The organism is Kitasatospora misakiensis (assembly GCF_042656005.1).
In the GTDB taxonomy this organism is placed as follows: Bacteria; Actinomycetota; Actinomycetes; order Streptomycetales; family Streptomycetaceae; genus Kitasatospora; species Kitasatospora misakiensis.
Window position 1 is genome coordinate 1 of record NZ_JBHSOF010000060.1, and the last position, 46694, is coordinate 46694.

A 46694-nucleotide genomic window follows, 5' to 3' on the forward strand; every position below is an offset into this window, starting at 1 on the left:
ACCATGCCTGAGCAGCGAAAAGTCATACGCTGCAAGCGGATTGCGGATGCCTTCTCAAAACCCTCCGGCCACCAGTACGTGCACGCCTCCCGCAATTGGAGCTGGCTCAGCTTGGCATCCAACCCGAAGTGATGTGCATGGTGGGCCACCACATTCGCAATCACGTTGTAGCGGGAGTCCAGTCGCAGCGTGTCATGGAACGCCTCGGTGATGCTCGCCCTGAGATCCCGGTCCGACTGGACCTCCTCCACGTCGGCTCGCGTGATGGTATAGGGCGGACCTGACGCCACGCTGGTTCGCTTGACATGCATGGTCTGCACCAGCCGATGGCCGAACATCTGGAGCAGGAACGGCTGGTACGAGCAGTGCCCCAGAATGCGGTGCACCAGGGCGGGTTCCTGGAACTCGTATCCCAGCACGGCAAGCGGCTCGATGAGCAGCTTTGCCGCGTCCTGAGGCCTGAGCGGCCCGATCACCGTGGGTCGCTGCGCGAGGTGGCTGAACGGGCTGTTAACCGCGATCTTCGCATATCGCTGTACCGAGTGGAGGCCCGCGAACACGACCTTGACCCTGTCCTCCGTCTCCGCTCCGAGGTCACGCAGCCTGCGGGTCTCGGTGAACTGCGGGGAGTCGGACTCGAAGAAGCCGTCGGCTTCGTCGAGCATGATCAGCAATCCTCGTTTGGTGTCCTCGTTGAGCCATGCCTTCATGCCGTCCAGCACGTGCTGGTAGGCCAGTACACCGTCGGCCTTGACCTTTCGCGGCAGGACGAGCGCACCCCGCTCGATGAGCCGTCGGCCGATCCGGTCCCAGACCGTGGCCGAGGGAGCGTTGGTGCCGGTGAACGTCGAGTCGAGCGAGAGCAACAGGCTGAACCGCGAGTCCGGGACCTGCGCCTCGTACTTCCGCCCGGCCTGCTTCAGCAGCGCCGACTTGCCCAGCCCCCGCCCACCGAAAACCACCTGGTCACCGGTGGCCCGTTGAACCGAGCTCAGCTCCTTGTCACGGCCGAAGAACATCTCCTCGGAGACCGGAGCACGTTTACCCATGACGTACGGATTGACCGCGGAGAACGGCAGCAGGACACGCATCGCGGAGTCCAGACGCTGATTGCCGCAGGCCGCCAAATGAGCGAGTGCGGCGTCGTCCAGAACGACTGTTGCCCGCCGTCCGCGAGCACTCTGCGCCGCAAGGACGCTGCGATCGCGTACCGAGAGGGTGCCGAAATAGGCAACGACCAGGCTGTCGTCATTGGGGTCCTGCTGGATCCAGGACGTCAGCGTCTCGGCCGAGGGCCGATCCCAGACCAGCATCACCCGGAGGCTCCCACGCAGGCCCGACCCGAACGCCGGCACCAAGGCCGAGCCGATGTAGTCCACGGACGGAATGTCAAGGAAGCGGTAGCTGCCGGAGCGCGGCTGGTCGACTCGCTGCGGGCCCTTTTTGCTGCTGTAGCCGATCAGCCGAAGGGCTGGCATCAACAGTTCACTCTCGCGGACACCCTGGGTTCGCGCGCTGCCCTTCCGGCTCGCCAGGTCCGCCCAGCCGGCCAAGGCCTGTGCGCTCTGCTCCGCAATCTCAGGCGACAGGGCGGAGTAGTCGAGCGCCTCCAGCCCAAGAAAACGCCTCTGCTGGCGCACAGCATCGATCAGCTCCCGGGAGATGCCCGTCCCGGCCAACTCGGTCGGCACCTGTGGGAAGAAGGCCGCCAGGCTCCGGTCCTTCGAGCGGGTCTCGGGAATGCTCTCCCCGTTCACCAGATTGGAGATGAGTTCATCGGCTGTGAGCAGATCACCAGTGTCGATCAGCTGTTCCACGCGCTCCTGGTCGTCCGCGTGAAGTCCATCGATCTCCAGCAGCCGAGTACGCAGCGCAGCCGAATGACTCACATGCGCCCGATTGAGCTCCCCCGAGAGTGCCTCGAGTTCACGTCGGACGCCGGCGAGGTCGCAGTCCGGTTCGGGCACGGCGTCCTGGATACGGCGTTCGAACGCGCGCTCCCGCTCCTCGGTGAGGGCACCGTCCACGCGGGCCCGCCGCAGGCTCTCCTCCAGGCGCTGGCGGGTTTCGCGCAGTTCCTGCGCGACCTGCTTGCCGCTCTCCAGTACGACTGTGCGCAGCCGCTCCGACGGCGAAGGCTGCTCCCCGAGGCCCGGAAGCTGCCGCTTCGTCCACAGATCGAGGAGCTGATGCGCCGTGGCGAAGTGTTCGTGCGCCGCCTGGGACCGGACCGCCTCCTCCCAAGAGCGCTCTGCCGCCTGCGCCAGTTCCACGGACGGCACCTCGGGGTACCGCACGCTACCCGTGGCAGCATCCACAACTGCTCCGGGAACCTTGAGCAGTTCGGCGTGCAGAGCGAGCTCCGCCGGGAGCTCAATGTCGTCGAGCCGCGCCACACCCGACAGCAGGTCGAAGGTCCGGGCGAGCGACGTCACGGTCGCTTCCAGGGTGGCAGCGGCGACGACGTCCGCGACGGCCGCCTGCTCGCGTACCTCGCGGAGAACGTCTTCGCGGAGACCGAGCACTACGGATCGCATCTCCTGGACCTGGTCGGCGCTCCAGTCCGAGTCTCGGGCGCCAAGCTCTCGAGCCAGGCGGCACCACCTGTCGACCAAGGCCAACCGGTCTGCCGTGTGACGCAGCAGATCCTGCCGGGCTGGTCCCTCCAAGCGGGTACGGGCACCCGGTGACATGAGCTCGCGATCCATCCTGTCCAGCCTGGACTGGATGACCGCCGAGTCGCGGAGCTCGCGCACAGTTCGCGAAAGCGCCTCGAGTCCAGTTCGGTTGTCGTCGACCGCATGCCGCAGAAGCGACCCGACCAGACCCTTCTCGGGGTCCCACCAGTGCCGGACAATCTTGTTTCCCCGTGGAAAGCGGATGCTCGGCACCTGGTCGAGCCCCTGCCGGCAGTCCTCCCTTGCGTCCTCCAGCGCGCGCTCGAGCTCAGCCGAGTCACGGGCCAGAGCAAGCGGCGGAGAATGCACCAGCAAGGATTTCAGCGCGCGTTGGGCCACCTCGTCCGCCACCTGGACAAGGCCAGGTGGAAGCCCCGTCGCGACTCTGCCGAGCGACGCACCGGTCTCGGAGTCGCCGGTGACGAGCACGGCGCGCAGAAGCGCTGCGGTGGCGAGAGCGGCGTCCGCCCGACTCACAGTCAGATCATCGAGGTCCGGACCTGCGAGCAGCGTGCGAATACGCGAGACACTCTCGCTGCTCGCCGACCGCGCTGCCTCCGCACAGGCTGCCAGCTGAAGCGCGGCGATCCGCTGCGACGGTTCACCGAGGCCGGCGGCCAGTGACGCGGCGAGGCCGTAGCGCTGTGCCGAGACGAGGCCAGCGAGACACCTACGGGATTCCGGGGTCGGGCCCTCGGCGGAACTGTCGGCGGAAATCGACTGGTGGCGGGCGGAATGGGCGGTACCAATGGCATTGACAGTTTCCGCTACCGGCTCGGGCTCCGCCGGACGAAGGATCGGTGCGTCGGCCGCCACCGACAGAGCCTGGTCGATCAGCTCGGGAAGCTGCTCCGTCGACTGCGGCTCGGCAGCGGCCGCGCTCACCGTTGCTTCACCAGCCATGGTCACATCACTGCCGCCGTGCCCGCCTTGGCCGGCCGACGCCGTGAAGTCGCGTTCGCGCTGAGCGGGCGCGGCCGCGGCACTCTCCAGCTTGGGCACGGGGGTTTCGAGTTCAGGCTCCGACAACACAGGCGCCCGCTGGGCGGTCTCCGCCTCGCCCTCGCTGCCGGGCTGCAGCACCAGCTCCGTGTAGCGTCCGGCCGGATAGGCGAGCCACCGGCTCTTCGCCGCAGTTGGAAGCAACGCGAGGATCTCGGCGGGGTGGTGGTCGGCTGCGTGGAGCTCAACCATGGTCAGCAACGCGTTGATAGCCTCGGCGTCCTCCTGGTGAGCGAGACTCCAGTCGGCGGTCCCGGCGATGACGCGAGCCCTCTCCTGCGCGGTCTCCAGATCCTGGGCGAGCGCGGCATCACCCGGCCGACACCTCAGCCGCGCCACCTCACCGAGTCGTTCACGGAGGGGCGCTGAGGTCAGACGCCCCACCACGACGTCGGTCGCCCGTGTGCAGCTCACCAGGTCCGACGCAGTCGGCACCACGCCATGGGCGGCAAGGGCAAGAACTGCGGCGTCGAAGGCTGCGGCCACTTCGAGCAAGGCCGCCAAGTCCCTGTCCGTCGGGCGGGTCTGCTGGGCTATGGCCTCAGCCGTTCGCCGGGCGGGCTCGACGGCCGCCTGTAGTTTGTCGGCCACCTGCCGCAAAGAGCTGTTCAGCTCTTCGACGTCGGGCAGGGCGGCACCGTCGACTCCCGACTCGACCTCATCAGCGGAGCCGGCCTCGTCCGTCGATTTGAGAGCGGACGTGTTCAGCGGCTCCTCCTGATCCCCGTCCCGGTCCATCCGTGTCGTGTCCGGAGCCAACTCCACCACCCGCTGGGCAGCCGCCAGGGCGACTTTGACCGGGATCCCCATGTCGACCATCCATGGCTGCAGCATGGCCCACGACCACAGATGGGCATCGTCGATACTCACCTCGAGCCGAGTCCAGGTAGTCAACCGCAGCAGTGCGGGACTCCACCGGTGTGTGAGGGGCCGTGAGGTGTCCTCCGGAACACCCCCGGTGTAACGAAAGCCCGCCAGTGCCAGGTCGTGAACGACTGGATAGGTCAGATGACAGGCGGCCTGACGCGCTCGCGACGTCTCCGGATTCCGCTGCAGGCGTGTCAGCACATCGCGGCACAAAGCCCGGTTGACTCTGGCTCCGTCGACTGGAATGCGGAGTGTGCTCAGCAGATTGCGACGCCACTGTACCGGCGTGGAGTTGAGAGCGTGCTCAACGTCCGCCTCGGTGAGCCTCGCGAGGGCGACCGCCAATGGCTTGGGATCCCCCTCCCATACGTCTGTCAGTGCGGTCGACAGAGCCTCAAGGGCTTCGAGCAGCTCCCCGGACACATTCCCTGAATTCGGAGATCCGGGATCGACGGGAAACGGCGGGCCATCCTCCAGACCGCTGGCAGTACGGAGTTGACGGGGCAAGGTCATGCAGGCTCCTCCTGGGGCAGGTGATGGTGCGGAGGCAAGAGAGCAATGGCTCCCTGGTCAGCGGCCTCGCTTGTGCGGGCGCACATAGGTGAATCCAGGTGGCAGTTGAGCCGGACCGGTCAGCCGGAACCGCCGATGGTCCGCGTGATAGAGCGCGCGTTGCTCGTCGGTGGCCTGATGACCGAGATGCCCGATACGACGGAGGAATCCGGCCACGTCGTGCTCATGGACCTGCTGATCCGCCGCGGCAGATGTGTCCTGGCCGCGATCGTCGATCGATGCCCCGCCCCTTGTCTTCACGCACCGCGGTGTGTAGCAGACGAGTTCTTCGAGGGGCTGACCCATTCGAGGTGGATGGTACGTCCTCCCGTCGCTACCCCGGCTACCGCGCGCAACGGTCAGACACTCAGCTGCGAGCAGACCGACGAGTACAGCCTCAACACGGTCGGCAGCCAGTTCGCTGCCGTCCATGACCGCGTCCACAGCTGCGGGAACATCGTTCCGAGCCAGCATGGCTCGCCCGAACTGGTCAAGCAGACCGAGCCGTCGGACCGCCGTCATCAGTAGACGCTCTTCGAATGAATCATTCGGGGATTGGGCTGAGACCGGCTGCGCATAAGCCCAGTCCCGGGTGAAAACCATCGGATCATAACGGTGCCTGATGAGATCGCCGTCGACGGTCACCGGATGCGGCAGCAGAGTCGTTCGGGCGTTCACCACCCTGCTGCCTCGGAGCCAGGTGAAGGAAAGCCAGATCCCGGGGAAGAGGTCCGGTGGCCAGGCGAGGCCGTCAAGCCGGACGCCCCCCTCGCTTTCCGTCATGCTCGTGTCGTGGCAGGCTCGATCTGCTGGCAGCTCCTGCCCGGCGTGATGGAGCACCACACGGACCGAACCGGCCGCGGCTCCACTTGTGCGGAATTCCGCCGCGACCTCCCGGGGTAGCGGCAGATACTGCTCCAACACGTGACCCAGCCGGAGCGGTTGGGCCCACTCAACCTGGCTGTCATCCGCCGAGAGAAGAACTGAAGCACCCAGATCGCTGTCATCGGGCCAAGGCTCCGGAGCCAAATCCTCGACGTCCCTCTGCGCCGCCAGGTCCTCGGTGTCCACCAAGCGGTGATCCTGTGGCAGTGAGGGTTCCGGAACGACTGCTTGCGGCGGGAACGACTCGGCCCAGCCTCGACCGACAGGGGCGTCCACCGAACCCTCCGGCAGCGCCGCGCGCACAGCGTCCCCCACATAGACCGCGCGCCAGACACCACCTCCCTGCCAGCGGTCATCCAGACTCAGTCGCACCCCCGAGGCCAACAGCCCGGTCGTCTCGTCGCCTTCGCGCCGCGCATAGTCGGACAGGACCGAATTGGCATGGCAGACGGCCATCGGGTAGTCGGTACCCCGAATTCGGTCCTGCCACGACGCACGGCTGCGCAGCACAGGCCCCACCGCCGTGTACACCGGCTTCGGCGGCCCCACGCCGACACGGCGCGCTCCCCGGGGGACAGCCTGGTTCGAGGCCGACTCGGCCAGCCGGAGAAGATCATCACGATTCGGTGGGAAAGGGTCCAAGAGCCGCTGTGCCATCGATTCGCGAGTGAACGCGTACTCCCCCCATACGCGCGCCGTGTCCAGCGAGGCCAAGCCCTGCCGCACCGTGGCCATCAGTCCCCTGATCGCTTCCAGAAGCCCGTCATCGCCGCTGCCGGGCGCAATCAGCGACGGGAGCGGCGACGGCGCCAGCGCGCTCGTGAGCTGAGCCCGGCCACGGGTGACGAGGTAGCGCGCGTAGTACTCGGCATCACTCAGGTCGGCGTCCACCAGCGCGTACCGGGACTCGACCACCAGGTGCTCGAACTCATCGGTCCGACCTTGACGGCGCAGCCGCTGAAGCCGATTCACGGTCGGCGCCAGGTCCTGACCGAACGCCGTGGTGTCAAACACCAGCCGCTCACGCAGGATCGGAGCTTCGTCGGGGTCCAGCATCCCCGGTCCACGCGTTCCCGCCGGGGCACCGGAGAGCCACGCCGGTACCTCGCCGTAGGGACCGAGCTCGGGGTGCGCCCCCTCCTTGTAAACAATCTCCGCCGGCAGCAGGTCCCCACCCGTCCGGATATTGATCATCGCACCAACGGGCAGCGCCTCCACCCGTTCACCGAGAGCAACCGAGGGGAAGTCTCCGATGTCCAAGGGGCCACCGACGTAGCCGCCTGCAGACAAGTCGTACCCGAAGTAGACCGCATTGAATGCCACAGCGGTGTGAACGGGTATGGCACGCTGAAAGACGACCGCTTCAAGGTAGGCCAGCAGCCGCTTCCGCGCCAGAGGATCACACGAGTCCAGCCCGGAGATCATCTCCCGGGTGATCAGCGGAGCATCATCGTAGGGCTGCCACACGCGGTGGGCAATGACGTCCGATACGGTCACACAACACCTTCCATCGCCACCCCAATTGGCCACAGAACGGGTGAGCTCATGCGGCCCCCAAAAGGCGGGCCCTGACCCTCCCGCCCACAGGAATCGTCACGGGCGGGAATGTCGACCCGCGTACCGTTGCACCCGACCAGGACGCCGAAGCCCTCGCTGGACTCACGGATTCACGCAAGGCCCGTTCGAGGGCCTGTCGCACGCGCCTGCCGCCGTTCTCGGACGCAGTTCTCGAGAAGAACCCGGAAGAACAGCCCAGCCCGTTCGTACGCCGGTCTCGCAGACAAGGGACAACGCAGAAGTCCGGCCCGTCGCTGGGAAGATACTCGCTGGTAGCGATTGCGAAGTACCGCCATCAGGTCCGTCGCGGCGATTCTCCCGGAACGCACGATGACGAGTCGGAGGAGCGGCGCCACACCGGTCGGCATCACACTGCCGTTCAACATGCTCATTACAGTCCGTTCTTGGTGGTACCTATACGCCCGATGAGCACCAAACGCTCTAAACGGGCGGCTAGTTCGGAACGGACCCATTGTGCAACCGATGCCCCTGGTGTGGCGGCGCTTTGCAAAGATTGACGGGCCAGCTGCTGAATCCGACCGGACGTCATCCCCCATCAGAAGCCCCCTGGCAGCCTCGGCGACCTCCCCCTCCACCAGGCAGCTCGGATGCTCGCGCAGGTCAGTCCGCCAGGGACATCGATTCCGCATACCTCCTCAACCGCGAGCGCACGCACCGGCAGGCCTTACATGACAACGGCCGGGTGCGCATCACTGCCGACAGCTTCGCACAGGCTGTCTACACCGCGATGCTGACCAATCCGCTCGACCACCGCGCCGGGCTCGACGCCGTCGACCGGATCGGCATCGGCACCACAGAGCACACCGACCAACTCCTCAAGAACCATGCAGTCGCCTACCCGGCGGCCACGCCGGAGACCGTGCTGGAGCCGCTCTATCCGGACCGGCTCGCCGAGGACTTTCTGGCGCTGATGACAGCCGGCCACAAGGTCGCCTCGTTCACCCCTGATCCCTGGACCGGAGAGGCCCTCTCCGGTTTGCTGTCACAACCCTCCGAGTGGCAAGGCACAGCCATGACCGTCCTCGTCGCGGCCGCAGCCCGCTGGCCGCACGTCGCCGCCCGGCAGCTGGCTCCACTGCTCGGTGCACGACCCGAGCTGGCCCCGGCCGGCGGCGGCGTCACATTGGCTGCCCTCAGCGACATCCGGCAACTGGACGAGGCGACCCTGTCCGCTGTGGAACAGCGACTGCCCGCAGGCAGCCACCCCGAACTCAACGCGGGTGTACTCTCCCTCGTCCAGTGCCTCACCGACATGCGATCTCCCCGGCACCACGGCCCAGCAGGAGCGGGCACGGCTGCTCGAAGCACTGGCCCAGCGCCAGTCCTACGCCGGCCTCCATCCACAGGAGTCGGAGACAGGTCTGCGGTTCATGGAGATCCGCCGGAAGCTTGGCGAGCAGAACCCTTCCGCTCATGGCCCGCATTTCGCCTGGTCCCTCTCCGACGTCGGCGTCTACCTGGCCAAGGACGGCCGTCTGGATGAGGCCCTCACGGCAACGGGCCAAGCTGTCCGGGCCTTTCGGAATCTCGTGGGCACAGGACCGACGGAGTAGCGAGACGGGCTCGCGACCGCGCTCTCCAACCAATCGGCCGATCTGGCGCAGTCCGGCCGTTGGAAGGAGGCCCTGTTTGCTATCGAGGAAGCCATCTCAATCCGCTTCCAGTTGATGGGCGACCAACCTGCCGGGGACGACCCGAGCTTGGCCGCAGCGCTGTCGAACTTCGAGTCTGCCTGGCCAGGGCCGGTCGACGGGTCAGAGGCAGTGAACGCCGCCCGGCAGGCGCCGGCGATCCGGCGGAAGCTGGTCGCCGCGAGCCCGGGCCTGCACGAGGCCGGACTCGCCGCTTCGCTGGTCAACGTGAGTGCCCGCAGGCTGGAGATCGGCCACTTCGGCTCCGCCCTGGAGGAGGCGTCGGAGGCGGTCCGGATCCGGCGCGAGCTGGCCGAGGTGAACCCGGTTGCCTACGAGCACGATCTCTCGGTGGCCCTCCTCAGCCTGGCCCCCGCGAGCTTCTCCCTGGGCCTGCAGAACGACGCGCTCGCCGCGACCGCCTCTGCAGTCGGGCTGTTGGACACACTGGCCGCCCGGAGTCTAGGTGTCCACGAGGTCGCGCTGGCCCTCGCACTGACGGTGGCCGGCACACGGCTGTTCACGGTCGGACGCCATCACGAGGCGCTGCGGGTCTGGGAACGGGCCACCTCCATTCGCCGGCATCTGGCGACGACGGGCGACACGGACGAGGCTCACGATTTGGCGCACCTACTCTGGACGGTCGCCTGGGTCCACATGGCCCAGTCTCGCGACCTCCCCGAGATGCTGGCCCTGATCGATGAGGCCGTGGCCATCTACCGATGGCTTACGACCGGGTCGGAACGGTTCCGCGATGAACTCCGCAACGCAACGGCGACCTGGACGCGGATGCTCTTTCTGCTCGGGCGCGGGGAGGAGGCCCGGGACGTTCTGCGTGAGATGAACGAGCCGTCACATCTCTCGCCCGGTCGCTAGTGAGCATTGGGTTCGGAGGTCTCCCCCACAGTGCTCGGCTCGTTGCCATTCACCTGGGATCTCCGGTAAGGCTGGTGTCGTGGAGGGCTCGCCTCGCTGCCTTGACCGGCGGTCGGCTCGGGCGTCGGTGGTGCGCCGTCCGTCGGCACCGACCTCCGCACGGGCCACCGGAGCCACGTCTGCTCCCGACCCCGTGACGGACGCGGATTGGACGCCGGGCTCAGTCACGCGGCAGGGCAGCCAGCCGGAGCTGTTCCTCCTCCACGATCCGAACCGCCAGTGACTGCTCCGAAACATCCACGGCCTCCGGCGTCGACTCCGCCACCTCGCTCCGGCGCGCGTACTCGTCGAAGAGCCGGTCCTTCGCCCGCAGGATCTCCAGCATCCGCTGGTCGACGCTGTCGGCGACGAGCAACCGGTGCACCTGGACCCGCCGGACCTGTCCCATGCGTTGCGACCGACCCACGGCCTGACTCTCCATGGTGGGCTTCACCTGCGGCTCACACAGGATGACGACCGACGCCGCCTGGATGTTCAGCCCCACACCTCCGGCCTGGATCTGGCTCAGCAGCACCGCGTGGCCCGGAACCGCCGCGAACTGGTCCACCACGTCCTGGCGCCGCACTGCCGGAAGGCTGCCGTCGATCGGACCGAACGCCCTTTGGCTCAGTGCTTCTTGGACAACCGCCAACACGTCGCGGAAGTAGGAGAAGACAACGACCTTCCGCCCGTTTCCGGCAGCCTCCTCGATGAGTTCCAGGAGTCGCTGCAGTTTCGCCGACTTCTCAGGATTCGCGTACGCGGCCCGGCGCATGGCCATGAAGTTGCCTGCGGCGACGGCCGCCCGATACGCCGCGAAGTCGCCCGGCGTGAACTCCTCCCACTCGTCGACGTGGACGACATCGGGGAGCTCGGTGAGGACGTCCTGCTGATTCCGGCGGAGGTAGGCCGGAGCAATCGCCTTCCGGAACGCCTTCGGCCCGGCGGCCACCGAGTCGTTGTGGATCCTAGGCAGCAGGTCGGGTTGGAGGTAGTGCACCAGGTTGCGGAACTCCTCGACCCGGTTCTCCATCGGCGTACCGGTGAGGAAGAGCACCCTCTCCACGCGGTCGGTCCATGCGGCTACTGCCCGGGAGCGCTGCGCTGTGTGGTTCTTGACGTAGTGGGCCTCGTCGACCACGACCATTCCCACGGCCTGCTCCGGAGCGACTTCCAGCTGGCGGAGGCCGTCGAACGTCACCACCGCGACGCCACCGTCACGGAGCCACTCGGCACGTGCCGGCTCCCTGTCCTGGCCGTGACACCGATGGGCGCGCAGGGTACTTCGAGCCTCGATCTCCCGGGTCCAGTTGATGAGGACGCTCGCCGGACAGACGACGAGGAAGTGTGTGCTCCCCCGCGCCCGGAGGTGCGCCATCGCGGCGATCGCCTGAACGGTCTTCCCCAGGCCCATCTCGTCGCCGATGATCACCCGCTTCTGCCTGAGGGCGAATCGGGCTCCGAATGCCTGGTAGCCACGGAGCGAGACCTTGGACTGCGTTTCGTCCAACGGCTCGGCCCGGACACCGTCGGACAGTTCCTCGGGCAGGAAGCCCTCAGAGGCGCTGACTTCATCGGGAGCGAGTCCCGCGATCTCGCCGAGAACGCCGTAGAACTCGGCCGACCGGTGCTCGAAGTCCGTCCACGCCTCCACGTCCGAGGACGGCAACCGCAGGAGGTCCGCCGAAGCCTGGGCGAAGAGCATCGGTATCGCCTTCACCTCGACCTCCGCGAGCAGGCCCGTGAGCCGCTCAACGGCCGCGAGGGCCTCCTGCTTGCGCTGCCGTCCGGCCATCAGGCTGCGGATGACTCCTCGTGCCGGTCGAGCGGTGGCAATGAGGCCGGCGACCTCATCGACCACGCGCTGCGCGATCTCACTGGCACGAGCCGCCTCGGGCCCGGCGACGACCAGCCGCTGGAGCGCGATCACCAGCGCAGTGCTCATCGCGTCCTGGTGGTCGACGTCGAGCCGGACACCCACTGTCAGCTCGGCCGCCTCGGCGATCCGGCGAGCTGCGGCGACGGTCTGGGCAGCCGTCTGCGCGCCGATCCCCGGGATCAGCCGGAGTGAGTATGCCGGGGCATCCACGACCTGCTGCACGGTCCTGAACCCCGCAGCCTCCAAAGCGCCTACCCTGAGGCGCCCCTCGGTCACGTCCCTGAGCCGGGCGACGGGGATGGTTCCCAGTTCGTCGCGAACCAGCCGGTCCCTCAGCGCGGCGGCGGCCCGGGTCACCTGCGCAACGGCACTCCGGTGATCCTCAGAGACCGCGAGAGCGGCCGCGTGGAGTCTCTCGGCATCCGCGAGGACAGCCTTGGGCTTGCGACGGGTCCGCTGCCTGTCCGCCACGTACCGCTCCTACCTCGGTCCGATCACCCAGCGCTCCTGGGCGCCCATCATGATTGCACCCGAGCTCCGTCCGTTCCGCCGAAACCGCCCAAGGCCTCCCTCCCCGACGCCCACAGCCATTCCCAGATCCACCGCACCGGGGCAATCCAGTACCTTCCACTCCCTCGTCGTTGAGCTCACCAGCGCACAGCGGCTCCGGGGAGAGGCCGAGCCTCCCACCGAAGCCGCTGGACCCGTCGTCCGTCGACGGAGCATCAGCGCAGGACGCGGATGGCCAGCACCGAACCGTCCTGGTTCAATGAAACCGGCCCGTTCCACTTGGCGTCCCACTGCTCGTCGGACCACTCCCCACGGAGGGTGTGGGCTCCCTGCCGGTACTCCCCGACCCGTCCGGCCGCAAGGTCTTTGAAGAGGTCCTTCGCGATCCCGGAGAACGCCTCCACCCGCGTGCCGTTCAGCCGGAAGACGTGGTCCGTGCCCACGAAGTCGACACCGTGCACCGAGTACGCGATGTCCTGGACGATACCCGTGCCCGCGTGCGTGTACTGCTCGAAATGGCGCTTCCCCTGGCGCTTCGACAGGTATCGTGCCGTGGGTTCACCCCCTCCTGTGAAGGCCGTCAGGCCAGCGGCGTCCGCGTGCGCGAGGATGCGACGGAACCAGCCGTGGTCCTCGGGCCGAACGTGATAGCCGGAGACCACGCGTGGCTTCTCACCGGCCCCCCACGCGAGGTCGATGCCCGGTACGACGGCGCGGTCCTCCGGCGGGCTGTCCAGATCGTCCTCCGCGGCTCCGGTGGGGAGGCGCAGCGTCCCGTTCCCGGTTGCCTCCAGCACGTGGAGGGTGATGGGGTCCGTGCCCGGGATCTCCGTGCCGAACACCATGGCCGGGGTCTCGTCCGGCCGCCCGATGTGGACCGCCTCCACGTGCACAGCCGCGGTGGACAGCTGAGCGTGCACCTGCGCGGGCTTCCCGTGCGTTCCCTTACAGGCGACCAGCACGACCTTCGAGGGTGCACCGGGCTTCCACACCTCCAGGAAGAAGTGCGGACGCTTGGACGCCCGGTGCGTCGCGTGGTCCTTGCCGGTCAGCGTCCACCCCGCCCGCAGGGCGATCTCGGCATCGATGACCGACACCGAGTGGTCCGGGTACCGTCGCCCGAGCACCTCCTGAGCGACGGCCAGGGCGAACCCGATGCCCAACTCACCCGACTGGACGGCCTTGTAGTGACGGATCGGATTGCGGCCCTCATCGGAGAGGGCCATGAAGCTCCCGTGGTTGCCGTTCAGAGCCTGGCAGTACTTGAGGCTCGCCCAGTGTTCGGCCAGCCCCCTTCCGGCGCCCTGCCTGGCCAGGACGTTCGCCCTGCCGAGCGTGTGCAGCAACTTCCACGGCGTGAGTTCGATCGACTGCCCGCGGTCTCCCACGGGCACGGCGTGCAGCCCCGGCTTCCGGCGCAGCAGTTCCTGGTTCTTCCCGCGCCGCTCCTCGTCGTCCGCGTCGGACACCGCGGAGACGCTCCCGGCCAGGCCGGCGGTCGAGTGGATCGCGACGTTCCACGGCTGGACGAGGTCCCTCAGGACGGCTTCTGCGTTCTTCCCCATCATCTCTCCCCTGATCAGGTTGTGGATCGCGTCGTTGATGTCGGCCGGTCCCTCGTAGGACTACCTGGCACGGTCCGGGTGCGTCTCCGCGAGGTCGTTGAGCGCGGCGTTGACCACCTGCCAGCAGATGCCCAACGTGTCGCGGTCCGGCCGGTGGCTCTGACGGGCCTCGGCCTTCGGGTGGACGAAGTTCCGGTACTCGCGCAGTTCGTGGCTGAACCTCTTGGCGTCTGCGCCGATCCAGCCCGCGTGGTGACACGCCTCGATCAGCGCGTGAAGTGTGACGCGGTCCTCCGAGGCTCGCCCCAAGAGGGAGGGCTCCCGTTCGAGGACCGTCTGTAGAAGCACGCCCTCCATCAGCGATCCGAGCATGACGATCGCCGCGACATGGGCCCCATTGGCGTAGCAGGTCCGGGCCTCGTCCAAGCGCCACTGGAGCAGTTCGGCCATCGCGTCGTCGGCGATGAGGTCCGTCATCACGACCTTGAGCTCGGAGGACCCGTAGTGCGTCGGGTGCGCCAGCGCCGGGTCGCACGGAACCAGCCGGGCGGCGCCGCCGGGGTTCTCCAGCCGGTAACCCTCGTGGATGAGGAAGGTGTTGACCGCTGCCACGACCTCGCCCAGCAGTTCGGGCTCATCGAGGTATTCGCGGGGGTCTGCCAGCCTGAGCAGCACCTTCTCGATCTCGCCGGGCTGGTCACGCCGCCCGACCAGCAGTTCGGTCGCCCACTCCCTGCGGTACTGGCCGTCGTACTCGGGCACCTCCTGCCAACCGGCCCGCTTGAGGAAGCCGGCGATCTCGAAGCCGCGGCGGTAGTACAGGTCGTCATCACCCGCGACAACGCGGGCGAGCTCCTGCAGCGTGTTCTCGTCCAGGGCGAGACCGTGCTGCCGACTTTGGGACTTGGTCATGCCGTTCCTCCGGTCGATTCGGTGTGCGGGTCAGGGGTGGATCCTGCGGGTGTTCCGGCGCCGCCGTCGACGCTCCGCGATCCCTCCGGCTCGGTCTCGTCCGCTCCCTCATCGGGGAGCTCGTCACCGGCCGGTAGTTCGAGCGCCGTCCACGGCTGGGCGTCCTCCGGCGGGACGGTCGGCCGGGAGTAGTCGGCCGGGTGGATGCCCTGCCTGTCGAGCTCCGGCCACAGTCCGGCCAAGGCTTCCTCCGGGTCGAACCTGAACTCGCTCTCGCGGATGCGCCAGAACCTCCACCCGACCCGCTGTAGTTCGCGGTCGCGCTGCTGGTCGTGCCGGAGCTGGTCGAGGGTCGAGTGGTAGTAGTCGCCGTCGCACTCCACCCCGAGGCGGCCGCGGGCGCCGACCACCACGAGGTCGATGCGCTTGCTGCCTGCCGGGTATTGAGGCACGACGTGGTAACCGCGCTGCTTCAGTCGCAAGTAGACCTGTTGCTCGAAGAGCGAGTCGAAGGGTGCCCGCCGGACGTCGGGCAGCACTGGTCCGATGTCGTCGGCCTCGGCCAGCGCCGCGGGCGGGTTCTGCATGTAGCTGAGCAGGTTCAGCCGCAGGTCACCGGACTTGAGTTGGTCCGGCGGCACGGAGTAGAAGAGTCGCATCTGGTCCTGGGCCCGACTGGCCGCCACGTTGTAGGCCTGCTGTTCGCTGCGCAGGCCGCCCGAGATGCGCCGGACGCGGTCCACGACCATCGACAGCAGGATGACGTGCCGCTCGTCGCCCTGGAACTGGGCCGGTGTGCCCACTCGGATGCGGTGGCGCTCCCGGACCGGCGCGGGAAGGCGCTGCTCGATCAGCTGCTCCAACAGCTTGACCTGGCCGAACGTGCCCTGGAGCACGATGACTCCCATGGTCTTGTTCTCGTAGGCCGGATCCGCGGCCAGCTCGGCGAGGCAGTCCACGATCGCCCCGGCCTCCTTGGGATTCCGGATCCGGCTGTCGCGTCCTTCGGCGACCCCGCCCTCGACGTAGTGCGTCAGCAGCGGGTCGAGCCGTTCACCGCCGTACTGCCGGAGCGGGATGAGGCCCGGCGGTGTGTAGAAGGTCGCCGAGGACCAGCCGATGATCTCAGGCATGCAGCGGAAGTGCTCCTGCAGGCGGATCGTCGACGGGAAGAGCGCCGACAGCAGTTGGTACAGGTTGGAGTGCGGCATGTACAGCTGGCGCAGGTGCGCCGGCACCTCCGGAAGGTGCGCGGTCAGGCGGTCCTGGATCTGCTGGGTGCGTCCGAACCCGGTGACCGGGGGCGTGCACTGCTTGTCGTCCCCGACCACGATGATCCGCGGCGCGAGCCAGAGGAGGAAGAGCGCGTCCATACCGGCCTGGCTGGCCTCGTCCACGATCACCACGTCGAACGCGTCCTGCCTGGGCCGGATCATCTCCGCCACCCGTGCGATCGGCATCACCCAGGCCGGCACCGCGCCCTGGGCGATGTCCATGGCGCTGCGGGCGGCCGCCTTGAAGTGGGACGCGTTCTTTCCCTTGCCCTTGCCGAACGAGGCCATGTGCGTGCGGTAGGCCTGTAGAGCCGAGCGCTGCTCCGAGGTCATGCGTACGAGGCAGTGAAGCCTGCCGTGCGCGGCTGCCAGGTCTCCAGTGAGCTCCTCCAGCTTCGCCTCGTTCTCGGTCAGCTCACCGTCGAGCCGTTGCTCCCGCCCCGGCGCGCGTTCATCGTCGATGAACTCACACGCCTTGGCCCACGCCCAGGCCTCGTGGAGTCGGCCGAGTCGCTCGTCCCATGCCGGGTCGTCGGCCTCGGCTTCGAGCCGGGCCACGAGCGCGGGCGACGCGTACCGAAGGCCGTCGAGCAACTCCGCGCAGCGTCGCCTCCGCTGGTCCCGCCGCTGCGCCGCCGCGAGGGCTTCGAGCTCCTTCGCGTACCGGTCGACGTCGCGGTCCCGCAGAGCCTGAGCCATGGCGATCGCCTCGGCCGGCGCCGCACCGCCGTCCTCACCGCGCAGGAGACCCTCCCAGCGGGCCAACCGTGTCAACGCCTCTTCGGCCCGCTGCCGACCCGCCAAGGCCGACGCGGCCTCGGCGAAGTCCTGCCACCCCTGCGGCCGGGTCAGGTCGAGGTAGACGCCGTGGCGTACGAGGACCTCGTCGACCTGCTCACGAACCTGGCCGAAGGCATCGATCTCGGCCAGCTGCCGGTACCGCTCGCGCAGCGCGGCCAGCCGCACCTCCAAGGGCCCCTCTGCCAAAGCCGCTCCCGCCTGCTCCCAGCGGGTGGCGACGGCCGCGAGCGCCGCGTGGGCCTGCAGGTGCGCGTGCACAGCGCGGAGATCGTCCGCGGAGGTCGGCGCGTTCCCGTCCACCCGACAGGTACTGAGGAGTTCGTCGGCTTCCCGCTGAGCCCTCGACGCGAAGCGCGTTCGCAGCTGGCGGCCCCCGGCGAGGTACTTCAACAGGGCCGGGATCGTGGACTCCATACGACGGGCACGATCGGGCGTCAGGGCTTCCGGAAGGACGACTGTCCGCAGGCCGACCTGCTGGAGGCTGTCGGTCACGTCGGACAGAACACCCGCAACCTCCGTGACGCGCTGCCAGAGATCGGGATTCCGCCGGGCGAGTCGGTCCTCCAGGGCACGCGCAACCCAACTCCCGGTCCCCCAGCACACGGCCTCCCACGGAACGCCGAGTCTGTGCAACCGACGTCGACCGGAGCCGAGCAACTCCGCCAACTCGTCCGTCCTGGAGGTCTCCAGCGCGGCCAGCAAGTCCCGTACCCCGACCGCTGATGGAGAGAGCCCGTTCACACTCAACTGGCTCGCCGCAAGGGCCGTCGCCACCTGGCCGGGCGTCGGCAGCGTCTCAACTGACGGGTACACCCCGGACTCCGCCCACCGTCCGGCACCCTCCCTCAGCAGGGCGAGCAGTTCCTCCGCCTGGACTGGCGACAGCGGGGGTGTGGCAGGCACGCGGTCGGGCAGCCTGCCGATCCAGTTCAACCGTACCGCCCCGTCCTGCACCTTCTGCACGATCGCTGCGAGCGTTCCCGAGTATCCCGGTGCGACCTCCGGGTGCTGGTAGACCTCCGCTTCCCGCAACGCGACCACCTGCTCGGTCAGCAGCTTGATCCGGCTCCGGACCTCGTACCGCCGCTGGGTCAGGCGGCGGATCTCGTCCCGCAGCTGATCGGTGTCGCCCGCCGCCACCTGGTCGCTCAACGCGTTGACGGTCCGCTCGAGCTCGTTCGCTCCGTCCTGACTGGTGCTGCTGAGCAGGAGGACGCACAAGTCCCGTACGGCCGGCGGCAGCTTGTCCCGGAGAACCGTCAAGGCCTGGTCCCTCGCGCTGGTGACGAGGACCCGCTGGCCCTGGGCCAGGAGCGCGGAGACCAAATTGGCGATGGTGTGCGTCTTGCCCGTTCCCGGCGGCCCCTGCACCACCACGCCGGTGTCGCGCTGGAGTCGTTGGAGGACGGCTCGCTGCTGGGCGTTGGTCTTCCCGGGGAACAGCGGCTCGTCACCGAAAAGTGCGGGCGCCGGCCTACCGCCCCAGTTCTGCCGGTCCTCGGAGTCCAACGACATCACCAACTGTGCCAGCCCGAGCGGAGCCTGCCGTTCGGACACCACGGTCTCAGCGATGCGGTCGTAGAAGCTCAGAAAGGCATTGCGGTCCCTGGGACGCATCATGAGGGCTGGCGCGAAGGTCAGTCTGGCTCCCACTTCCGGCCCGGCCGGCGGGCGCCAGTTGCTGCTGAACGCCACCGGGCGGGGCAGCACCAGGTCCTGCCACTGCGAGAGGCACTCCAACGCCTCCTCGCTCAACAGATGGAGGGGCCTGGTGGAGAGCTCCTCATCGAACGCTGCGGCGCGCTCCGGCACCCATCCGTCGTCCGCGTCGAGGAAGTCACGGTCCTCCAGACGGACCGCCCCGCTGCCGGTGAGGCGCACAGTGATCCGTGCGGTCCGCCGGTCCACCTGGGTCTCCACCCGTCGGGAGAGCAAATGCCGGTGAATCACACCACCGTTGGGCTCGCCCCACGACAACAGGCCTACCGCAAGGACGAGTTCGTACTGGTCGTCCTGCTGTACCAGTTGCTGGTGCCAGTGGTAGATCCTCTCGTAGAGCTCCCGGTGCAACCGCTCGGCCCGCTCGCGTTCCGCCCACAGGCGCCAGCGCGCGAGCCACGGTCCGTACGCCCGCAGGACCTCCTCGGCGTCCTTCCTCGCGACGGTCGCCTCGCCGTCCCACCAGCGATCGGCGTCGCCCGCTCCCGGAATCCAGGTCCGGGACGGGCCTTCCTCCGCCAACGGCGGATCCTCGGCGTCAGCGTCCTGACACGACCGTTCGTCCACCCATCCTTCCAACTCCGGCGGGAGTTCTGGAGGCACGGCCTGCGGAACGTGATCGAGAACCAGCAACGGTCGGTCGTCGTCGGACGGCCTGGGCACCTTCGCCGGCAGGTCGGCCAGCCAGAGCGGGCTCCATGAACGCGTGTCCCGGAGCCGCTGATGACTGCTCTGCACGACCTCGCGCAGGAACCCGACCAGCGCAGCGGTCTGGCCGATGACATCCGGATCGCTCGCATGGCGTCGTGAAACGCTCACCATTCTCCCCTCGGTCGGTGACGAACTTTCCAGGATGGGGGCGGGCTCCGGGGTTGGAGTGGCGTCGAGGCAAGCTGGCCGAAAGCACACTCTGCAATGACTGACACACATCAGGTGACGCTCGAATCCACGACTCCTGCACGATCTCTCATCGAACAAGCCTCCGATCAGACGAACTGGCGGCCGGGAGTCGTGAGCGTTCGCTCGACCACTTCCGAACGTCGCACCAGCTGCGCCATCACCTGCTCGACCCGACCGCGCCACCTTCCGGCTGGTCGTCGCTCGGTGCCGCCGGACTCTCCGCCCACCGTCCTGCCACGGTCGACAACTCCCTCTCGGAATCCACCTCCCGCATCTCCACTCGCGCCATATCCGATGAACGGTGATCAGGGTCCGGCACCAGCCGTACGAGAGCCTGGCCGGGAGTCTCCACGACCTCCGACTTCCCGACCAGGCATCGAGTCCCGTCCCTACTGAGGGATGAACGTCAGCAGCCAGGCGACGAGCGCGCGGACGGCTCCAGCCATGGCACCGCTGACGGCACCACTGGCCAGTGCGTGGCGATTGCGCTGTGCAAAGGACCTTCTGATCCGCACGAGGACTCCCGAAGTAGCAGCGAACGTTGGATGGCCGGCCGGCACTGCCTTCGAAGATGAGCCATCAGGATCCGGGATCTACGGCTTGCGATGAGAGTCGATCTGACACCGAGTTCCGCCGGTTGACAGGCGTGCGATCGCTACCCATGGATCGATTGAGCGACGAGTTGAGACGAAAGGAGACACCGCACCGAAGCGGTCACACGCGCGGTCTGGCACACGACGGCGTCCGCGGGGGCGGAAGCTGCGATCACGCCCCTTGCCCGTCTCGGACCCCGGCGGCTCGGCGCGAAGACGGCGGCGGTGCTTTCCACGGTTCAGAAACGGATCCGTCCGGTTCCCAACCCCATCGTTTGAGAGCTTCGCCTTCCACGGTTCGTCCCGCCTCACTCAATGCCTCGACAGCATCGTGGAGCACAGGTCCTTCGCCCACCGCCGCCGCCTCCTGGTACCAAGCGAGCGCTTCCTCGAACCGACCCGCGCTTCGCAGGAACCCTGCCCCACGCTCCCGATAGCCGATGTTCCCGGCGTCTGCCGCGTGCCGGAACCACACAAGCGCTTCCCCCGTCTCGCCGCAGTCGTCCAGAAGCTCAGCGGCACGCACTGCTGCTTCGGTGACACCCGCCTCATAGAGGGACTTCAGCCAGGAAACGGCCGCCTCGAGTCCCTGCCCCTCCCACAGCAACTCCGCTCCTCTGCGAAGGGCGAGAGAGCTTCCCGCCCGGCTCTGGAGCCCCAGCTCCGCCAGTGCGGACGTGAGAGTGCCACGCCCAGCCAGCCCGCTGACCACCCGACTCAGGGCATGGACATCTCCTGCTTCGAACGCACGCCAGTACCACTCGATGGCTTCGTCGCTTCGCCCTTCCGCATCCAGCAAGTCGGCCAATTTGCGAGCCGACTTCACGTTGTTCGCTTCTGCGCCGGGCCGAACCCAGTCCATCGCCTCTCGGAGTCTGCCTTCTCGCTCCAACCAGTGCACAATCCACTCGAGCGCGTCACTGTTCCCTACACGTGCTGCGATCCGATACCAAGGGATCGCTTCCTCGACTCGACCTTCCACTCTCAGCAACAGACCCATGGTCAACGGCGCTCTCCGGTCTCCGACCGCAGCGCGGCGTTCCAACCAGGAGAGCGCGTCGTCGGTCCGTCCGGTCTTCCAAAGAATGTCGATCGCCATCCAGAGTGCCCCGCCTCTGACGTCTTCGAACGAGGAGCCGCGATCGTCTTCAGCGGCTACCGACGCACGCAACCAGGCCAGGGCCTCCTCCACCCTGCCTGCCTCACGCAGACGATTTGCCGCTTCTGTCTCCGCATCCCCGTCGCCGAGATCCCCCGCGCGACGAAACCAGTCAAGAGCTGCGTCACCTCTTCCGGCTTCCCAGAGCACTTCTGCTGTCAGCCTTACAGTCTCGACAGGAAGGTCGTCGCCCAACGTCAACAACCAGTCAAGGAGGTCGTCCAATCGTCCTTCGTGGCGGAAAGCTTCCAAAAGCTCGACGGGAATCGACAGCTCCTGCATCGTCGCAGCCCTCTGGAACCAGCTGAACGCCTCCTCAAGGAATTCTGCGTTGAGGAGGCGTTGGGCAACACGCCACGCAGCGTACGCATCGCCCCCGTCTCCACGAGATTTCAGCCACTCAGTCGCTTCCTGGCCTCGCCCTTCCAAATCCAACAGAAACTCAACCATGCCCAAGCTGAAGGAATCACCGGCTTCGGCTTCACGCTTGGCCCATTCGACCGCCTCTTCCTGACGGCCCAAATCCCGCAAAATGCGGATCATCCGCCCGGCGCCACCCATGTCCCAGAGTGAACTGACCAAATCGTCTGCCCTGGATTCCTCGGCCTTTGCGGCCCAGGGGAGCGCTTCCGCCGGCCGGCCTGCAAAATGCAGGATATCTGCCGCCAGTGCCGCCGAGAGGTGCTTGTCGGCCCGGTCGGCGCTCTCACAGAATCGAAAAGCAAGGCGCAGAAGGCCTCGCCCATAGGCTTCCCGTGCGATTCCAAGGCGCTCGGCCGGTTTCGCCTGTTCAAGGAGCCCATCCCACATCGCCGCAGGCACCCGAGCCGCCGACCGCGCCCTCCTACCTTGCTGCTCCAGGTAATCCGAGAGGCGCACTTGAGGTTCTGTTTCCATTGGCCGGCTTCGGCGAGGACGCATTACCGTGAGAACCCGGCAGGCTCCACGTAGAGGCTCTGTCACATAGGCAAGAGCCCTTGCAAACCAGTCATCCGCAAGCGAATCCCACTGCAGTTCAGTGAGGTAGCCCTCAGCCACAGTCTCCAATAGTCGGATCGGAAGCGCCGGGCCGTGGCCCAGACGACGCGCGTCCATAGCGGCTTCGATCAGAGCTCGCGCAGCGGGCGGGGCTGTCCTGTATCGCTCCTGCAGAGCGGGACCTCCGGCGAGATACTGGATGATCTCGCCGTCCTTCGCACTTTCTGCCGCGAGCACCAACCGCCCGTCGCCACTACACCTCGCCGCCTCGAGGCTCGCACCGTCGAAGGAATTAGGCACGCACAAGTCATTGCCCGTCAAAAGTGTACGTGACTGCGCATTCTTCCCTTCGTCTTCACCGCGACGGCCCGGCCAAGTCAGCTCACCCCATACCTCTGGCCAAGCCGTTCCAATGACAAGCACGGGCCCGCGATCCGGATCATCCAGCAGAGCTCGAAGCCCAGCAGCAATCCGCTCGTTCACGCTATTCGAGGGATTCAGCAGATATCTCTGAACCTCATTGAGCCATACTACAGTCCTACCACGGACGTCAGGAAGACCATTGAGGAGCCCTTCCGAATAGGTAGGCTCAATTGGATTCCATAGGCGCCAATCAGCAGGAAACCTTTGGATGGCCTCCCAGCACGCGCGTGTCTTCCCGGTCGACGAATCACCGACGAGCATGACCAGCCGGCTCCGCCCATTTACGACCTCCGAGACGATGCCAGCCAGGATCTCGTCATGCTTCCGAGGAACATAAGTCGGAAGTGGAGAGACTCCGGCCGCGTCGGCTCTGTCAACAGTGACCGCTCGATGGACCTCAAGCGCAAAGGGGTCCGTCCGGCTGATCATCTGACCCACCGGTCGATACAATGTGGCCTGAATCGACAGTCGGCGCAGTTGCCTCGCGAGACCGTCCCCTTCCAGGCCTGCCGCCCGCGCGAGGGCAACGACAATCGAGACGGCATCTGCTTGGCTGGCCGGCAACTCAGGTGAACTGATGCACCTGTGAATTGTGTCTCTGCTGGGCGCCCCGGGGAGGTCGCTGTCCGCAGCCACCATGGCCGCGATCTGGTCCAATGACGGCGCCCCTGCCTCCAGGTATACCTGGTAGAGCAGGTTCTTGAGATCTCCCAGCGGCCCTGGCGCCACCTGCGCCCGCTGGACCAGTCGCGGCCTCTTGGACGAGGCACTCCGCTTGTCGTGATTCACCGCACCAGACTGCCGCAACTCGTCGCGCCGTCACAGCTGAAGCATGGAGACCTCTCAACGGTCTGACGGTGACGCGCCGCCCTGACCGGGCACTCGACAAGCCGCTGTGGGGCAGCCAGCAAGGGTGGGGAGCGTCCGATGGTGACCGTCACTGCGGGAACGATCGAGGAAGAACTAGCCCGGGCTGCTCTGCAGGGAGGTTCGGCCAGTGCATCGCCTACTCCACAGAACGCACACGGTGGGCGGCGATCAGGTCGCGGTACCAGGTGTAGGAGGCCTTTGGGGTGCGCTTCTGGGTTTCGAAGTCGACGTGGACGAGGCCGAAGGGTTGGTGGTAGCCCTCGGCCCGTCGGACACCCTGTCATTCTATCCGTGGCGGTGCTCTGCCAGGTCAGCGGCCCGCAACAAGCTGGTACGGCCCGACCTCGCGCCGGGGCAGCCATTGGTCGAAGACTCGGCGGCGATCGTGGTCGCCGTGCCTGCCGGCCTGCGCTTCAGCAGTGGCCTGACCATCGGTGGCTCCTCGCGGCTCGCCGTCAGGGACGTCCTCTGATGGTGGCAACCCAGGCGTATAGGATCACCGCCGCCAAAGTTGAACGGCTGGCTGCAGGGCGGCGGGAAACGCGTGAACCAGTGCACGACCACGGCGAGACAGGCGGTCGCGCCTGTGGCAGGCCCCAGTGCTAGAGCGCGGGCAGTGGAGTGATGCCGGCCTCCAACAGCCCATCCACCAGACGCTCGTAGAAGTCGAGCCCGGCACCGTTGACCTCGCCCCGGCCTGCCGGCTGCACGCGCGACCAGGTGATCGGGAACCGGTACCCGTCGAGCCCCAGGTCGCGCATCAACCCCACGCCCTCGGGCCACCGGCGATAGGGGTCGCACGCCACCCGGCCGGTGTCGCCGCCCCTTACAGCGCCGGCCCGGTCGCAGAAGGTGTCCCGCATCGACCGGCCGCGGCTATCCTCGTCCATCCCGCCCTCGATCTGGTAGGCGGCGGTGGACACGCCCCAGCGGAATCCGGGCGGCGGGTCGCGACGGTCCGTCATGGATGAATCCCTTTAAACAACACGAGCCACAAATGCGAGCAGGGCTCATTTCAAGGCGAGCCGGCGGCCCAAATCCTGAGCCCGAGTGCCACATAGCCCGCAAGGGCCTGGCCCTCAGGGGCCGCCGCACTGATCACCCCACCCAGCCACACCGGCCACAGGTGCGCCATCGCAACCCCAGAACCAGAGCCACGATCATCAGATCGCCACGTGGTGGAACTTCATCGGCCGCACCAACGAGGAGATCGCCCAGACCCGCGCCGACTGGCAGTCCGGCACCCGCTTCGGCGAAGTCCATGGCTACGCCCGCGCCCGGCTGCCCGCCTCAGAGTGGCCGCTGACGCCACTGAAGCCGCAGGGCCACGAGCGCTGAGTTGGCGCCGGTAGCCGTGCGGTGGGCCGGGTCATGGGCGCGTCGGTGATGCTCGACGCGCCCCCACCGTGCTCCGGTGCGTTCGGCGGCGTTGTCCCGATCGCCCGTCCGTACCAGGAGCGATGTGATAGGAGTAGCGGTTGATGGCGGGCCGAACGGGGGAAGTCGGAGACATGCGCGATCCGTTGGAGAACGTGGAACTCACCGAGGCCGTACAAGGTCTGAGGGACCAGTTGATGGCCGCCGCGGACGCTGCGGACGGTCAGCGCATCAGGTTCGAGGTCGACGAGATCACGCTGGATTTCTCGGTCGAGCTGCGACGCGACGCGACGGCCAAGGCGGGGTTCAAGGCCTGGGTGGTCTCCGGCGACGCCCAGGTGGGGGTCGCGCAGAACGCTGTCCACAAGGTGTCCGTGAAGTTGAAGCCGAAGGATTCTGCCCTCGGCGGGCCGATGGAGATCGGCAATCAGGTCGCAGTCGACTTGGGTGACTTCGAGCATCCGTCCGGACTGTGCGGCGGATGAGCGTCCGGTCCGTCGAACGCGTCGCCATCGTCCAGGGAGCGCGGCAGGGCAGCGGCTTCCTGTTGAACTCCCGCCTGGTCCTCACCTCGGCGCACCTGTTCGACGGGGATGGCGGGGCCGCTCGCGTCGCTGTCCCCGGAGGGGCGGGGGCACGCAACTGCCGTCTCAGGTGGCGCCGTTACGACGAGGCGTGCGACGCGGCCCTGCTCGAAGCGGACGATGACCTGGTCAGGGACGTCACGACATGCCGGATCTCCGATGTCCGCTGGGGCCGGACGGTGGGCCTGGCCGCGTGGGAGAACTGCGAAGCCGTGGGGTACCCGCTCATTTCGCTGCGGGACGGGACGAGGCCGGACACTGAGCAGATCGTCGGCACGCTGAAGCCGGGGTCGTCGATCCTGCGCGGCCGCTACATTCTGGACAGCTCCCACACACCGCCGCCGACGGCCGGCACCCGCCGCGCATCGCCCTGGCAGGGGATGTCGGGTGCCGCGCTCTTCGCAGGAGAATTCCTGATCGGCGTGGTCTCCGGGGATCCGGGACAGTGGGCGCACGCACGGGTGGAAGCCGTTCCAATCTCGGTCGTGGTGGCCGATCCCGGGTTCCAGCGGGCCGTGCAGGCAGCCGCAGGGCTGCGGCCGGAAGTGGTGGAGATCGGCAGGTCGGCACCGCACGCGGTGCACGAGGCCGCCACCTATCGCGAAGGCGACTGGCTCCGGATCGTCGACGCCGACCCGATCTCCTTCGGAGTCCATCGCGCGCCGGACGCCGCCGGCCATCCGGAAGTGGTGCAGTACGTGCCACGCGACGTCGACGCCCAACTTGACGCCCGACTCGAAGCGCTGGCGGAGACCGGCGGCATGCTGCTCCTGACCGGGGATTCGGCGGCGGGCAAATCGCGGGCCCTGTTCGAAGGCATGGTCCGCAATCTCCCGGACCGGTCGGTCTGCAAGCCGGATCCCGATGCCGACCTGGCCTTGCTGCACTCCCCCTCCGGACGCGACTACGAGAGCGTCGTGTGGCTCGACGACCTGCATACCTACCTGCGGTCCGACGGGCTGACGCCGTCCCTGCTCGACCGGCTCGTCCGCCGAGGCACCGTCGTGCTCGCGACGCTGCGCACCGAGTTCTACGAGCACTACACGAATGAGGAGGACGGGCCGTCACTCTCGCAGGGCACCGGGCCGCGTCTGCCGTCCTCGCCGGGCAGGGTGATCCGTGCTGCGCACCATCTCACGCTGGACCGGATTTGGACCGACGAAGAGCGGCAGGCCGCGTCGACGCGCCAGGACCCGCGCGTCGTCGCGGCCTTGAGCGCCGACCGGGCGCACGGGGTGGCGGAGTACCTGGCGGCGGGGCCGCAGGTCCTCAAGCGGTGGAAAGCCGCGTCCCGGGTGCGGGGCAACCCCCGGGGGGCCGCACTCGTCGAGGCTGCGGTCGCCCTTGCCCGCACGGGTGTGGACAGTGCACTGCCACCGGATTCCCTGGAACGCCTCCACGAGTACTTCCTAGACCTGGCGGGCGGTCCGGCGCTGCGTCCGGAGGGCATGGCGGAGGCATGGAAGTGGGCGTCCCGCATCGTGCTGGGCGTCACCAGTCCCCTGGTGCCGGGCCGGGGCGGAACGTGGAAGCCGTTCGACTATCTGGTGTCCGATGCTGCGCGCCGGTCCCGTCCGAGCGAGCTCCCGGAACAGGTGTGGGAGGAGGCGCTGCGCGTCGTGGACGACACACGTCGGGTGCTGGTGTCGACCGTCGCCAAGGTGGCGGGCCGGCCGGAGGTGGCCAAGGAGGTACTCCGCCCTCTCGCAGAGGAGGACGATCCCGACGGCCTGATCGCTCTCGGGACGCTGCTGGCAGAGGAGAAGGACTATGACGGCGCCGCCCGCTGCTTCGAGCTTGCTGTCGCTCTGGGCGAATCCATCGGGGCACACAATATGGGTGCCGTCTCCTTCGCGCGGGGGGATCTGGAAGCGGCACGGGAGTGGTACAGGCGCGCGATCCAGGGTGGGGAGCGGATGTCGATCGGAGCCCTCGGCCTGGTCCACGAGAAACTGGGCGACCAGGCCGAGGCGGTGGCGCTCTGGAAGCGCGGTACCGAGGCCGGAGATCCCGGGAGTGCACTGCACTACTCGGACTGGCTGAGGTCGAAGTGGCAGTCGGACGAAGCCGTCGAAGCCCTGAGAGTTGCTGCCGACGGCAGGATCCCGCTCGCCGCCCTCTCGTACGCCGGCGTCCTTCTGCATAGAAAGGACCACGAGACGGCGAATGCCTATGTGTCGCGTGCCTACGCCGCAGCGGTCGAGCAGGGGGAGTTGGGTGATCCGATCGGCTGTCTGATGGCCGGTGTGACGGCGTACTCCTTCGGCGACGTCCTGCTGGGGAAGAAATGGTGGAGCCGGGCGCGGAAACGTGGCTGTCCCTCGGACTGGGTGGTCCTGGAGGCAGAGGAGAGCTCGTCCGGACTGCGGCACCTGGCTTTCAGCCAGGTCTGCCTGGACAGACTCGGAGAGGAGGAAGCCCGTTCGCTCATGCAGTTGCTCTGGGCCGGCGACTGCCAGGACTGCGGTTACCCTCTGGGCGACGGTGTTCCTGCGCTCTATGTGGACGACACCTTCATAGCGGCCAACGCGCGGCTGTTCCACTTCGGACTGTGCCGGTATCCGCACTGGAACGAGTCAGCCCTGACCCAGATAGCCAAAGACGCGGGCATGAGCTGGACAGCGTTCACCGCCGGAGTGCCCATGGGGGAGGGATTCGGCTCGCTTTGCGTTCCCGCCCTCGTGGTCAACCCGTCCTTCGAGGTCGCGCAGTTGGTCCGCAGCGAGGACCGCTGGACGGCCACGGCGGCGTACGGGCCCCGGTCGGCCAACGCCCAGGTGCTCAACCTGCGACCGTTGTGGTCCGGGCTGCCGCCCAAGTCCTCCGACGGGCGCGCCTGGGCACTCACCGGCCCCGGCGAGGCCGCGGTGGCAGTGTTCGGGGAGGTCTGGAGCGCTCCGGCAACCGAGGCGTTCATCGCGCTGGTGGAGCAGTACGGCGGAATGCTGCTCATCACGGCGAGCACCGTCGGGCCCGAGTCCGAGGCCTCGGTGGATGTCCTGGCGAATGTCCTGCAGGCCTGGGACTCGATGACGAGGTGGGTCCCCTTGGAGCCTGGGGCTCCGGCGTAGGCCGTTCCCTGCGGATCATTCGATTGTTGGTTGATGCTCAGTAGGCACGGGCAGAGCCGTTGTTGCCGTACTCTGCGCCTCGGCGGGGGCGGACGGTGGCGTGATCATCGGGAGGTGATCGACGCGATCGTGTTCAAGTACCGGACCGGGACGCCGTAAACAGACCTGCCGAAGCGGTCGGGGTCGTGGAAGGGCGTCCACAACCGGCCATGGAGGTCGGCACTGGACGGTACGTGGGAGCGCGCGCTCACCGCGCTGCTCGCGCTGGCCGAAGCCGAGGGCGACTTGGACCGCGTGGTCGCGGTCGACTCGACGATCGTGCGCGCACCAGCACGCCGCCGGGGCCGAGTGGACCCTCACGCGGCAGCGCCCGCTCACCCAGACCGACTGGCTGCTGCCCATTGCCGACGCCCCGCAGCACGAGATCGACCGCCGCTTCTACGCCATCGTCACCGACGTAGTCGGCGCCCCGACCGAACTGGTCGACGAGCACGGCGCCGTGGCCTGGCAGCAGCGCACCGCGCTGTGCGGCCACCCGCTGCCTAACGCGGTCGAGAGCATCGACTGCCCGCTGTGCCTCCCCGGGCAGTTCCACGACGCCGAGACCGGCCCGCACTGCAACGTCTTCCGGTACTACGACCCGGCCACCGCCCACTCTCTCAGCCCCGACCCGCTGGGCCTCGATCCGGACCTGATCGACCTGTACCACGCGATGCCAGCAGCGTCGAGCAGAGACAAGCCAACAACTGGGCCAACACGGCGATCACGCCTGGCTTCAAGGCCTCTGCAAAATCCGATTCAGCTCAAACCGCCGGTGATGGCCTTCTCAACAATCGAACACCCTGTCTTCACACCCTATGGCCGAGCGCGGCCACCTGCCCGCGCTCGACCAGCGCACTCATCAACCTGGAACCGGTACCGACATGTGCCACGGCCGTCATCGATCTCAACTACCCGGCCCGATAGAGCCGGTGAATAGAAATCAGGTTGCGGTACCAGGCATAGGAGGCGCGAGGGGTGCGCTGCTGGGTCTCGAAGTCGACGTGGACGAGGCCGAAGCGCTGGTGGTAGCCCTCGGCCCGTCGAACAGGCTGTCGCTATAGTTTGGCCCCCAAATACAAGCCGCAAGGACGGACCAACTCTCGCAACTGGGATACGAGGGCCGGGACCATCGACCTGCCGAGTCCACTCGGGCTCCGTACGTCCCGTGGTGGCTACTGCAACGTCGGTGCTGGGCCGAACTGGCCCTGATCTCGGTGGCCGCCACCTACCATCTACTCGGCGTCTCGACCAGGCGGATGGAGAAGCTCGCCGGAAGCCTGGGCGTCGCCTAGCTGTCGATGTCCCCAGTCTCGGAGATGGCCAGGTACCTGGACGAGCGAGTCGCCGAGTTCCGTCACCGCCCGCTCGACCAGGGCCCGACACGTTTCCCTGGGTCGACGAGCTCATCCAGAGGTTTCGTCGGGACGACCGGTCCACCGACGTCCACCGCCTGGTCGCGGTCGGCGTCAGCAACGAAGGTCATGCGAGGCTGGGTCTGGACGTCGCCGCCTGCCAGGGGGTGCCAGCTGGCTCGTCTTCCTAAGATCCTTGGTCGCCTGCGCCTGGACGGCATCAAGCTCGACGTGTCGCTGCCGCATCCACCCGATCGAGAGTAAAACTCTCAACGAGACCCCACCACCGCACTCACTCAAAGTCTGGAAATGGATCACTGAGTGGCCGTCAATACGCCACTCCAGCGGACGCGACCGGGTGTGACAGCGGTCAGTGGCAGATGCTAGGCAGGCCGTAGCAGCCACCTCTCCACCAGAACACTGCGCGACGAGCTGCCTCGGATATCGTCATGGCGTGACGGCACACTGCCAATGCCGATTCTCTGGTCACCGGTTCGCCGATTCACCCCGCAACACCAGCGGCTGGCGTACGATTTGTGGGCATGAGCAATGCCTCCGATCATGAGGACGCCGCCCGTCGGGAGCGGCGATCATCCTTGCGCCAGAGCGCGGACAAGATCATTCAGAGCGAGTTGGGCACGACCGTGTCCATCACGTATTTGCAGGAGCTCAACGACGGCTACACCGATGCACTTGTCGCTCGCTGTGACTTCATGGGCGCCGAACCCGGTGGACTGGACGGCCAGTTCATCGTGAAGGTGTCCGCCGATGGCAAGCACCGCCAGCATGAAGCCCACGACAACTTCGTCACGGCGCTGGGCAAGTTCGCCGCCACGCACGTGCCTGGGTTACGGCTCTCGGCCGACGGTGACGGCCTGCGTGTCGACGTCTACGAGATTGCCGGCGGCAGCCTACGCAACGTGGGGGCCGCCGAAGTGGCCCACAGCCCCAGGCTCCTCGCCGCTTGTCACAAGGTAAGCGCCGAACTACTCGAAGCCCAGCTGAACGGGTGTGCAGGGGCGCGCATGCCAGCTGGGCGGACTCTGGAAGCTTGGCTGGGTAAGGACTTCCTCCGGTCGAGGCGGGGGGAGGCGCTGCGGCAGACCCGCGAAGCAGCCGGGATCACTGGCAGCACGTTCGTGTTCCACGGTGAGGTCTTACCCGACCCTATCTCCGTGCTGGAGCACGAGAACGACATGACCCGCCGCGCAGACCTGGTCCTGATGGGCTTCAACCACGGCGATCTTCACCTCCGCAACATCCTTCTGGACGCCACGAGGAGCTACCGAGACTCATACTGGTTGATCGACGTCAACTGGGACCAACAGACACCTCTGCTCTACGACCAGGCCTACCTGGAGACGGCTGCCCTCATCAGCATGCAGTCCCGGCTCCGCCTGCCGGTCTCGCTCGCGGTGCTCCAGGAGTGCGACGGTCTTCCCAGCACAGCCGGCCTTGAATGGCAAGGGCTGGTTAGCGCCGTTCGCGCCGTACGAGACGGGACGCAGGCCACGATCGATCGACTCCAGCCCGGCCGCGTGGATTCACTGACCCACCAATACCTACTGGCCCGTCTCGGCGCCGCGCTGAACTACGCGGCCAAGAGCATGCCCGAGAGGGACCGCGTCACGGCGTACCAGCTCGCCGGCTGGATCACCCACAACCTCCTCAAGGAATACCATCCCGAACTTCGGGAACACGTACTCGAGCAGGCCCAGTCCCCGCGCTCTCCCCAACACGGCATATCGGCCCCGGCGACACCTACGGACCTCGCAGCGCTGACAGAACGGCTCACGCCCTTCCTAGCAGCGGCGCACAGCGGATTCGACCGTATCCTGATCGTCGAGGACGGCGTCAGTCATCCCGATCTCGTCCACTTGCTCGCGTCGGTATGGACAGTGGTCGTTGACCTTAACCCGGAGAGCGAACGACACGGCCTGGCAGGGCACTTCGAACCCGAGACCGCCGAGCGGCAGACCGTGATGTTCGGCCTGCACGAGGCGCCGTCCTCCGGCCGCAATGCCGTCATGTGGATCATGGCGGGAGGCTGGGAAAGCCGAGGCGAGACGACTCCTGCGGACTTTCGGGCCTGGCGGCGGTCTCATCAACCGATCGTGCAGCGCGTCCTTGATCGACTCAACGGGGCAAGCGTGAACCGAGCGGCCGCCGTTCTCTGCATCTCCTCCGGCAGTGAAATGGACCAGCGTTCGGAGCGGATCGTCGAGGACACCGAAGTCCGCTATGAACAGACTGAGCTAGTCCACGTAACCGGTGGCAGCGGCGAGTTCCAGGCAATGCTGGACGCCTTCGGAAAGTCACGGGCGATCCCTCGGACCGGCCGGCTGGCCACCATGCCGGGAAAGGACGGTCCCGTCTCGTTCGACCAGGACCAACTAGTGCGGTTGGCAGCTGATCTGGTTGTGCTTCACTCCCAGACTCTCGTCGACCAATTGGGCGAGGAACCCGTCGACGAGTTCTGGCGCGGCCGCCCGGCCAGTTGGGTGGACCTGGACGCAGGCCTGGACGTGCCGCGCGATAGCCAACTCGTAATCACCGGAGCTGTCAGCCGGGTGCTCAAGAAGCATGGCTCGGCCACCTTCGAGATCTTCCATAGCCCGGGGGCGGGAGGAACGACACTGGCTCGGCGGATCGCCTGGGACTTACACCGCGATCACCCCGTGGTTCTCCTTCACCACTACAGCCAGCAGACTGTCGAGCGCATCGACGATATCTACCGAGCCACCAAGGAGTCCGTCCTGGTGGTGGTGGAAAGCGCCACCCTCGAACAGAGCGAGCGCGAAGACCTCTACTACAAACTACACGAACGCAATACTCCAGCTGTCCTTATTTGGGTGACTCGGGGCAACCGGCCCAGGGAAGGCTCCAGCGGATCAGCTCCGGACAACAGTAGGAGCGAAAACAAATTCTACCTCAAAGACCCCTTGTCCGCACAGGAGGCGGCGGACTTCCGGGCGGTCTTCGGAGCCCGGGCTCGTTCCCCCCGGGCAAGAGCGGCCGTGGAGCTCCTCATCCCGGGCTCGGTTCCAGCGCAGCACCTGTCTCCGTTCTATTTCGGCCTCTCCGCCTTCGAGGAGGACTTCGAGGGAACCCGTCGCTACGTAGACGCTCACGTGGCTCATTTCAGCGACCTTCAGCGCCACGTCGCCAGCTACCTGTCGCTCGTGACCCGGTTCACACAGAACGGGCTTCCCTACTTCCTCGTCCGACGCTGGCTCACTGGAGCCTGGGGAGGGCAGGCCGCCTCCGCCACGGCGTATCAGGCGGACCTCAGGTCGACACTCGGAGAGGACCTCCGCCACCTCGTCGTCGAGAATGACGAGGAAGTGCGGATCCTGCACCCATCGGTAGCGGAGAAGGTCCTAGAGGCTACCCTGGATTCCGACCACACAGACAGCTCCTGGGAGTTCCTGCTGGCCAACACGGCCATAGAGTTCATCGCCCAAGTATCCGGTCACCTCGGTCCCGACAACGAGTGGACGAAGGATATCCTCCAGGATCTGTTCATTCGGCGCGACAAGTGGTCGGGGCCCTCCGCGAACTCGCAGCGCTTCGCCGAGTTCATTCACGAGTTCAAGAACAAGGATCAGGCGTACCGGGTACTAGAAGAGCTCACGCGCCGATGCCCGAGCGAGCCGCACTTCTGGCTTCACTTGGGACGCTTCCACCTCTCTATACGAGGCCACCTTGACGGCAAGGCTGAGACGTTCATCAAAAAGGCGATCGAGCTGTCGGACGAATTGGATCCGGTTCCGTTCCACTCGTTGGCAATGCTGCACCGCGAGTGGGCGAGGGATGAACTTTCCACGATCAGCAGTAATTCCGGTCGGGAGACCGAGGCCATCGGTCTCATCCAGGACCGGTATTCCGAAGCGCTCCAGGTCTTCGGAAGGGCTCGGCAGCTCAACAGCATCGACGAACACAACTACGTCACGCCCGTCCAGATGATCGTCACTGTCCTGAACAACCTTCGCCGCATCTCACGCCACAAGAACCTGATCGACCTGATCCGAGCCGGGGGCCCGGCGGCAGACTGGGCAAGCGAGCAACTGAGCATCGCCGAACTTCTTCTCGACGAGTGTGAACTGGCGCGACCCGACCATCAGGACAGTTCCTATCTCAGCTCGTGCAAGGTGAGCCTCGACGACCTGCACGGCGGAGTGCAGAGCCTCGTCAGTGCGTGGCGCGAGTTGATCGTCGCATCACGGAGCCACTCGCGGGTCGCTCTCGTACTGGCGAGAGCACTGCTCCGCGAGCGCGGCGACGACTGGCGGGAGACCTCCCCGGAGGTGTTCCGAACTGCAGTGGAGTTCTACGACGCCGCCTTCGATGAAACGGGCGACCTCTCCGAACATGACCTACAGCTGTGGTTCCGGTGCTACCGCCGGATTCCCGAGTACGACGAGCTTGCTGCCCTCGACCGCTTCTCCGTCATCGCGTCATCCCGGCCCAGCCCGGTCTGCCGCTACTACCTGTACGTCCTGCGCTTCATGCGCTGGCTCAATGGCGACGAACTGAAACAGGATGCGGTGGATCACCACCTGGCGGAGGCCAAGCAGCTGATGCAAGGACGCCGCAAGGCGTTCAGCTACGAGTGGGTCGCGAATGAAGGTTCTGATCAGGATAGGCACGGGGAGCCTCGCCTCGCTCACTTCTCAGATCTCGGGGAGCGCCGCCCAACGACCTACGACTGGGAGAACTCCGAAAGCGTGTGCCGACGGGTCCGGGGCGTCGTCAGGAAGATCGAGGGCCAGCAGGCAGGGTGGCTCGCAGTCGAAGACGGGGACATCGAGGCATTCTTCGTACCCAGGGAGGACTTCCTCAAGCACAGGGACATCAACAAGGTCGTCGAGTTCGACCTCGGTTTCGCGCAAGACGGACTGCGGGCATGGCGCGTGGAGGTGGCCGAGGAAGCCCGGCTCCTACGGCGGCCTGACGCAGAGATCCGAACGATCAAGGTCACGCCCCCTCCCTTGCCTTCGCAGATGGCCCTTGCCAAACGGAGCAGCAACGCTCTGGCCCATCAGGCTGTCGCCGTTTCCCCGGACATCCATGAGAGAGCCCTCACAGTCGCAGCCAGAGACGAGCCCGCGGCCTATCGGCTGGTGATCGACCATTTGGTCTCGAACGCGCCCGGATCTACGCCCGTCACCTCCCTGCATCTCGGTGTCCTCCTCAAGAAGACGTTCGGGGATGCAAGCTATGCACGCGTGCTGTCAGGCAGGAAGTTGCGAGCGTTCGTTGAAGGCTTCGGCTTCCGTACGACTCCGGCGGCGCACGGGCAATTCGTGGTGACGCTCGGCGACATCGCGCCTAAGACACCAGAGGCTGGCACGTAGCGTCGACGGGTCGAGGTCCCTTCGTCGAGGAGTACGCTCCACGCGACGAAGGGAGCTCGCCGTCATCCACCCCCATCCGCCTCGCCAAGATCCGCAGCCCTGGTGGGATACAGGTACTCACCAGACCTCCGTCGTGACACGCCAACTCGAGCTGGCACCGAGATCCGGATCAGCGGCCCCCGCCGATTCCGCCGCGATGACTCATCCCATGCCTCAAGCCCTTGGCGCCCCCGTTGTCGCGGCTAGGGGCTACCAATAGTCGATCGCCACTCGCACCTCGGGATCCAACTCGACCCCGCACCGGGAGTGCAATCCTCGGCTGTCCCACAGGGCGACCGCCACCCGTCCGGCCGGCCGTGATCACTGACGTCCGCTACCCCCTGCAATCCTCGCCCCCGAAGGGCGACCGCCACTCCGCAAGAACACCGACGGCAAGCCCGGCGTCAAGGGGTTGCGGTGCTCGGCCGCCCCGAAGGGCGACCGCCACCCCAGGCTTCGCCGGTGTCGGCGATCGGGTCGTAGGGGTTGCGATCCTCGGCCGCCCCGGAAGGCGACGCCACGACGTGCCGTGCCAGCCCACGCACCGCAGTTCCCAGTTGCGATCCTCGGCCGCCCCAAAGGGCGACCACCACCGCGGCATTCGCATCCGCGCGGGTCTGCGTGCCGATGTTGCGATCCACGGCCACCCAGAAGAGCCACCGCCACCACCTGCGCGCCCGTCAGACGCTTGCGAAGGCCGTCGTTGCGATCCTCGGACACCCCGGAGAGCGATCGCCACACCGGACTCGCCCGGGCGGGGCAGTTCGTTCCAGTCGTTGCGATCCTCGACCTCCTCGAAGGGTGACCGCTACCTCGGGGGCCTGCACGTACGCTTCGATGTCATCGACGTTGCGATCCTCGGCCACCCCGGGGGACGACCGCCACTCTGCAGCGGATCGAGGACGTTGCGCTCGATCGTCTGATTGCGATCCTTGGCCGCCCCGGAGTGCGACCACCAGCATGTCGCGCACGCTCGCGAACCCGGGCGTGAACGGGTTGCGATCCTCGGCCGCCACGAAGCGCGACCGCCACGACGATGGTGCGGTCGAGGTCGCGGGCCCACGGGATGTTGCGATCCTCGGCCGCCCCGAAAGGCTACCGCCGCTCCCCCGGTCCGTACGGCAGAGCACCACGTTGGCAGCGTTGCGATCTTCAGCCACGCTCCGCTGGAGATTCTCGAGCCACAGTACGCGGTCCTTGGCGTTCCGATCCTCGGCTTCCCCGGAAGACGACCGCTACGGTGTGGCTGCTCGCGTCGCCGTTCCTGACGACGAGGTTGCACCCGTCAGCCACACCGAAGGGCGACCACCATCCCCGGCTTGATCCAAGTCGCGGCCGCCAGCGTGAACGTTGCCATCCTCGGCCAGCCCCGAGGGTGACCGCCACGACCTGCGCATCCGTCAGACGCTGGCGCAAGCCGTCGTTGCGATCCTCGGCCGTCAGGAAAACGACCGCCGCGATGTGCGGACCGGCGGCCCGGACGCCCGCCTCGGCATTGCGATCCTCAGCCGCCCCGGAGGACGACCACCACCTAGGAGAGGTTCGGCCGGCCGCCGTTGGACCTGCACGGCCGCCCCAGAGCGCAGCCGCCGCTGCTCCCGTTCGGAGAAGAGGGCCGTGGGCAAGCGATTGCCCCGCCACGAAGGGCAGCCGCTTCCAGCGACGTGATTCTCTTCGATGACGCGCAGGACATGTTGCGATCCTCGACCGCCCGGGAGGACGACCGCCGCTCCTAGACGGCCCGACACACGCACGCGTCGTCATCGGGTTGCGATCCTCAGCCGCCGGTGAAGGCGCCCCGGAACATGCACAGGTCACGCTCCATCTCCTTGAAGTTGCGATCCTCGGCCGCCTTAAGGGCAACCGCCAACTCGATCTACTCGCCGGCCCTCCCCATCAAGATCGAGCTACGGGCAGTACCTCACAGGAAGGGCACCGCCAAGCCATGCATCACAGGCAGCCACGACCTGATTGAAATAGTTGCGATCCTCGGCCGCCCCGAAGGGCAACCGCCATAGGTGCTATGCAGTTGCTGAATGGTGCCGTACTACTGGTTGCGATCCTCGGCCACCCCGAAGAGCGACCGCAACACGAGGCACTCGCCCGGTACGGCGCAATGATGGAGTAGTTTCGATCCTCAGCCGCCATGGAGGACGACCGCCACGCTGCCGGCGTCGGAGCCGATCAGGTCGTGGCCGGCGTTGCGGCCCTCGACCGCTCTGGAGAGCGACACCATCAGTCGGCCGTCCTACTCGGCCAGCGTCAACAGTTTGTTTCGATCCTCGGCCGCCCCAAAGGCGACCTCCACCCTTCCCGGGCACGGACGGTCAGCGGTACCCCAAAGTTGCGATCCTCGGCCACCCGGAAGGGGGACGGCCACGTGACGAGGCGAGAAGCAGTTCACTGTTGAGTTCTCAAGCTGCGAGGCGGTTGCCTGGGTGGTGCGGGGGGTGGTCAGTCCACCAACGCAGTGAGGGTGACTCCTTCCGGGACGTCCGTGTCGGCTGTGACCTTGTAGTCGGAGTACGAGCGTGCTGCGGTGTGGCCGAGCGGGGTGACGTGCACGCGATCGAGGAGCTTGTGGGCGGGGGTTTGGCCGTAGGCGTTGGCGTGGCTGAAGACCCAGAGGCCGCGGAGTGCCATGGAGGCGCGGGCGGCGGCGCGGTCGTGTTCCAGCATCATCTCGAAGGCCTGCCAAAGGGCCTGGAGGTCTTCGCTGGTGACGCCGGTCTTGGCGGCGAGCGGGGCCGAGAAGTGGCCGGCGCCTCGGTAGAGGCCGTAGGGGACGATGTTCTTGGTGCCCATCTCGGTCTGCTTGGTGGCCAGGTCCTCGACTCGGGTCGGGGTGACGCGGGTGATGGGGACTTCGATCGTGGTGACGGGGTCGATGGACCTGCTGAACGTGAGCTGCAGGGGGCCCTGGACGCGGCCGGCGGTCCGGTCGCGGTTCTTCCCGGTGGTCATGACGGCGCCCATCATGCGGACGTCGTAGAAGGTCTGGCACATCCAGCCGCGGGCTTCAGACTCGTTGGCGGCGCCGCCGGTGTCGTAGGCGCGCTCGTGCTGGGCGTTGAGAGCGACGCCGGCTTCCACGTAGATGTCGTAGCCGGGGCGGCCGGCGTTCAGGAGGGCGACGGTGTTGCGGATCTTCCGCTTGAGGGCGACGTCGGTGACGTAGCCCTGCATGGTGATGGGGTCGGTACGGGGGGCGCCGCCGTTGTCGGGGTCGCCGTTGGGGTTGCCGTCGACGATGTCGAAGAGGAACACGAAGTCGTGCTTGCGCGCGGGGTCGAGGTGGGCGGCGATCGTCATGGTGGGTTCTCGCTTTCCGGTAAACGGGTGGTCAGGCGGTTTCGGCATCGGCCGGGGCAGCTTCGATGACGTCCGAGACGTCGAAGAGCGCACCGGCCCCGGCAGGCTGGGGCTCGGCCGGCCCGGCGGCCTGCTCCTTGGCAGCCTTGTAGGCGAGTGCGGCAGTGATGTCGGCCGCGCGCTGGTGCTCGTAGCCGAGGACGAAACGGCCCTGTTCGGGGACAGTGAGCAGAAGGGGGACGTCGTTGAGGTGTTGGTAGATGTCGCGCATGCGGGCTTCGAGGGCGTTGGCAGTGGGCTGGTTGCGGCGGCGAATGATGCGGAGGTGGTTTTCGGCACCGGCGCGGAGGTTGGCGAGGACCGTGGCGGGGCTGCTCATGGCGGTACCGAAGTATTTGTCGGTGATGGTGGTGTTGACGGTGCGTCCGGTGTCTTTGGCGGCGCGGCGTTGGACGGCGGCGAGGGTGGCGAAGAGGCGGCCGCACATGTAGGCGGGGTCGTTGGCGTCGGGGTCGAGGCCGGACATGCCGTGCTCCTGGGAGTGGTGGCGGGTGAGGGCGAGGCGTAGGAGGGCGGTGCGGGGGCCGTCGATGCGGCGGTCGGCGCGGATGCGGGTGAGGAGCCGGGGGAGCATCCAGGCGGGGGGTGGTGTGCCGTGGAGGGCGCTGTGGAGGAGTGCTTCGTCGAGGCCTTCGGGGACGGACTTGGGGTGGTATTTCTTCTCGGCTTTGACCCATCGGGCGCAGGCGAGGGTGAGTCGCCAGATCGGGTAGGCCTGGTAGCGCGGGTCGGTGTCCGGGTCCGGGTACTTCTGGGTGGTGTGGGGTGACCAGGGGTCGAGGTATCGGTGGTCGCGGAACCAGCGGCCGAGGCAGTCTTCGATGACGGGCAGGGGGACGTCGATCCAGTCGCACACGACGACGCGTGAGGAGTTGGCGCCGAGGGTGGCGGAGTAGAACTTGTTGACGTCGGCGGAGTATTCGGTGGTCCCGGTGCCCGGTTTGAAGATCTTCCCGATGAGGTTGGCGATGTCCTCGGGCTGTGGGTCGTCCAGGTTGCCGAAGTGGTTGCGTTTGACGGGTTCGCGGGTCCACCAGACCGTCACCGCGGTGTCGGCGCGCCTGCGGTGTTTCGGGTCCGCGAGGAGTTCGCCCAGTGAGGTGGTGGCGGCCGTCCCGCACCTCTCGCACAGGGGCGTGGCGGCGAGTCCGGCGGTGACGCCGGCGCGGCCTTGCGCGGCGGTGTTCACGCTGACGAGTTGGGTGCTCTTGGCCTGCTTGGCGGGGATGGCGCCCATGGCGATCGAGATCGGCACGGTGGCGAGCAGCGAGCGTTCGTGTCCGCAGACGAGGCACAGGCCGGTGTTGCCAGCTCCTTTGGAGTCGCTGACCCTGTCCGCCCAGAACTGGAGGGCGCTCGGGTGCTGGTGGGCCCACTGGCCGTCGATGCTGATGGCGACCAGGTCACCGGCGGCCATGTCGGCCGGCAGGTCGATGGTGGTGTCGAGGAAGCGGACGACGGCCTCGGCGGTGGGGTCGCCGGGGTTGGCGACTGCCCACTGGCGGGCGAGGTCGGCGAAGGCCGTGCGGCATTTCGCCGCCCGGGCGGCGTCCTTGTCCTTGACCTCTCCGGTCTTGGGGTCGGCCTTCGGTACGCCGAAGACGTACTGGGCGTTGTCGGCGAGCAGGCACGGGGCGATGGCGACCGTGCGGGTGGAGGTCGGCACGGCCAGGCGGAGCGCGGGCTGGCCCTTGGGTACGCGCAGGTCCTGGATCTCCGTGTGGTCGCCGTCGAGGAACACGGCCCATTTGATCGTCGCCGGTTTCGTGTAGGAGTGTTCCTGGTGGGCGACGCGTTCGGTGAGGCGTTGCAGCAGCATGGTCAGGCTCCGGTTCGCCAGGAGCCGGCGGGCATGTGGACCTCGTCGTCGCCCAGGGGGCGCCGCGGAACGTGGAGCACGCCGTTGTCCAGGCGGGCGCGGAACCAGTGGTAGGTCTCCTGGCCGCGGTCGCCGTACCTGATCGAGTGCAGCATCACGCCGAGCTCCTCCGTGCGCTCGATGGGGCCGGCCTTCGTGTCGGTGGGGCTGCCGGGCCATGATCCGCGGGGGCCGAAGCCCGCGGAGAACTCCCGGCAGCCGAGGAAGGGCTGCGAGAAGCACCCGCCGCGCTCGGTGCGGCGCCGCAGCTGCTCCCTGTACTTGGCGGCCGGCGCCTTGGCGCTGCGGGTCGGAATGATCTGGGTGTTCACCCGGTAGGCGACGTCGCGCAGCGCCACGGTGTTGCGCTGGTCCCGGTCCTGCTCGACGTCGTAGCGCTCCCTGTGGTCCGCGCGCAGGGCCTTGATGCGGGGTGCGGTGATGACGGACTTGACCTCGTTGCGTCGGACGTTGATCCAGTCGATCGGGGTGAGGACCTCGATCGACTGGATGACGTACTGCATCTCCGGCTTCCAGAAGATGGCGCTGAGCGCTCCGACGGCCGCGGAGGGCGTCATGACGGGGTAGCTGACCCGTTCGACTTTCAGTTCGGGTCGCGTGAAGCAGGCCAGTGGTCCCCACAGCTCGACGGTCACCGGCGGCTCCGGCCAGTGCGTCTGGGCATGGCTCGGCAAGGAAATCACCCTCTCCAGGGCAATGTGACGATGTGTCAGACACGGACCGTAGCACCACGAGCACTCCCATGAAGCTGCTTCCCGAGAGGGCTTGACAGCCTCAGCGGCACCGTGACGCCCACGGCCCATGTCGTTGCCGAATGTGTATCAGGGGTCACTGACAATGACGCCCCCGCCGGCAAGCCGACGGGGGCGCGAACGTGCTGACAGACACCAGCACGCCTGTGTTTCGATCCTCGCCACCCCTCCGAGGAGGCGGCGCCACGGTCCGGGAGCCTACCCAACACGCCCGTTCCGACCCGACTGTCCCCGCCGGACCGCAGTCAGGCCTCCGCACGCTCAGGGCGAGGAGGCGCAGGGAGTCCCTCACGACGTGGCCAGCCGACTCGCTTCCGGGCGAGAGTGGTCGGGGCCGGCAGCCGCCCGGGGCACCGTTACCGATTCGGCGGCTCGATGCCACGCTGTGGATGGTAGGGCCCGACCCACTCGACGAGGTCGTCGACGATGAGCTTCGCGTGGCCGGCTGCCAGCGCGGTCTCCGCCTCGGCCTTGGGGATGCCGGCGATGTGGGGCTGCAGGCCGCGCGGGGTCGCGGGTCCGCAGGGCTGGCCTGTGCGGAGCATGTCGATGGCGGCACGGGCCGCGGCTTGTTCCTCGGGTTTCAGCTCGGGCCGGACGTGGACGACGCTCGCTGTGCTTTCGCCGATCATGACGAACTGCTCTGCCACGGCCGGGAAGTCGAGTTGCCGTCGCAGGTCTTCGATTGGGTTTCCGAGGTTGGCGAGGCCCTGGAGCCGGTATCGGGTCCTGGAGTAGTGGGCGAGTGCGGTGAGGTTGTCCGGGTCGGCCTTGTCGGGGCCGTCGCCGAAGCGGTTGTTGGCGATGCCGAGCGAGAGCCTGTACGACGGGTCCGGGATCCTGCCGCTGTCGTGGGCCTTGAAGACGACGACCGTCCCGCGGTGCAAGTGGCCCTCGCGGTTGCAGCGGCCGGCCGCTTGCTGGAGGTTCTCCGGTGGGGCCCAGGCGCGGAAGACGATCGGGAAGTCGAGGTCGACGCCGGCCTCGATCAGCGACGTCGACACGACCCGGACACGCTGCTCGGCCGCCAGGAGCGTGCGGATCTCCTCGATCGTCTCCCGGCGGTGTCCCGAGGTCATGCGGGTGGACAGGTGCAGGGCGCCCGCGGGCAGCTGTTGGTGGACGGCGTTTGCGTCGCGGGTGGTGGAGACGACCATCAGCATCTGCTCGTGCCGGGAAGCTTCGCCGGCCATGGCGGCCAGTGTGGTGTCCTCTCGCCACTCGTAGCGGACGCGTTCGAGAGCCGAGAAGAGCAGCGCGGGGTCGGGAATGACGTGCCGGTGGCTCGTGCCGTCGATGCTGCTGAATTCGGGCTGGGTCGCGGATGACAACAGCACCGTCGTGCCGAACCGCTCGGTCAGACCCCTCAGTGCCGACAGGATGGGAACCAGCAGCCGGTCCGGCAGCGCCTGGACCTCGTCCAGGACGATCACCGCAGCGGCAAGCCGGTGGAGCCTGCGCATCCTCGACGGCGAACGGCTGAAGAGCGACTCGAACAGCTGCACCGTGGTCGTGATCACGAACGGCGCGTCCCAGTTCTCCGCCGCCAGGCGGGCCCAGCCCGCGCGGTCGAGATCGACGGAGGAGTGGTGTTCGAGGACATCCCGCTCGCCGAGCATCCTTCGGTAGACGGAGGCGTTCTGCTCAGTGATGCTGATGAACGGCACCGCGACGATGATCCGCCGCTGACCGTTGCGCGCGGCGTGGCGCAGCCCGAACCCAGCCCCGGCCAGTGTCTTCCCCCCGCCGGTCGGAACGTGCAGCCGGTAGATCCCCTGCTCACCGTCCGCCGCGGCGATGGCCTGCTCGTAGATGTCCGTGCGGATCTCGTCGATCCCCGACGGCTTCCGGCCTGCGAGCATGGCCTTCCGAGCGTCCTCGAACCGCTCGGCAAGGGCAGCCATGTCCGCGTCGGGCCGGACATGCGGCGAGCGGCCGCGAAAGTGCGCGTGGGTATCCAGGTGGTCCGCGTCGATGACACAGCTGAACAGCATCCGGACCATCAGGTCGACATCAGATAGGCCGTTGTCGCCGTCGGGGTTTGACAGCCAATCCGGCACCGCGATCCCCGCAGACTCGATCTCGGGAACGTCCGCCGCGACTCGGCGAATCGCCTCGTCCACAACGCCAGGCCGCGCGCGCAACTCCCTCAGCAAAGCACGTATCTCACTCCCGGACCGCAAGCCTCCGTGGTGCCCCTCCACGACCCCGGCAAGAGGCCAGGGCAAATACTGCGCAGCGAGACGGACTCCCGCCCGCTTGTGATCGATCCCGACCTTCGCTCCGGTATCGGCAACCTTCGCCAGTTGGTCCTGCCACGCACAGGCGCCCTTGCCGACATCGTGAACGAGCGCCAAGTACCCTGCCATGGCAGCCATTCCGAACGCCGCACCGAACCGAGCAGCCAGTTCAGCCGATCCACAGAGATGATCACCCAGCAGATGCCACTGGCCAGCACCATTGGGCGAGTGGGCATAGAGAGGCTTGTCACGCATGACCCATAAGGCTACCCATCCGATACGACACAGGAGTTACGAATGCGACCAGGTCCCCGTATCAGGTCGCTACACAAGCGCAAACCACCCAGAGGGGAATGACAATCCTCGTGTCGGCGACCGCCTCCGGTGATGCGTTCGCCCCAGAGAGAGACAGCCACACGCTGTCGCTGGCTTCAATCTCGTCTCCGCTCCAGCGTTGCAGCCCTTGGTCACCCCGGAGGGCGGCCGCCATGTGGAGACCTCCAGGCTGGATACCCACAGAGCGTCGTTGCGATCCTCGGCCGCCGGGGAGGGCGACCGCCACTGTGCACACGGTTGCGGGCCAGCTGGCCGTTGGCCAGGTTGCGATCCTCGGTCATCCCGGAGGGCGGCCGCCACTGCTCGACGGCATCTACGACCACGCGTCGCTGATGGAGTTGCGATCCTCGGCCGCCTCAGAGGGCAACCGCCACCCCGACGACGTCCCCGGAGAACACCGTGACCAGCCGTTGCGATCCTCGGCGCCCCGAAGAAGGACCACCACAAGTCGCCTAGGCTGAGCGGTCGCTGTCGGACGCGCAGTTGCGATCCTCGGTCGCCCCGGAGGGCGACCGCCACTGTCCGGCCAACTGCTCATTCGGCTTGAGCATGCGCTTGCGACCCTCGGCCACCCCGGAGGATAACCGCCGCCCTACATCGCTGTTGACTGGCGCCGTCCGCGCGACTGGTTGCGATCCTCGGCCGCTTCGACGGGCGACCGCCACTTGGTACTGCCGACGCCATCGCCACCTTCTTCAACATGCTGCGACCCTCAGCGATCCGAAAGGGCGACCGCCACCAGGGTCTCGACGGTGTCGCTGCCCAGGTCCTCGTAGTTGCTGTCCTCGGCCACCCGGGCGGGCAACCGCCACCAAGAACGGTCTTGCTGGTCTCGATGGACGTAAACTTGTTGCGATCCTCGGCCGCCTGAATGGGGACGACCGCCACGCTGGTGCCGGCGGTCCACTGGCCGCCGATCGCGTCGTTGCGATCCTCGGCCGTTCCGTAGAACGCCTGCCACGCGCTCCCACAGCAGCATGTTGTTGTAGATCTCATTGCGACCGTGAGCCACCTCGACGGTGACCGCCACATGGATCCGCCGCGGCTGCGCGGTTGAGTACCTGCCGTTGCGATCCCCGACCGTCCCGGAGTCCGGTCGCCGCATAGTCATCGCGACCGCTGGGGGCGGCGACAGGCGAGGGAGAGGTATGGAGGAGTCAAGCAGCGCCGTGGCGCCCGTATTGGCGCACAGTCTAAACATATCAACCTGGTGTCACACCGTGGAGAGCCACCAGTCGAACTCAGCCTCGCTGACGCAGCAGCTTTCCCCATGCCCGTCCGGAGATGTGCACTTAAGCGTGCCAAACGGAACTCGCTATTCGTGCAACAGAGCGCACCTCACGCGGACACTCAACCATCAGCTCGGACTCCCCGCTACTGACATCGGCTCGTCAGGGTGAACTCTCTCGAAGTCCCTGATTGGTGCGGTGTGGTGGCTGTATCCGGTGGTGGGTGAGATATGCGGATGGGGGCAGGCTGACCGCCACAGGTCATGAGCGCCGGGAGTCGGTGCGGATGCAGGCCGCCGAGCTGTTCGAGCGGAGAGTCAAGCCGCAGGAGGTCGCACGGCGGCTGCGAGTGAGCCCGAAGTCGGCCTACCAGTGGCACCGGTTGTGGCAGGAGGGCGGGGCCCAAGCGCTGGCCTCTCGCGGCCCGAGCGGGTCGCGGTGCCGTCTGTCACCGCGCTGCCTGGAGAAGCTGGCCGCGTATCTGGAGGAGGGTCCGACCGTGCACGGCTGGCTGGAGGATCAGGTGTGGACCGCGGCAAGGGTGGCCACGCTGATCGGCCGGAAGTTCCACGTCTCCTACAGCGTCTCGGGCGCCACGAGGCTGATGCATCGGCTCGGCTTCAGCCCACAGGTCCCCGCACGGCGGGTGGCCGAGCGGGACGCCCAGGCCGTCACCGTGTGGAAGGAGGCGACCTGGGCGGAGGTAAAAGAGCGCGGGCGGCCTGCGGGGGCTACATCTACTTCGAGGACGAGGCAGGCTTCACCCGCCGTCCGCCCAGAGGACGCACCTGGGGCCGGCGAGGCCGCACCCCGGTCGTGACGGTCAGCGGCCGCCGATCGGGACTCCTGTCCGTGGCCGGGCTGATCGCCGTGCGCCCCGGCGCCCGCACCCGGCTGTGCCACCGCCTGATCACGCACCCCGCAGGCAAGGGCCAGCGCCGCAGCATGGGCGAGCGCGACTTCATCGCCCTGATCGACGGTGTCCACCAGCTGGTCAAGGCACCGATCGTGCTGGTCTGGGACCGTCTGAACACCCACGTCTCCCGCACCATGGACGAGTTGATCGCCCAGCGCACCTGGCTGACGGTCTTCCTCCTCCCCGCCTACTCACCCGACTTCAACCCCGTCGAATGGGTCTGGGCACACGTCAAACGCAGCCTCGCCAACCTCGCCGTCATGGCCCTCGACCGACTCGAAGCCCTCGTACGCAACCGGCTCAAACGCCTGCAGTACCGACCCGACACCCTCGACGGCTTCATAGCCGGCACCGGCCTGAGCCTCGACATCCCGACATCACCCTGACGAGCCGAGGTCAGTATAGGTTTGGCCCTGTCATCAGCGCGGCCCGCCGGGCTTCCCACCAGGGACATGCC

Annotated in this window: 20 protein-coding genes and 3 pseudogenes; 8 read left to right on the top strand and 15 right to left on the bottom strand. The window is 67.3% G+C overall.

Annotation, left to right across the window (positions count from 1 at the left end; all coding sequences use genetic code 11):
* Together ACFP3U_RS31845 and ACFP3U_RS31850 are read right to left on the bottom strand one after the other, a co-directional pair.
* Nucleotides 1-4550: hypothetical protein (locus tag ACFP3U_RS31845; protein WP_380229220.1), on the bottom strand; the 4550-nt coding region annotated here is incomplete at its 3' end.
* A gap of 567 nt (nt 4551-5117) precedes the next feature.
* The gene (locus ACFP3U_RS31850; protein WP_380229222.1) at nt 5118-7481 is read right to left on the bottom strand and encodes a hypothetical protein; all 2364 of its coding nucleotides are present in this window, start codon (nt 7479-7481) and stop codon (nt 5118-5120) included.
* Nucleotides 7482-8244: 763 nt separating this feature from the next.
* Here ACFP3U_RS31850 and ACFP3U_RS31855 point away from each other — a divergent pair.
* Nucleotides 8245-9045 (top strand): hypothetical protein, encoded by an 801-nt coding sequence (locus tag ACFP3U_RS31855; protein ID WP_380229223.1) that lies wholly within the window; start codon nt 8245-8247, stop codon nt 9043-9045.
* A 217-nt stretch (nt 9046-9262) separates the two neighbouring features.
* Nucleotides 9263-10069: a hypothetical protein gene (locus tag ACFP3U_RS31860; protein ID WP_380229224.1), complete on the top strand. Its 807-nt coding sequence runs from the start codon at nt 9263-9265 to the stop codon at nt 10067-10069.
* Nucleotides 10070-10289: 220 nt separating this feature from the next.
* Here the strand turns inward: ACFP3U_RS31860 and ACFP3U_RS31865 are convergent, their stop codons facing one another.
* The 6 genes and pseudogenes from ACFP3U_RS31865 to ACFP3U_RS31890 all read right to left on the bottom strand — a co-directional run.
* Complete coding sequence (locus ACFP3U_RS31865) at nt 10290-12458, bottom strand: DEAD/DEAH box helicase (RefSeq protein WP_380229225.1); 2169 nt, start codon at nt 12456-12458, stop codon at nt 10290-10292.
* 254 nt (nt 12459-12712) lie between these two features.
* Nucleotides 12713-14062: a hypothetical protein gene (locus tag ACFP3U_RS31870; RefSeq protein ID WP_380229226.1), complete on the bottom strand. Its 1350-nt coding sequence runs from the start codon at nt 14060-14062 to the stop codon at nt 12713-12715.
* A 60-nt stretch (nt 14063-14122) separates the two neighbouring features.
* The gene (locus ACFP3U_RS31875) at nt 14123-14974 is read right to left on the bottom strand and encodes a hypothetical protein (protein WP_380229227.1); all 852 of its coding nucleotides are present in this window, start codon (nt 14972-14974) and stop codon (nt 14123-14125) included.
* Entirely contained in the window at nt 14971-19590 is a 4620-nt protein-coding gene (locus ACFP3U_RS31880; protein ID WP_380229228.1) for an AAA domain-containing protein, read from the bottom strand. The genes ACFP3U_RS31875 and ACFP3U_RS31880 overlap by 4 nt, the downstream gene beginning before the upstream one ends.
* A gap of 843 nt (nt 19591-20433) precedes the next feature.
* The gene (locus tag ACFP3U_RS31885) at nt 20434-22299 is read right to left on the bottom strand and encodes a tetratricopeptide repeat protein (protein ID WP_380229230.1); all 1866 of its coding nucleotides are present in this window, start codon (nt 22297-22299) and stop codon (nt 20434-20436) included.
* Between the two features lie 1528 nt (nt 22300-23827).
* Nucleotides 23828-23956: pseudogene (locus ACFP3U_RS31890) on the bottom strand (family 1 glycosylhydrolase); the annotation flags it as partial.
* Here ACFP3U_RS31890 and ACFP3U_RS31895 point away from each other — a divergent pair.
* Nucleotides 23921-24163 carry a hypothetical protein gene (locus ACFP3U_RS31895; protein ID WP_380229231.1) on the top strand — a complete coding sequence of 81 codons (243 nt, stop codon included), beginning with the start codon at nt 23921-23923 and terminating at the stop codon, nt 24161-24163. The pseudogene ACFP3U_RS31890 and the gene ACFP3U_RS31895 sit on opposite strands and share 36 nt — an antisense overlap.
* A 130-nt stretch (nt 24164-24293) precedes the next feature.
* Here ACFP3U_RS31895 and ACFP3U_RS31900 read toward each other — a convergent pair whose 3' ends face one another.
* Nucleotides 24294-24656, bottom strand: coding sequence for a family 1 glycosylhydrolase (locus tag ACFP3U_RS31900; protein ID WP_380229232.1), 363 nt, complete (start codon nt 24654-24656; stop codon nt 24294-24296).
* A 211-nt stretch (nt 24657-24867) separates the two neighbouring features.
* On the opposite strand from ACFP3U_RS31900, the pseudogene ACFP3U_RS31905 reads away from it, so the two are divergent.
* From ACFP3U_RS31905 to ACFP3U_RS31915, 3 genes and pseudogenes are all read left to right on the top strand, one after another.
* Nucleotides 24868-25029 (top strand): annotated as a pseudogene (locus ACFP3U_RS31905) (pirin family protein); the annotation flags it as partial.
* Nucleotides 25030-25202: 173 nt separating this feature from the next.
* Nucleotides 25203-25553, top strand: coding sequence for a trypco2 family protein (locus ACFP3U_RS31910; RefSeq protein ID WP_380229233.1), 351 nt, complete (start codon nt 25203-25205; stop codon nt 25551-25553).
* On the top strand, nt 25550-28723 hold the full coding sequence (locus ACFP3U_RS31915; RefSeq protein WP_380229234.1) for a trypsin-like peptidase domain-containing protein: 3174 nt from the start codon (nt 25550-25552) through the stop codon (nt 28721-28723). Before ACFP3U_RS31910 ends, ACFP3U_RS31915 begins: the two co-directional genes overlap by 4 nt.
* A gap of 950 nt (nt 28724-29673) precedes the next feature.
* Here ACFP3U_RS31915 and ACFP3U_RS31920 read toward each other — a convergent pair.
* Nucleotides 29674-29802: pseudogene (locus ACFP3U_RS31920) on the bottom strand (family 1 glycosylhydrolase); the annotation flags it as partial.
* A gap of 857 nt (nt 29803-30659) precedes the next feature.
* Between ACFP3U_RS31920 and ACFP3U_RS31925 the strand changes: the two are divergent.
* Nucleotides 30660-35474: a hypothetical protein gene (locus ACFP3U_RS31925; protein WP_380229235.1), complete on the top strand. Its 4815-nt coding sequence runs from the start codon at nt 30660-30662 to the stop codon at nt 35472-35474.
* A gap of 443 nt (nt 35475-35917) precedes the next feature.
* Here ACFP3U_RS31925 and ACFP3U_RS31930 read toward each other — a convergent pair whose 3' ends face one another.
* The 5 genes from ACFP3U_RS31930 to ACFP3U_RS31950 all read right to left on the bottom strand — a co-directional run bounded on the left by ACFP3U_RS31930 (nt 35918) and on the right by ACFP3U_RS31950 (nt 44011).
* Complete coding sequence (locus tag ACFP3U_RS31930) at nt 35918-36154, bottom strand: hypothetical protein (protein ID WP_380229236.1); 237 nt, start codon at nt 36152-36154, stop codon at nt 35918-35920.
* A 1813-nt stretch (nt 36155-37967) separates the two neighbouring features.
* Complete coding sequence (cas7c, locus tag ACFP3U_RS31935; protein WP_380229237.1) at nt 37968-38825, bottom strand: type I-C CRISPR-associated protein Cas7/Csd2; 858 nt, start codon at nt 38823-38825, stop codon at nt 37968-37970.
* A 31-nt stretch (nt 38826-38856) separates the two neighbouring features.
* Complete coding sequence (gene cas8c / locus ACFP3U_RS31940; protein WP_380229238.1) at nt 38857-40704, bottom strand: type I-C CRISPR-associated protein Cas8c/Csd1; 1848 nt, start codon at nt 40702-40704, stop codon at nt 38857-38859.
* Between the two features lie 2 nt (nt 40705-40706).
* Complete coding sequence (gene cas5c / locus ACFP3U_RS31945) at nt 40707-41447, bottom strand: type I-C CRISPR-associated protein Cas5c (protein ID WP_380229239.1); 741 nt, start codon at nt 41445-41447, stop codon at nt 40707-40709.
* 425 nt (nt 41448-41872) lie between these two features.
* Nucleotides 41873-44011 carry a CRISPR-associated endonuclease Cas3'' gene (locus tag ACFP3U_RS31950; RefSeq protein WP_380229240.1) on the bottom strand — a complete coding sequence of 713 codons (2139 nt, stop codon included), beginning with the start codon at nt 44009-44011 and terminating at the stop codon, nt 41873-41875.
* A gap of 1533 nt (nt 44012-45544) precedes the next feature.
* Here ACFP3U_RS31950 and ACFP3U_RS37150 point away from each other — a divergent pair.
* A protein-coding gene (locus ACFP3U_RS37150; RefSeq protein ID WP_465261978.1) for an IS630 family transposase occupies nt 45545-46623 on the top strand; the annotation gives its coding sequence in 2 pieces (ribosomal slippage) (nt 45545-46046 and nt 46046-46623; 1080 coding nt in all).
* Nucleotides 46624-46694 lie beyond the last annotated feature (71 nt).

What these genes read in the sequence shown, in the direction of transcription:
- ACFP3U_RS31875 (WP_380229227.1), bottom strand. Translation starts at nt 14,974, where the DNA reads ATGACCAAGTCCCAAAGTCGGCAGCACGGTCTCGCCCTGGACGAGAAC.
- cas8c (WP_380229238.1), bottom strand. Translation starts at nt 40,704, where the DNA reads ATGCTGCTGCAACGCCTCACCGAACGCGTCGCCCACCAGGAACACTCC.
- cas7c (WP_380229237.1), bottom strand. Translation starts at nt 38,825, where the DNA reads ATGACGATCGCCGCCCACCTCGACCCCGCGCGCAAGCACGACTTCGTG.
- ACFP3U_RS31950 (WP_380229240.1), bottom strand. Translation starts at nt 44,011, where the DNA reads ATGCGTGACAAGCCTCTCTATGCCCACTCGCCCAATGGTGCTGGCCAG.
- ACFP3U_RS31915 (WP_380229234.1), top strand. Translation starts at nt 25,550, where the DNA reads ATGAGCGTCCGGTCCGTCGAACGCGTCGCCATCGTCCAGGGAGCGCGG.
- ACFP3U_RS31900 (WP_380229232.1), bottom strand. Translation starts at nt 24,656, where the DNA reads ATGACGGACCGTCGCGACCCGCCGCCCGGATTCCGCTGGGGCGTGTCC.
- ACFP3U_RS31910 (WP_380229233.1), top strand. Translation starts at nt 25,203, where the DNA reads ATGCGCGATCCGTTGGAGAACGTGGAACTCACCGAGGCCGTACAAGGT.
- ACFP3U_RS31880 (WP_380229228.1), bottom strand. Translation starts at nt 19,590, where the DNA reads ATGGTGAGCGTTTCACGACGCCATGCGAGCGATCCGGATGTCATCGGC.
- ACFP3U_RS31870 (WP_380229226.1), bottom strand. Translation starts at nt 14,062, where the DNA reads ATGGGGAAGAACGCAGAAGCCGTCCTGAGGGACCTCGTCCAGCCGTGG.
- ACFP3U_RS31925 (WP_380229235.1), top strand. Translation starts at nt 30,660, where the DNA reads ATGAGCAATGCCTCCGATCATGAGGACGCCGCCCGTCGGGAGCGGCGA.